General features: G+C 66.7%; 53 protein-coding genes, 1 tRNA gene, 1 other RNA gene and 1 riboswitch (2 of these 56 running past the window's edge). Of the genes, 31 read left to right on the top strand and 24 right to left on the bottom strand.

The window, feature by feature from the left end:
- The 7 genes from FBZ90_RS03890 to FBZ90_RS03860 all read left to right on the top strand — a co-directional run.
- Positions 1-248 carry the final stretch of a hypothetical protein gene (locus tag FBZ90_RS03890; protein ID WP_145729713.1) on the top strand. Its footprint begins 250 nt before the window's first position, so the window shows 248 of its 498 coding nt (coding positions 251-498); its start codon lies beyond the left edge, outside the window; its stop codon occupies positions 246-248.
- A 141-nt stretch (positions 249-389) separates the two neighbouring features.
- Positions 390-484, top strand: a riboswitch (glycine riboswitch).
- 223 nt (positions 485-707) lie between these two features.
- On the top strand, positions 708-1,823 hold the full coding sequence (gcvT, locus tag FBZ90_RS03885; protein ID WP_145729712.1) for a glycine cleavage system aminomethyltransferase GcvT: 1,116 nt from the start codon (positions 708-710) through the stop codon (positions 1,821-1,823).
- 72 nt (positions 1,824-1,895) lie between these two features.
- Positions 1,896-2,270, top strand: a complete 375-nt coding sequence (gcvH, locus tag FBZ90_RS03880) for a glycine cleavage system protein GcvH (protein WP_145729711.1) — start codon at positions 1,896-1,898, stop codon at positions 2,268-2,270.
- A complete protein-coding gene (gene gcvPA / locus FBZ90_RS03875) occupies positions 2,270-3,613 on the top strand; it encodes an aminomethyl-transferring glycine dehydrogenase subunit GcvPA (RefSeq protein WP_145729710.1) in 1,344 nt (447 codons plus the stop codon). Before gcvH ends, gcvPA begins: the two co-directional genes overlap by 1 nt.
- Positions 3,613-5,166, top strand: coding sequence for an aminomethyl-transferring glycine dehydrogenase subunit GcvPB (gcvPB, locus tag FBZ90_RS03870; protein WP_145729709.1), 1,554 nt, complete (start codon positions 3,613-3,615; stop codon positions 5,164-5,166). The genes gcvPA and gcvPB overlap by 1 nt, the downstream gene beginning before the upstream one ends.
- Positions 5,167-5,424: 258 nt before the next feature.
- Positions 5,425-5,817, top strand: a complete 393-nt coding sequence (locus tag FBZ90_RS03865) for a hypothetical protein (protein WP_145729708.1) — start codon at positions 5,425-5,427, stop codon at positions 5,815-5,817.
- 152 nt (positions 5,818-5,969) lie between these two features.
- Positions 5,970-7,139, top strand: a complete 1,170-nt coding sequence (locus FBZ90_RS03860) for an aminotransferase (protein ID WP_145729707.1) — start codon at positions 5,970-5,972, stop codon at positions 7,137-7,139.
- On the opposite strand, the gene FBZ90_RS03855 is transcribed toward FBZ90_RS03860, so the two are convergent.
- The 4 genes from FBZ90_RS03855 to trxB all read right to left on the bottom strand — a co-directional run bounded on the left by FBZ90_RS03855 (position 7,108) and on the right by trxB (position 11,545).
- Positions 7,108-8,244, bottom strand: a complete 1,137-nt coding sequence (locus FBZ90_RS03855) for a tetratricopeptide repeat protein (RefSeq protein WP_145729706.1) — start codon at positions 8,242-8,244, stop codon at positions 7,108-7,110. The two genes, FBZ90_RS03860 and FBZ90_RS03855, sit on opposite strands and share 32 nt — an antisense overlap.
- 197 nt (positions 8,245-8,441) lie before the next feature.
- Positions 8,442-8,846, bottom strand: coding sequence for a PAS domain-containing protein (locus tag FBZ90_RS03850; RefSeq protein ID WP_145729705.1), 405 nt, complete (start codon positions 8,844-8,846; stop codon positions 8,442-8,444).
- A 517-nt stretch (positions 8,847-9,363) separates the two neighbouring features.
- On the bottom strand, positions 9,364-10,278 hold the full coding sequence (locus tag FBZ90_RS03845; RefSeq protein WP_145617095.1) for a LysR family transcriptional regulator: 915 nt from the start codon (positions 10,276-10,278) through the stop codon (positions 9,364-9,366).
- Positions 10,279-10,576: 298 nt separating this feature from the next.
- Positions 10,577-11,545 (bottom strand): thioredoxin-disulfide reductase, encoded by a 969-nt coding sequence (gene trxB, locus FBZ90_RS03840; protein WP_145729704.1) that lies wholly within the window; start codon positions 11,543-11,545, stop codon positions 10,577-10,579.
- A gap of 304 nt (positions 11,546-11,849) precedes the next feature.
- On the opposite strand from trxB, the gene FBZ90_RS03835 reads away from it, so the two are divergent.
- Positions 11,850-13,982, top strand: coding sequence for a protein-disulfide reductase DsbD family protein (locus FBZ90_RS03835; protein ID WP_145729703.1), 2,133 nt, complete (start codon positions 11,850-11,852; stop codon positions 13,980-13,982).
- Positions 13,983-14,055: 73 nt separating this feature from the next.
- Here the strand turns inward: FBZ90_RS03835 and FBZ90_RS03830 are convergent, their stop codons facing one another.
- The 5 genes from FBZ90_RS03830 to FBZ90_RS03810 form a co-directional block, all read right to left on the bottom strand.
- The gene (locus FBZ90_RS03830; protein ID WP_145729702.1) at positions 14,056-14,346 is read right to left on the bottom strand and encodes a type II toxin-antitoxin system RelE/ParE family toxin; all 291 of its coding nucleotides are present in this window, start codon (positions 14,344-14,346) and stop codon (positions 14,056-14,058) included.
- Entirely contained in the window at positions 14,346-14,555 is a 210-nt protein-coding gene (locus FBZ90_RS03825) for an addiction module protein (protein WP_145729701.1), read from the bottom strand. The genes FBZ90_RS03830 and FBZ90_RS03825 overlap by 1 nt, the downstream gene beginning before the upstream one ends.
- 109 nt (positions 14,556-14,664) lie before the next feature.
- Entirely contained in the window at positions 14,665-16,596 is a 1,932-nt protein-coding gene (locus FBZ90_RS03820; RefSeq protein WP_145729700.1) for a hypothetical protein, read from the bottom strand.
- 96 nt (positions 16,597-16,692) lie between these two features.
- Positions 16,693-17,385 (bottom strand): 2OG-Fe(II) oxygenase, encoded by a 693-nt coding sequence (locus FBZ90_RS03815; RefSeq protein ID WP_145729699.1) that lies wholly within the window; start codon positions 17,383-17,385, stop codon positions 16,693-16,695.
- A gap of 205 nt (positions 17,386-17,590) precedes the next feature.
- Positions 17,591-18,616 carry a mitochondrial fission ELM1 family protein gene (locus FBZ90_RS03810; RefSeq protein ID WP_211101901.1) on the bottom strand — a complete coding sequence of 342 codons (1,026 nt, stop codon included), beginning with the start codon at positions 18,614-18,616 and terminating at the stop codon, positions 17,591-17,593.
- A gap of 132 nt (positions 18,617-18,748) precedes the next feature.
- Here FBZ90_RS03810 and FBZ90_RS03805 point away from each other — a divergent pair, with 132 nt between their 5' ends.
- A complete protein-coding gene (locus FBZ90_RS03805; protein ID WP_145729698.1) occupies positions 18,749-19,264 on the top strand; it encodes an Lrp/AsnC family transcriptional regulator in 516 nt (171 codons plus the stop codon).
- A 102-nt stretch (positions 19,265-19,366) separates the two neighbouring features.
- Here FBZ90_RS03805 and greA read toward each other — a convergent pair whose 3' ends face one another.
- From greA to carA, 5 genes are all read right to left on the bottom strand, one after another.
- Positions 19,367-19,840 carry a transcription elongation factor GreA gene (gene greA / locus FBZ90_RS03800; protein WP_145617113.1) on the bottom strand — a complete coding sequence of 158 codons (474 nt, stop codon included), beginning with the start codon at positions 19,838-19,840 and terminating at the stop codon, positions 19,367-19,369.
- A 159-nt stretch (positions 19,841-19,999) separates the two neighbouring features.
- Positions 20,000-23,293 carry a carbamoyl-phosphate synthase large subunit gene (gene carB, locus FBZ90_RS03795; RefSeq protein ID WP_145729697.1) on the bottom strand — a complete coding sequence of 1,098 codons (3,294 nt, stop codon included), beginning with the start codon at positions 23,291-23,293 and terminating at the stop codon, positions 20,000-20,002.
- Between the two features lie 243 nt (positions 23,294-23,536).
- Positions 23,537-24,121 (bottom strand): hypothetical protein, encoded by a 585-nt coding sequence (locus tag FBZ90_RS03790; RefSeq protein ID WP_145729696.1) that lies wholly within the window; start codon positions 24,119-24,121, stop codon positions 23,537-23,539.
- Between the two features lie 135 nt (positions 24,122-24,256).
- Entirely contained in the window at positions 24,257-24,589 is a 333-nt protein-coding gene (locus tag FBZ90_RS03785; protein WP_145729695.1) for a hypothetical protein, read from the bottom strand.
- A 153-nt stretch (positions 24,590-24,742) separates the two neighbouring features.
- The gene (carA, locus tag FBZ90_RS03780) at positions 24,743-25,912 is read right to left on the bottom strand and encodes a glutamine-hydrolyzing carbamoyl-phosphate synthase small subunit (protein ID WP_145729694.1); all 1,170 of its coding nucleotides are present in this window, start codon (positions 25,910-25,912) and stop codon (positions 24,743-24,745) included.
- A 391-nt stretch (positions 25,913-26,303) separates the two neighbouring features.
- On the opposite strand from carA, the gene FBZ90_RS03775 reads away from it, so the two are divergent.
- The 6 genes from FBZ90_RS03775 (at position 26,304) to FBZ90_RS03750 (ending at position 32,517) form a co-directional block, all read left to right on the top strand.
- A complete protein-coding gene (locus FBZ90_RS03775) occupies positions 26,304-26,762 on the top strand; it encodes a GatB/YqeY domain-containing protein (protein ID WP_145729693.1) in 459 nt (152 codons plus the stop codon).
- Positions 26,763-26,851: 89 nt separating this feature from the next.
- The gene (gene dnaG / locus FBZ90_RS03770; RefSeq protein ID WP_145729692.1) at positions 26,852-28,717 is read left to right on the top strand and encodes a DNA primase; all 1,866 of its coding nucleotides are present in this window, start codon (positions 26,852-26,854) and stop codon (positions 28,715-28,717) included.
- 391 nt (positions 28,718-29,108) lie between these two features.
- A complete protein-coding gene (gene rpoD, locus FBZ90_RS03765; RefSeq protein ID WP_145729691.1) occupies positions 29,109-31,100 on the top strand; it encodes an RNA polymerase sigma factor RpoD in 1,992 nt (663 codons plus the stop codon).
- A gap of 131 nt (positions 31,101-31,231) precedes the next feature.
- On the top strand, positions 31,232-31,519 hold the full coding sequence (locus FBZ90_RS03760; RefSeq protein ID WP_145729690.1) for a BrnT family toxin: 288 nt from the start codon (positions 31,232-31,234) through the stop codon (positions 31,517-31,519).
- Positions 31,506-31,823 (top strand): BrnA antitoxin family protein, encoded by a 318-nt coding sequence (locus FBZ90_RS03755; protein ID WP_145729689.1) that lies wholly within the window; start codon positions 31,506-31,508, stop codon positions 31,821-31,823. Before FBZ90_RS03760 ends, FBZ90_RS03755 begins: the two co-directional genes overlap by 14 nt.
- 112 nt (positions 31,824-31,935) lie before the next feature.
- A complete protein-coding gene (locus FBZ90_RS03750) occupies positions 31,936-32,517 on the top strand; it encodes a hypothetical protein (RefSeq protein WP_145729688.1) in 582 nt (193 codons plus the stop codon).
- 13 nt (positions 32,518-32,530) lie between these two features.
- Here FBZ90_RS03750 and FBZ90_RS03745 read toward each other — a convergent pair whose 3' ends face one another.
- The 3 genes from FBZ90_RS03745 to ssrA all read right to left on the bottom strand — a co-directional run bounded on the left by FBZ90_RS03745 (position 32,531) and on the right by ssrA (position 33,902).
- Complete coding sequence (locus FBZ90_RS03745) at positions 32,531-32,935, bottom strand: TfoX/Sxy family protein (protein WP_145729687.1); 405 nt, start codon at positions 32,933-32,935, stop codon at positions 32,531-32,533.
- Positions 32,936-32,967: 32 nt separating this feature from the next.
- Entirely contained in the window at positions 32,968-33,450 is a 483-nt protein-coding gene (locus FBZ90_RS03740; protein WP_145729686.1) for an SspB family protein, read from the bottom strand.
- Positions 33,451-33,578: 128 nt separating this feature from the next.
- Positions 33,579-33,902, bottom strand: a transfer-messenger RNA (tmRNA) gene (gene ssrA / locus FBZ90_RS03735).
- Between the two features lie 140 nt (positions 33,903-34,042).
- Here ssrA and thyA point away from each other — a divergent pair.
- Positions 34,043-34,933 (top strand): thymidylate synthase, encoded by an 891-nt coding sequence (thyA, locus tag FBZ90_RS03730; RefSeq protein ID WP_145729685.1) that lies wholly within the window; start codon positions 34,043-34,045, stop codon positions 34,931-34,933.
- Between the two features lie 16 nt (positions 34,934-34,949).
- On the opposite strand, the gene FBZ90_RS03725 is transcribed toward thyA, so the two are convergent.
- The gene (locus tag FBZ90_RS03725; RefSeq protein WP_145729684.1) at positions 34,950-35,717 is read right to left on the bottom strand and encodes a COG4705 family protein; all 768 of its coding nucleotides are present in this window, start codon (positions 35,715-35,717) and stop codon (positions 34,950-34,952) included.
- Positions 35,718-36,005: 288 nt separating this feature from the next.
- Between FBZ90_RS03725 and FBZ90_RS03720 the strand changes: the two genes are divergently transcribed.
- Both FBZ90_RS03720 and FBZ90_RS03710 read left to right on the top strand, forming a co-directional pair.
- Entirely contained in the window at positions 36,006-36,521 is a 516-nt protein-coding gene (locus FBZ90_RS03720) for a hypothetical protein (RefSeq protein ID WP_145729683.1), read from the top strand.
- A 132-nt stretch (positions 36,522-36,653) separates the two neighbouring features.
- On the top strand, positions 36,654-38,153 hold the full coding sequence (locus tag FBZ90_RS03710) for a serine hydrolase domain-containing protein (protein ID WP_246130137.1): 1,500 nt from the start codon (positions 36,654-36,656) through the stop codon (positions 38,151-38,153).
- On the opposite strand, the gene FBZ90_RS03705 is transcribed toward FBZ90_RS03710, so the two are convergent.
- Both FBZ90_RS03705 and FBZ90_RS03700 read right to left on the bottom strand, forming a co-directional pair.
- The gene (locus FBZ90_RS03705) at positions 38,136-38,486 is read right to left on the bottom strand and encodes a hypothetical protein (RefSeq protein WP_145729682.1); all 351 of its coding nucleotides are present in this window, start codon (positions 38,484-38,486) and stop codon (positions 38,136-38,138) included. The genes FBZ90_RS03710 and FBZ90_RS03705 overlap by 18 nt on opposite strands.
- Before the next feature lie 151 nt (positions 38,487-38,637).
- Positions 38,638-39,525: a hypothetical protein gene (locus FBZ90_RS03700; protein WP_145729681.1), complete on the bottom strand. Its 888-nt coding sequence runs from the start codon at positions 39,523-39,525 to the stop codon at positions 38,638-38,640.
- Between FBZ90_RS03700 and FBZ90_RS03695 the strand changes: the two genes are divergently transcribed.
- The 7 genes from FBZ90_RS03695 to FBZ90_RS03670 all read left to right on the top strand — a co-directional run bounded on the left by FBZ90_RS03695 (position 39,506) and on the right by FBZ90_RS03670 (position 44,472).
- Positions 39,506-40,039, top strand: coding sequence for a dihydrofolate reductase (locus tag FBZ90_RS03695; RefSeq protein WP_145729680.1), 534 nt, complete (start codon positions 39,506-39,508; stop codon positions 40,037-40,039). The two genes, FBZ90_RS03700 and FBZ90_RS03695, sit on opposite strands and share 20 nt — an antisense overlap.
- Entirely contained in the window at positions 40,036-40,683 is a 648-nt protein-coding gene (locus FBZ90_RS03690) for an elongation factor P hydroxylase (protein WP_145729679.1), read from the top strand. The genes FBZ90_RS03695 and FBZ90_RS03690 overlap by 4 nt, the downstream gene beginning before the upstream one ends.
- A gap of 137 nt (positions 40,684-40,820) precedes the next feature.
- Positions 40,821-42,236 carry a pyridoxal-phosphate dependent enzyme gene (locus FBZ90_RS03685; RefSeq protein WP_186455593.1) on the top strand — a complete coding sequence of 472 codons (1,416 nt, stop codon included), beginning with the start codon at positions 40,821-40,823 and terminating at the stop codon, positions 42,234-42,236.
- 49 nt (positions 42,237-42,285) lie between these two features.
- Positions 42,286-43,479 carry a cystathionine gamma-synthase gene (locus FBZ90_RS03680; protein ID WP_145729678.1) on the top strand — a complete coding sequence of 398 codons (1,194 nt, stop codon included), beginning with the start codon at positions 42,286-42,288 and terminating at the stop codon, positions 43,477-43,479.
- 259 nt (positions 43,480-43,738) lie between these two features.
- Positions 43,739-43,891: a hypothetical protein gene (locus tag FBZ90_RS27735; protein ID WP_186455592.1), complete on the top strand. Its 153-nt coding sequence runs from the start codon at positions 43,739-43,741 to the stop codon at positions 43,889-43,891.
- Between the two features lie 75 nt (positions 43,892-43,966).
- The gene (locus tag FBZ90_RS03675; protein WP_145729677.1) at positions 43,967-44,194 is read left to right on the top strand and encodes a hypothetical protein; all 228 of its coding nucleotides are present in this window, start codon (positions 43,967-43,969) and stop codon (positions 44,192-44,194) included.
- Positions 44,191-44,472: a type II toxin-antitoxin system RelE/ParE family toxin gene (locus tag FBZ90_RS03670; protein WP_145729676.1), complete on the top strand. Its 282-nt coding sequence runs from the start codon at positions 44,191-44,193 to the stop codon at positions 44,470-44,472. The genes FBZ90_RS03675 and FBZ90_RS03670 overlap by 4 nt, the downstream gene beginning before the upstream one ends.
- A 2-nt stretch (positions 44,473-44,474) precedes the next feature.
- On the opposite strand, the gene FBZ90_RS03665 is transcribed toward FBZ90_RS03670, so the two are convergent.
- Together FBZ90_RS03665 and FBZ90_RS03660 are read right to left on the bottom strand one after the other, a co-directional pair.
- A complete protein-coding gene (locus tag FBZ90_RS03665; RefSeq protein WP_145729675.1) occupies positions 44,475-45,158 on the bottom strand; it encodes an MT-A70 family methyltransferase in 684 nt (227 codons plus the stop codon).
- Positions 45,159-45,278: 120 nt separating this feature from the next.
- Positions 45,279-46,193, bottom strand: coding sequence for a uracil-DNA glycosylase (locus FBZ90_RS03660; RefSeq protein WP_145729674.1), 915 nt, complete (start codon positions 46,191-46,193; stop codon positions 45,279-45,281).
- A 162-nt stretch (positions 46,194-46,355) separates the two neighbouring features.
- Here FBZ90_RS03660 and FBZ90_RS03655 point away from each other — a divergent pair, with 162 nt between their 5' ends.
- The 3 genes from FBZ90_RS03655 to FBZ90_RS03645 all read left to right on the top strand — a co-directional run bounded on the left by FBZ90_RS03655 (position 46,356) and on the right by FBZ90_RS03645 (position 50,808).
- Complete coding sequence (locus FBZ90_RS03655; protein ID WP_145729673.1) at positions 46,356-48,017, top strand: electron transfer flavoprotein-ubiquinone oxidoreductase; 1,662 nt, start codon at positions 46,356-46,358, stop codon at positions 48,015-48,017.
- Between the two features lie 167 nt (positions 48,018-48,184).
- Positions 48,185-49,873, top strand: a complete 1,689-nt coding sequence (locus FBZ90_RS28250) for a tetratricopeptide repeat protein (protein ID WP_246130136.1) — start codon at positions 48,185-48,187, stop codon at positions 49,871-49,873.
- Positions 49,874-49,911: 38 nt separating this feature from the next.
- Positions 49,912-50,808 (top strand): 4-(cytidine 5'-diphospho)-2-C-methyl-D-erythritol kinase, encoded by an 897-nt coding sequence (locus FBZ90_RS03645; RefSeq protein ID WP_186455591.1) that lies wholly within the window; start codon positions 49,912-49,914, stop codon positions 50,806-50,808.
- Between the two features lie 19 nt (positions 50,809-50,827).
- On the opposite strand, the gene FBZ90_RS03640 is transcribed toward FBZ90_RS03645, so the two are convergent.
- The gene (locus FBZ90_RS03640) at positions 50,828-51,808 is read right to left on the bottom strand and encodes a peptidoglycan-binding protein (protein ID WP_186455590.1); all 981 of its coding nucleotides are present in this window, start codon (positions 51,806-51,808) and stop codon (positions 50,828-50,830) included.
- 142 nt (positions 51,809-51,950) lie between these two features.
- On the opposite strand from FBZ90_RS03640, the gene FBZ90_RS03635 reads away from it, so the two are divergent.
- The 3 genes from FBZ90_RS03635 to FBZ90_RS03625 all read left to right on the top strand — a co-directional run bounded on the left by FBZ90_RS03635 (position 51,951) and on the right by FBZ90_RS03625 (position 54,989).
- Positions 51,951-52,025 (top strand) — tRNA-Gln (locus FBZ90_RS03635).
- A 475-nt stretch (positions 52,026-52,500) separates the two neighbouring features.
- Complete coding sequence (locus tag FBZ90_RS03630) at positions 52,501-53,781, top strand: EAL domain-containing protein (RefSeq protein ID WP_145729670.1); 1,281 nt, start codon at positions 52,501-52,503, stop codon at positions 53,779-53,781.
- A 167-nt stretch (positions 53,782-53,948) separates the two neighbouring features.
- On the top strand, positions 53,949-54,989 hold the full coding sequence (locus FBZ90_RS03625; protein WP_145729669.1) for a hypothetical protein: 1,041 nt from the start codon (positions 53,949-53,951) through the stop codon (positions 54,987-54,989).
- 30 nt (positions 54,990-55,019) lie between these two features.
- Here the strand turns inward: FBZ90_RS03625 and FBZ90_RS03620 are convergent, their stop codons facing one another.
- On the bottom strand, positions 55,020-55,117 hold the end of the coding sequence (locus FBZ90_RS03620; RefSeq protein ID WP_145729668.1) for a hypothetical protein. Its footprint extends 2,023 nt past the window's final position; 98 of the gene's 2,121 nt are visible here — the last part of the coding sequence; its start codon lies off the right edge, out of view; the stop codon is at positions 55,020-55,022.

Here is a 55,117-nt window from a genome sequence, read left to right as displayed (position 1 = left end):
ATTTCGTCGCGGTGACCGACGCTGATCGCAAGATCCTGACCAAGCAGACCTACAACGTCACCCTGGATGTCAGCAGCGGCAGCGGCGGTTCGGTGGAGCGGCTGACCCAGTTCATCCCGCTGAGCCCGGAAGTCGACGGCCGCTACTACGAGGTGCTGGTGGGCTTCCAGCTGACGCCGGAGCAGTTGGAGGCCAACATCCGCTTCAATTCCAAGCCGCCGGCCCCGCCGGTTCCGGCCGGGAAATAAGCAAAGGCACAGGGCGTACGGGTTCGACCGGCCGGGCAGGGGCGCCCAAGGCCGGGGACCCTCGGGGAAGGCGGGTCGCGGGGCAGCGGCCCGCCTTTACTTTTTGGGGTCCGTTGGATTAGGGTGCGTTCGCGAAGCTGATGACACCTCGCGGGAGAGACTGGTCCCGTCCGGGTCTGGCGCCGAAGGAGCAACCGCCCCCGGAAACTCTCAGGCAAAAGGACCGCGAGGAAGAGGCGCATCTGGAAAGCGGCCCGGCCTCATGGCAATGCCTGTCGCCACCCCCTGCGGGTGGCTTTCCGGCGTTGGAGGCCAAAGCCCACCGACGGAGTAAGCGGGTCCGACCTGATGACAGGGTCGTCCCCCGTGAATCTCTCAGGGTCCGGGACAGAGGGGGGCGAGCCCACACGGAATCCGTCCGTGTGGGATGAACTCGTCCGCCGGGAGTCCTTGGCACCAATGGTTACCGAAACCGATTCGCCCCTGCTCACCACGCCGCTGAATGCCCTACACCGCGAGCTGGGCGCCAAGATGGTGACCTTCGCCGGCTATGACATGCCCGTCCAGTATCCGCTGGGTGTGCTGAAGGAACACCTTCACACCCGGGAGCAGGCCGGCCTGTTCGACGTGTCGCACATGGGCCAGGTCGTCCTGCGCGGTGACGGTGTCGTCGAGGCGCTGGAAAAGCTGGTGCCGGGCGAGCTGAAGGCCCTGAAGGAAGGCCGCATCCGCTACAGCTTCTTCACCAACGATCAGGCCGGCATCCTGGACGATCTGATGATCGCCAACCGGGGTGACCACCTGTTCCTGGTGGTCAACGCCGCCTGCAAGGTGCAGGACATCGCGCACCTGACGGCCGGCCTGCCGGGTATCGAGGTCGAGTATCTGGGCGACGACCGGGGCCTGCTGGCCTTGCAGGGCCCCACCGCGGCGGCCGTGCTGGCCCGCTTCGTGCCCGAGGTCGCCACCATGCCCTTCATGTCCATGGTCAACGCCAGCCTGAAGGGCATTCCGGTGACCATCGCCCGGTCTGGCTACACCGGCGAGGACGGGTACGAGATCGGCATTGATGGCGCCCGCACCGAGGATGTGGCCCGCCTGCTGTTGGCGGAGCCCGAGGTGTCGGCCATCGGCCTGGGCGCCCGCGACAGCCTGCGCCTCGAGGCCGGGCTGTGCCTCTATGGCCATGACATCGACACCACCACCACCCCCGTGGAGGCCGGCCTGACCTGGGCCATCTCCAAGCGCCGGCGGGAGGAGGGGGGCTACCCCGGTGACGCCATCGTCCGCCGCCAACTGGCGGAGGGGGCCGCGCGCTACCGCGTCGGCATCCAGCCGGAGGGCCGGGCACCGGCGCGCGAACATACCGAAATCCAGGACGCCAGCGGCCAGACGGTGGGTGAGGTCACCTCCGGCGGCTTCGGCCCCAGCGCCAACGCCCCGGTCGCCATGGGCTATGTCACCGCCGCCAACGCCGCCGTGGGCACGCCGCTGTCGCTGATCGTGCGCGGCAAGGCCCTGCCGGCCAAGGTGGCCGCCCTGCCGTTCGTGCCGCAGCGCTACTACCGCGGCTGATCCCCATCGCGCGGCCCGGCCTGCGCCGGGCCCGCCTTGCCATTGAACGCCTTTCCCCCGAGGAGCAGAATCATGACCATCCGTTTCACCGAAGACCATGAGTGGATCAGCCTGGACGGCGACGTCGCCACCGTCGGCATCACCACCTTCGCCCAGAGCCAGCTGGGCGACGTGGTGTTCGTCGAGGTGCCCGAGGCCGGCCGCGCCTTGACCAAGGGCAAGGACGCCGCCGTGGTGGAATCGGTGAAGGCCGCCAGCGAAGTGTTCGCACCGGTGGACGGCACGGTGGTCGAGGGCAACCAGGCCGTGGTCGAAGACCCGTCCCTGGTCAACAGCGACCCGCAGGGCGCCGGCTGGTTCTTCAAGATGACCCTGGCCAGCCCCGCCCAGCTGGACGGCCTGATGGACCAGGCCGCCTACGACGCCTTCGTGGAAGGTCAGCACTGATGCGGTATCTGCCCCTGACCGAGGCCGACCGGCGGGAGATGCTGGCGGCCATCGGCGCCCCGTCGGTGGATGCGCTGTTCGGCGACGTGCCGGCGGCGGCCCGCCTGGACCAGCCCATCGCCGGCCTGCCCAACCACCAGGGCGAGCTGCAGGTGGAACGCGCCCTGTCGCGCCTGGCCGCCCGCAACGTGCCGGCGGGTAGCTGCCCCAGCTTCCTGGGCGCCGGCGCCTACCGCCACCATGTGCCGGCCTCGGTGGACCAGTTGCTGACGCGCGGTGAGTTCCTCACCAGCTACACGCCGTATCAGCCCGAGGTGACGCAGGGCACCCTGCAGTACCTGTTCGAATTCCAGACCCAGGTGGCGCTCATCACCGGCATGGATGTGGCCAACGCCTCCATGTACGACGGTGCCACGGCCTGCGCCGAGGCGGTGCTGATGGCCAACCGTGTCACGCGCCGCAACCGCGCCGTGCTGTCCGGTGGCCTGCACCCGCACTACCGCGACGTGACGGCCACCACCACCGGCGTTCTGGGTGTGGACCTGGTGACCCTGCCGGTCGATCCCAAGGGGACTGAGGACCTGGCGGCCGCCATCGACGACAAGACCTCCTGCGTCGTGGTGCAGAACCCCACCCTGTTCGGCCATGTCGGCGATCTGACCCCGCTGGCCGAGGCCTGCCACGCCAAGGGCGCCCTGCTGGTGGTGGTGGTGACCGAGGTGGTGAGCCTGGGCATGATGCCATCGCCCGGCTCCATGGGCGCCGACATCGTGGTGGCCGAGGGCCAGAGCATCGGCAACGGCCTGAACTTCGGCGGGCCCTACCTGGGCCTGTTCGCCACCCGCGACAAGTTCGTGCGCCAGCTGCCGGGCCGCCTGTGCGGCGAGACGGTGGACGCGGACGGCAAGCGCGGCTTCGTGCTGACCCTCTCCACCCGGGAGCAGCACATCCGGCGTGAGAAGGCCACCTCCAACATCTGCACCAACTCCGGCCTCTGCGCGCTGGCCTTCACCATGCACCTGTCGCTGCTGGGCGAGGTGGGTTTCACCGGCCTGGCGCGGCTGAACCATGCCAAGGCGGTGCAACTGGCGGACAAGCTGGCCGCGGCCGGCGTGACCGTGCTGAACCAGGGCTTCTTCAACGAGTTCACCGTCCAGGTGAAGGGCGACGCCGCCGCGCTGGTGGACAGGCTGGCGGCGGAACCCCTCTTGGCCGGCGTGCCCGTTTCCCGCCTGCACCCCGGCGAGAAGGACCTCGCCGACCTGTTGCTGGTGGCGGTGACCGAGACCACCACCGAAGACGACATGGACGCCCTCGTTCAGGCCCTGGGAGGGACGAAGTGATGAACACCCAAGGACGCAAGACCACGCCGGACGTGGAATCCGCCGCCGGCAGCGATGTGGCCACCTACACCGGGAATCGGGCGCTGGTGCATGAAGAGCCGTTGATCTTCGAACTGGACAACCCCGGCGTCACCGGCGTGGACCTGGAGGCGGCCCCGGCCGTCGCCAGCCGCCTGGGCGGCCTGAAGGCCCGCGAGGGCATCGGCCTGCCCGGCCTGTCGGAGCCGACGGTGGTGCGCCACTACACGCGCCTCAGCCAGAAGAACCTGGGCATCGACAGCACGATGTACCCGCTGGGCTCGTGCACCATGAAGCACAATCCCCGCCTGAACGAGAAGCTGGCGCGTCTGCCGGGCTTCGGCGACATCCACCCGATGCAGCCGCAGTCCACCGTCCAGGGCGCCTTGGAGCTGATTGACCAGTTGGCCCACTGGCTGAAGACCCTGACCGGCATGCCGGCCGTGGCCATGTCGCCGGCCGCCGGTGCCCATGGCGAGCTGTGCGGCCTGATGGCCATCCGCGCCGCGTTGCAGGCCCGGGGCGAGACCAGCCGTACTCGCGTGCTGGTGCCGGAGTCGGCGCACGGCACCAACCCGGCCACGGCGGCCTTCTGCGGCTTCACCGTGGACGCCATCCCGGCCGAGGCCAACGGCCGCGTCAGTGTCGAGGCGGTGAAGGCCAAGCTAGGCCCCGACGTCGCCTGCATCATGCTGACCAACCCCAACACCTGCGGCCTGTTCGAGCCCCAGGTGAAGGAGATCGCGGACGCGGTGCATGCCGCCGGCGGCTATTTCTACTGCGACGGCGCCAACTACAACGCCATCGTCGGCCGGGTGCGCCCGGCGGACCTGGGCGTGGACGCCATGCACATCAACCTGCACAAGACCTTCTCCACTCCGCATGGTGGTGGTGGCCCGGGTTCCGGCCCGGTGGTCCTGTCGGACGCGCTGGCCCCCTACGCGCCGCTGCCCTTCGTGGTGCATGGCAAGGACGGCCTGCGCCTGGTGGAGCATGCGGGCGAGGTAGAGGGGGCGGCCAAGCCCTTCGGTCGCATGAAGGCCTTCCACGGCCAGATGGGCATGTTCGTCCGCGCCCTGGCCTATATCATGAGCCACGGTGCCGACGGCCTGCGCCAGGCTTCCAGCGACGCCGTGCTGAACGCCAACTACCTGAAGGCGCGGTTGCAGGACCTGATGAGCGTGCCGTTCGACGGCTACTGCATGCATGAGGCCCTGTTCGATGACCGCTTCCTGAAGGACACGGGCATCACCACCCTCGACTTCGCCAAGGCGATGATCGACGAAGGCTTCCATCCCATGACCATGTACTTCCCCCTGGTCGTGCACGGCGCCTTCCTGATCGAGCCGACGGAAACCGAGTCCAAGGCCACGTTGGACCAGTTCGTCGGCGCCATGCGGCACCTGGTGGGTAAGGCCAAGGCGGGTGACGCCGCCCACTTCCTGGCGGCCCCCCGCTACACCCCCCGCCGCCGCCTGGACGAGACCGCGGCGGCGCGCAAGCCAGTCCTGCGCTGGACGCCGCCGGCGGCGTAATGATGGGTTCGGGCCACCACCGTGGCCCGGCGGCATGATTGGGAAAAAGGGCGGAATCCTTGGGTTCCGCCCTTTCTCTTTTGGCACGCCCCCTGCTTTTGCGGGCTCTCCGTTGCTTTGCCCGAATGGGTTGCAGCGCACACAAATCGGCATTGCCCCGCGGGGGCCTAGCTTCCATCGCAATTTCGGCCAAATCTGCCGTCATCATTCACCACGCGGCCGATCCGACGCCGCGACCTTCCGCCGGGACCATTCCCCATGTTGACCGTTGCCAGCTTGCCCAGGGTTGAGATCGCCCGCCTGCGCCGCCCGGCGCTGCAGGCGTCCGGCTGGCTGGTCATGGGCCTGGGTGTGCTGTCCCTGCCCATTCCCGGCCCTGTCTCCACGCCGCTGCTGGCGGTGGGCGGGCTGATGGTGTTGCGCAGTTCCGTTTCGGCCCGTCGGCATTATGTTCGGGCGCGTGACCACGCCCCGCGCTTGGTTCGCCCCCTGTTCGGCCGCTTTGACGCCTGGCGCCATCGCCACCGTGCCGCCCAGGGTGCGGCCCAGGGGGCGCCGGTTCATGCCAAGGTTCTGGCCGCGGCCAACGACGTCGCCGCCAACGACAGCGCCCGCGCCCTGGCGTTCCAGACGCCCGCCGGCAACGCCTGAGCCATTCCCCTCTTTTCCTCTCTTGTCTTTTTGGCTGGGCCGGAGCGTGATTTTCGCTTCGGCCCTTTGCTTTTCAGCACCTTGACCATTGCCTGTTTGCCCAGGACCATAGGCGCCGCCGCGCGGGGCTGAAAAGGTTGGGGAGAAACTGGGTGCGATCGGGCAACGCCATCCTGTCGGGATACGGAACCACCATCTTCGAGGCCATGTCGCGGCTGGCGGCCACGCACAACGCCATCAACCTGGGACAGGGATTCCCGGATGATCGGGGGGCGGAGGATGTGCTGCAGGTTGCCGCCCGCGCCCTGCTGGAGGGCAATAACCAATACCCGCCCATGATGGGTCTGCCGGTCTTGCGCCAAGCCGTGGCGACCCACGCGGCGCGCTTCTACGGGTTGGAGGTGGATTGGGAGCGGGAGGTGATGGTGACCTCCGGCGCGACCGAGGCGCTGGCCGCCTGCCTGTTCGGCCTGATCGAACCGGGCGACGAGGTGGTGCTGTTCCAGCCGCTCTACGACAGCTACGTCCCCATCATTCGCCGGGCCGGTGGCATTCCCCGTTTCGTGCGGCTGCAACCGCCGGGCTGGACCGTGGACCCGGCCGACCTGGCTGCCGCCTTCAGCCCGCGCACCAAGCTGGTGGTGCTGAACAACCCCTTGAACCCGGCGGCCAAGGTCTGGTCGGCCGACGAGTTGCAGTTGCTGGCCGATCAGGTCATCGCCCACGACTGCCTGGCGGTGTGCGACGAGGTCTATGAGCATCTGGTGTTCGACGGTCGCCGCCACCTTCCCCTGATGGCGCTGCCCGGCATGCGGGAGCGGACTCTACGCATCGGCTCCGCGGGCAAGACCTTCTCCCTGACGGGATGGAAGGTGGGCTATGTCACGGCGGCGCCGGGCCTGCTGCAGCCGGTGTCCAAGGCGCACCAGTACCTGACTTTCACCACCCCGCCCAACCTTCAGGCGGCCGTGGCCTATGGCCTGGCCAAGGATGACGCCTATTTCGGCCTGTTGGCGGCGGCGCTGGAGGCCAAGCGCGACCGGCTGTCGGCGGGCCTGGCCTCCTCCGGCCTGCCCGTGCTGCCGTCGCAGGGGACCTATTTCGTCGTCGCCGATATCAGCGGCGTTGGCGGACGGCGCGCCACCGAGGATGACGCCGCCTTTTGCCGTCGCCTGACCACCGATGCCGGCGTGGCCGCCATTCCGGTCAGCGCCTTCTATGAGCAGGACGCGCCCACCCACCTCATCCGCTTCTGCTTCAGCAAGCAGGACGCCATCCTGGACAGTGCCGTCATCCGCCTGAAGGAGTTCTTTGGCCGGTGAGTCTCTGCGCCAGCGCCACCAGTCGCCGTGGCGCCTGGTGGCCATTAGCCGTCGCCGCCTCGACCGTCCGCCAAAGGTCGAGGATATCGGACGCGGCCTGCGCGGGGATGGGGGCGGCGTCCAGGGCAAGAAGGGCGGCGGTCTGCTGGGCAACGTCGCCATGAGCGTAGAGCAGGAAGTTCACGACCGCGCTGAACCATCCCGCCATGAGGGGCCCAAGGTCGGGCAGGCGGGGATGCGACGTCACCTCCGCTGCCAGCTTCAGGCCTTCCGAGGCCTGCCCTGTCGTCGTCAGCATATGGGCGAAGGCCAGGGTGGCATACACGTCGCTCTTGGAGCGGGTCCGCGCCAGTCGGAACCAGGTTTCCGCCGTGACCGCGTCGCCGTTGCGCCACGCCATCGTGGCGTAGATGCCTTGGTAAATGGCTTGGGTCAGGGGATGAGCGGCTTCGCCTTCCGCCGCGATGCGCGCCAACCGCAGGGCCTCGGTTCGGATTCCCCGTTCATGCCAGAGGAAGGCGGCGTAATGATGCGCGGCCAACAGATTGTCGCCCATGGCCACGGCACGGCGATAAATCTCCTCCCGCCCCTCCAGGTCAACCATGCCGGCGGCTTGGGCGAAGCTGGCGTAGTGGGCCAGGATGGTGGCGGTCGGCGTGCGCAGCAGCCGGCGAAAAATGGCGCGCGCCTCAACTCCACCGTCAGGGCGGTTTAGTAGGAATAGGGCGAAGTTCGCTTCCAATTCCGCCACGCCCGGCGGCTTCCGCGCGATCAGGGCGCGATAAGCCGACTCCACCGCCGCGTCATCGCCCCGGGCCTGGGCTTCGGCCGTCACGCGCGCCAAATCCCAGCCCCAGTCATAGGGCAATTCTGGCGTATTGGCGGCGATAGGGCGCAGCAGGGCCACCAGCCGGCGCCAACTGGTGAACCCGTAGTCGCGGGCCACATCGCGTTGCGCCTCGGCCAGCAAGGCTCCGGGTGCCGATTGGCGCAAATCCTTGAGGCGTCGCTTCGCCTCTTTGCGCAGATGGTCGAGATTGGGATGGGCGGGCAGCGCCCGCAGGGGGCTCTGCCGGGTGTCGCCGGGCGACGACCTATCGGTCATGACGGCCTTCCTTCCATGGGCCCGGAGTCCGCGATGATCGGGCAGGAAGTCAGGGATGGGAGGACGCTATCGACTGGGCTGAGCCCTTCACGCGGACCGTGGGCCTATCGACAGGCCCAGGATTCACGTTAGCAGTCCCTGTCAAGGAGGTCCACGGCGGGCTGGCTGATAGCGCTACCAGCTGCGGCGCAAAAAAATCAGCCGATGACCTGCAGGCCCCGGCGCTTGCGGTCGAAGGCGCAGCCGACCAGCAGGCGGGCCACCTTGCCGTCCAGGCCACCCAGGGGCAGCACCACCAGTTCGACGGCGGGAATGTTCATGGAAGGCGCGGCCGGCAGGCTGCGGGCCTGGGGCTGGCAGTTATCAGCGGCCCGGCGCAGCATTTGCGCGAAGGGCACGGTGTTGGGGGAGGGGGGCAGGTCCTCCAGCTGCAGGCCGGTGGATTCCCGACGCAGCCATAAAACATAGTCCGTTCCCACCCACTTCAGGGTGAAGGCCATCTGGTTGGGCGCCACGTCCACCAGCATCACGCCGCCGGGCGACATTGGAAGATCCACCACATCCACTTCGGACGTTTCGGGAAAGGCGCGATCACCGCGCATGATTTCCCAATAGTCGTGCAGGAGGCGCAAGTTGTTGCTTTGAATCTGCAAAGGGAATCGGGCGACCGTTGTCGCATTCCACATGGCTGGGCCAGTCATTTTTCGTCCCTATCCTTATATTCCACAGAGGCGCCACATATCGGCGTGGCCTTCTTCCTGTAAGGCCTGGATGGGGCGCAAAAAACGGCAACAACCCGTCCTCATCCCGGCGTGGAATGTGCGACGGCTGTTTTGGATCAGGCAAGTGAACCAGAGTGCCAGGTCCGTGGCGTTTCACAGAAGCCTGGTGGTAACCCCGGTGGGTTACTTTAAAACCACCTAGTAAAAAAACTGCCGGTAAGTCGATGACTTACCGGCGAGTTGAACAGGGAGGCTTCACGTCTGGGAGACGTTGGGCCCGAAGGCCCACTCCAGGACGGGCATCCTGGAGGAAACATCGGATGCTGCGTCGCAACATCCGATGACCAGATATTTAATCTTTTGATGCCCCGTTTAAAGGGGTGATTAGCCGTCTCAGCTATGCGGTAGGCGCATGCGTCGCGGGGAAAGTTTCCGCGACCTTCTTGACCAGGAAGTCGCGGAAGACCGCGATGCGCTTGGAGTGGCGCAGTTCCTCGGCATAAACGAAGTAGGCGTCGATGCGCGGCCCGGTCACGTCCGGCAGGATGCGCACGAGGTCAGGGTTGCTTTCGGAGATGATGTAGTCGGGGATGGCCGCGATGCCCAGACCGCTCTCCACCGCCTTGTACAGGGCGTACAGGCTGTTGACGCGGAAGATGGTGTCACGCTCGCCACCGGGCGGGTCGCCCAGCGCCAGGAGCCAGTTGATGTTGGGCACCGGCGCCTTGGCGTCGGACGGATAGGCGATGAGGTCGTGCTTCTGCAGTTCCTCAACCGTTTCCGGCGTGCCGCGCTTTTCCAGATAGGTGCGGTGACCATAGAGGTGCGTACGCACCGTCATCAGGTGGCGCTGGATCAGGTCGGGCTGGCGCGGCGGCACCATGCGGATGGCGATGTCCGCCTCACGCATGGACAGGTCCAGCTCGTTATCGTCCAGCAGCAGGGTCAGCTGCACGTCCGGATAGATCGACAGGAATTCCCGGATGCGGGGCGTCAGCCACGTGGAGCCAAAGGCGACCGTGGTGGTCACCTTCAACGGGCCCTTGGGATGTTCCTTGCTTTCCGAGAGCATCGCCTCTGTCATCGACAGCTTGGCGAACACCTCGCGGGCGGTGCGGTACAGCAGCTCACCCTGTTCTGTGAGGATCAGGCCGCGGGCATGGCGATGAAACAGCGGCACATGGAGGCTTTCCTCCAGCGCGCTGATCTGCCGGCTGACGGCCGATTGGCTGAGGTTCAGGGTCTCGCCAGCATGCGTGAAGCTGCCGGCCTCCGCCACCGCGTGGAAAACGCGAAGCTTGTCCCAGTCCATTCCCGGTCCTTATGCGTCAAAGACGTTGCGGCCCCGCAGGGCGGGACCGTCGGAAATGACGGCCTCAAGCGGGCCGCCATGCAAAGAATATATACCCAGCTTGTCCGGGACGCTACCGATTGTGGGTGTCCACACGGTTAGGCCATAGACTGATAAGGCATTTTAGCCCCATAGCGTGCCGTTTTGGCAACGCCCAACCGTTCATCCCCTGAACGGATACCATACACCGGTACAAAGAAGGCCGCCGCCATACCAGGGCGCGGCGCCCTTCCCCCTGACTCGGAAGCCTGGGTGGCGGTCAGTGGCCGCCGAGGAAGCGCTCGGCTTCCAGCGCGGCCATGCAGCCCATGCCCGCGGCGGTGACCGCCTGGCGGAAGACCTTGTCCTTCACGTCACCGGCGGCGAACACGCCCGGCACGTTGGTGCGGGTGCTGTCCGGGGCGGTGACGACATAGCCTTCGTCGTCCATCTCCACATGCCCCTTGAAGATGGCGGTGGCCGGGTCGTGGCCGATGGCGACGAACACGCCGTCCAGCGCCAGCTCCCGCCCTTCGCCGGTGACGGTGTTGGTCAGGGCCAGGCCGGTGACCTGCTTGGGGTTGTTGATGTCGAAGCCGCCGTCGGCGGCCCCGCCCTTGCCCAGCACCCGCTCGACCTTGTGGTTCCACAGCACCTCGATCTTCGGGTTGGCGAAGACGCGGTCGTGCAGGATCTTCTCGCCGCGGAAGCTGTCACGGCGATGGATCAGGGTGACCTTGGCGGCGTGGTGGGTCAGGTAAAGCGCCTCTTCCAGCGCGGTGTTGCCGCCGCCGATGACCGCGACCTCCTTGCCCCGGAAGAAGAAGCCGTCACAGGTGGCGCAGGCCGACACGCCGGCGCCCTGGAACTCCTGCTCGCCGGGCACGCTCAGCCAGCGCGCCTGGGCGCCGGTGGCGATGATGACGGTGTCGGCCACGAACTCGTCGCCGCTGTCGGCCTTGCAGACGAAGGGGCGCTGGCTGAAGTCGACGGAGGTGATGACGTCGTACACCAGGGTGGTGCCCACATGCTCCGCCTGCTGACGCATCTGTTCCATCAGGTCGGGACCCTGAACCGCCTGGGCGAAGCCCGGGTAGTTCTCCACCTCCGTGGTGATCATCAGCTGGCCGCCCGGCTGCATGCCCTGAACCAGGATGGGCTGGAGGTTGGCGCGGGCGGCGTAGATGCCGGCGGTGTAACCGGCGGGGCCGCCGCCGATGATCAGGACCTTGGTGCGATGGGTGGTCATGGAAACTGTTCCTGGCCGGGGAGGGGACCCCCTTCATTGGGGGCCGGGCCCTCGCCGCCCTCTAGATATGGTGGGACAGGCGCGGAAGTTCACGTCGAGGCGGACGATAGCGGCAAGCGGCCCGACGCTCAACGGCAGACGTCACAGAGAGGGCCGCGCAGCCTTGCTTCCGCATCGGGGCGGCTGGGCTTGGACGTGCGGCCATTCCCCCATGGCGGCGGGCGCCATCATGCACTACATCAGGGGGATGGGTTTTGTGGACGAACTGTGGGATGCGGCGGTGATGGGCGGTTTCAGGAAATGGATGGCGGCTTTCTTGGCGCTGGCCGGCCTGGCGGGCGGTCCGGCGCTGGCCGCCCCGGTCAAGACCGAGCATACCCTCAGCCAACTGGTGGCCGAGGGGCCCGCCGTTCCCGGCCAGCCGCTGTGGGTGGCGATGGACCAGACGTTGCAGGACGGCTGGCACACCTATTGGATCAATCCCGGCGACTCGGGCCTGCCTACGGAGGTCACTTGGACCCTGCCGGCGGGCTGGTCGGCGGGGCCACTGACCTTCCCGGCCCCGCATCGCTTCACCACCGGGCCGCTGGTCAACTACGGCTATGAGAAGGCCACGCGCATCCTGGCGCGCCTGGATGTGCCGGCCGATGCCAAGCCCGGCGAAACCGTCACCCTGACCGCCGCCGCCAACTGGCTGATCTGTGCCGATGTCTGCGTGCCCGAGGACGCTACCCTGACCCTGGACGTGCCGGTCGCCGCCAGTGGCACCGCCGACCCGGCCGTGGCGTCCCTGTTCGCGGAGGCGCGGGCGGCCCTGCCGGTGCCCAGCCCCTATGCCGCCAGCGTCAGCAGCACCAAGACCGCCGTCACCCTGCGCCTGGCCGCCCCAGGCCTGACCGAGGCCCAGGTCAAGGACGCCTACTTCTTCGCCGAGAATCCCGATTTGGTCGAGGCCGGCGCGCCGCAGCCGCTATCCGTCACCAAGGATGGCCTGACGCTGACCCTGAAGCCCACGGGCCGCGCCAAGCCCGGCCCGGTGAACGGCATCCTGGAGGTGACGGAACTGGTGAACGGCCAGCCCACCACCCAGGCGCTGGCCATCGCCCTTCCCGCCGAGGGCGCAGCGGCGACGCCGGCGGGTGGGACAGCGGCCCCGGCCACCTCTGCCGACGGTGCCGCCCTGCCCCTGTGGCAGGCGGTGCTGTTCGCGTGCCTGGGCGGCATGGTCCTGAACCTGATGCCCTGTGTCTTCCCCGTGCTGTCGATGAAGGCCATGGCCCTGGTGCGTCACCAGGGCGCCCACGCCCGCCTGCACGGCCTGGTCTATACCGCCGGCGTCCTGGCCTGCTTCGCCGCCATCGCCATCGTGCTGATGGCCCTGCGCGCCGGGGGGCAGGAGATCGGCTGGGGCTTCCAGCTGCAGTCGCCCCTGGTGGTGGCCGTCTTGGCCTACGTCATGTTGCTGCTGGGCCTCAGCATGTCCGGCGTCTTCACCGTGGGCGACCAGTTCATGGGCGCCGGCCAGGGGCTGACCCAGGGTGACGGCTATGCCGCTTCCTTCTTCACCGGCGTGCTGGCCTCCGTCGTCGCCACGCCGTGCACGGCGCCCTTCATGGGGGCGGCCGTGGGCTATGCCCTGGTCCAGCCCTGGTATGTGGCGCTGGCCGTCTTCCTGGCCCTGGGTTTCGGCATGGCCTTGCCCTTCCTGGCGCTGGCCTGCAGCCCCTGGCTGCTGCGCCACCTGCCCAAGCCCGGCGCGTGGATGGAGCGGCTGAAGCAGGTGCTGGCCTTCCCCCTCTATGGTTCCGCCGCCTGGCTGGTCTGGGTGTTCGCGGTGCAGGTTGGGGCGCCGGGCATGACCGGCATCCTGGTCGGCCTGGTGTTGGTGGGCTTCGCCGCCTGGCTCTATGGCGTCACCCATTACAGCGAGGGCTGGGCCCGGCGCGGCGGTGCCGTGGCGGCCCTGCTGGCCTTGGGCCTGGCGGTCGCGGCGGTGGTGCCCCAGGCCGGTGGCGGCGTCGCGTCCGCCGCGTCCGCCGGCGGCCCCTCGGGCAAGGCCGTGGCCATGACGGACGGGTTCGAGGCCTTCTCCCCCGCCACCCTGGACAAGCTGCGGGCCGATGGCCGCCCGGTGCTGGTGGACTTCACCGCCGCCTGGTGCATCACCTGCCTGGTGAATGAGCGCGTCGCCCTGTCCAGCGACACGGTGCACGCCGCGTTCAAGGCCCACAACGTGGCCCTGCTCAAGGGCGACTGGACCAACCGGGATGCCGAGATCACCCGCGTGCTGCAGGCGCACGGCCGCAGCGGCGTACCCCTCTACCTGTTCTACCGCCCCGGCCAGGCGGAGGCCGACGTGTGGCCGCAGATCCTGACCGAGGCCCAGGTGCTGGAGGCGGTGGGCAGCCTGCCCAAGCAAAGCGCCAGCGCCCAGTAACATCCCGGTGCGTCAATGGGAAAAGGGCCGACGGAGCGATCCGCCGGCCCTTTTCCTTACTGGGGGCTCCCCGTCACATCCGGCGCTGCCACCGCCGCGGGCTGCGACTGGTGTGGAAAAAGGCGATCACCTGCACGGTATCACCCGCGAGCCGGTAGACGACAAGGTATGGAAAGTCCCGGAGCCGGGCACGGCGGGTGTCCGCAATCGCTGCCGGGAAGCGCAAAGGACCGGCGGCGATCCGTTTGCGCGTATCGGTAAAGGCTGCACGAAGGCGTTTATCGAGACCGGGCGCCTGCTGCCGATACCATTCAATCGCTTCGATGTATTCAGCCTGCGCCTGAGGTGTGAGGATCACCCGCATTACGGAAAGCGGCGGTCAAGCTCCGCCTCCAAGGCGTCAGCATCGATGCCGTGACGGATATCGTCATCCAGCGTATCAAGCCGTCGCTTGATTTCGGCGTTTTGCGCTTCGGTCAGGGGAATCGCGTCGGCCTCAATGCTTTCCCAAATCTCGCCAATAAGGGAGAGCTTCTCGGCGGGCGTCATGTGGCTATAGTCGATCGTGGCCATGTCCAAATGCTCCCAGCGGTGGGCAGAAGCGGAGTGGATGCAGGCATTAGACACCCAAGCTGAAACAAGGCGCAACCGTGCGGCTTGCTCGCAACGCTACCCCCCACCCTCAGAACCCGAACATGTGATCCAGCGCGAAAGCCCCCTGGGCACCCTCGCGGATCAGGCCGTGATAGCCGAACAGGCGGCAGGTGGTGTCGCGGATCAGGACATAGGCGTCGCGGCCGGCCTGTTTGATCTCACCGCTGGTGAAGGTCTGGCCCACGCGGAAGTGGAAGCTGCCGGAGCAGGCGATGGCGACCATGCGGCGGGCGATCTCCTCCCCGTCCTTGGTCATCAGGATCAGGGCGGTGTTGGAGCGGGTGTTCCAGGGGGTGCTGGCGGGGTAGATCAGGTGGCACAGCGTGTCCACGTCCGCCGCCATGCCGGTGCGCAGGAACAACCGCGTGGACAGGCCCGGTGCCCGGCCGGAATAGGATTGCGGCTCGTTCTTGTAGGTCAGCACCGTGTTGAACATGTGGGCGCCGAAGCTGGTCTCCGCGGCATGGCCGCTGACACCGTCCTCATAGCGGAACAGGGCGTGCAGCCAGCCATCGGCGTCGTTCTCGCCGGCGGCGAAGTCGTAGATCAGCTCCAGATGGCCATAACCCGAAGGCAGGCTCTTGCCGTCCAGGATGTCGGCCGCCTCGAACACCGTCTCATGGTCGCGCGGCAGGCGGCCCAGGTCGCGGCGCGCCACCTCCGTGCCGTCGGCGTCATAGACGATGGCGGTCAGCGGCAGGTGGCTTTGCGTCGTGCCCATGGGGGTGGGCAGGGCGATGGTGCGGAAGCGGCCGGCCGGGAAGATGGGGGCGGGCAGGATGAAGCCCTTGCCCATCAGGTTGGTCAGGGTGGCCAGCTTGGGGTCCGGCTTCAGGTCCACGCGCTCCACGTTCGGGTGGGCGATGCGGTGGCGGGTGGCGCCGGCGGCATCGGTGCGGATGACCTCATAGCGCGGGCGGACGAAATGCTTGCCGGCGCGGATCTCCACCTGCTGCGGCCAGCGGGCGTCGGGCAGCAGGCTGGCCACGTCCAGGGCATAGGTGGCGTAGGGCGGGACCTCGCGGTCCAGCGCCACGGCCGTGTCGTGGCCCATCAGGTTCAGGGCGACGGCGCCGGCGGGGATGGGGCAGGGGTGGCTGTTCTGCACCCACAGGATCACCCGTTCATCCGCGCGCGGGGCGGGCAATCCCGCATAGAAGTCCGACGGCCAGGCGTTGGCGTCGTGGGTGCAGGACAGGGTGTCGGCGGCGTCGCCGTAGGTGTCCAGCGCGTACTTCACCACATCGTGGCCGGCGGCCCCCACCACATGGATGAACAGCTGGCCGGTGAAGTCGGCCAAATCGAACTTCCGGCGCACGGCGGCGCTGTCGATGACCACGGTGCCGTCGGCGCCCGGCAGCTCCTGCGTCCAGCGGGCCAGCACCTGGCCGTCCTCGCCGAACAGGCAGAGCCATAGATAGGGCTCGGCGGCGCCATAGCTGGACCAGTAGTTGGCGGTCACCACCCGGGTGTGGTGGCCGGCGCTATCGCGGAAGAAGGCGTAGTTGGTGGCGAAGTTCAGCGGCGCCAGGTAGGTGCGGCGGTCCGTCAGCAACTCCTCCGGCAGCTTCAGCGGGTCCAGGGAATAGACCTTGGCGCCGGCGGGGATCAGGTGCCGGATGTGGGCCACCAGCCGGTCGGCATCGAAGGCGGCCACGAACACGGCGTCCACGGCGGTGCCGGCCAGGGCGGTGACCGGCTGCGCCGGGCGGCCCAGTAGCGGCTGGCCGATCTTGGCCACGTCCTGGGCGTAGACCGCCACCACGTCGACACCGGTGAGGTGGTGGATCTCGTCGAACGGCTCCAGCATGTTCAGCGGGTCGTACACGGCGACCCGGCCGGCCGCCCGCAGATCGGCCAGCAGCGCCTGCGCCGGTTCCGCCGCCAGCGGGTGGCCTATGGCCTTGAAGTAGCTGCTGCCGCCGGTGACGTTGCTGAAGGTTTCGATCTTGAGGGGCATGGACGGGTCCAAATGACGAGGGGACCGCCGGCCCTTGAGCCGGCCGGCGGTGACGCATCAGGGCGTTATACGGTCAGACGCGCCGTTTTCACAGATTCAGCGGAAGGGGTTCAGCCGCTTCATCTTGGCCGATAAGGCGTGGCGGAACTGTTCCCGCTTCACCACGCCGTCGTCCTGCACCCAGTTCAACTGGATGACCCGGCGGGGGCCGACGAAGCTGGTGTGCCCGTGCCAGGCGGTGGGGCCGTTGACGAAGGCCAGCAGGGTGCCCTCGGCCGGCGGAATCTCGGCCACCGCGTTGTCCAGGCTCTCCGGCCCGCGCAGCAGGCGCAGGCGGCCATCGGCGGTTTCCCAGGCCGGGTTCATGTAGATCAGCACGGTGATGATCTTGCTCTTGCTGTCGACATGGATTTGGCCGTCCTGAGCCTTGGCCCGGCCGCGCACGGTCACCATGGTCGGATGGCCGGTCAGGTCGATGCCGAATTTCTCCTCGAACGCCGCCGTCATGGCCGGTCCCTGGATTTCCTCCAGCAGGGCGGCGAAGGCGGGGCCGAAGCTCAGTTCCCGCGCGGGGAAGCTGCCCGGCTGCGCGATCTCCGGAAAGTCGCGGTGGATGGCCTCGCGCACCTCCGCCCGGACGAAGCCGGGGATGATGACATGGGCGAAGGGGTTGTGGTCCACCGGCTTGGCGCGGAACGCGTCCAGGTCGATGGCCCGGCCGGGATCGGTCGTCCGGTTGGCCGGGGTGGCGCCAAGGGGGGCGGATGAGGGGGAGGAGGTGCCGATCATCGTGCTGCTTCTTTTAGGCTGGCGCCCAGCGGGCCGAAAGGGGACGGTACTTTAGAATCGTTCTTGATGAGATGGGTTCGCAAATACCGCACCCCAGATGGGGTGGCGATGCATCGGGGTCAATGACTGCCCGCCACATCGGGAAAGGACGGCCAGGGATACACACATCATAGCACAGGCCGTGCCCGTGCGTCCCGTCGGGGCCCTAATGCCGGGCGGCCATGCGTCGCACCACCTCGGCCGCTACGCGCGGCGTGTCGTCCAGCGGCGCCGGCGTCCAATCCTCGACAACGCCGGTGAAGGGGCGGGTGACCCCGCGTTCCACCATGAGCGCGTGGAAGCGGTCGAACTTCGCCGACGTGCCCTCCAGCCCGATGACGTAGGTGGGTTTGCCGGTGCTGGCCGCTTCCGACACCATGGACACGCTGTCGCCGGTGCACAGCACGGCGTCGGCCAGGCCCAGATAGCCGAAATAGGGGTTGGGACCCGTGCCGTCCCAGACCACGGCCGCGTTCGGGGGCAGATCCGGGCCGGCCAGGCGGTGGCGCAGGACCGCTTCGTTCTCCGCCCCCGTGCGGCGGGAAGGGGTCACCATCAGGCCCATCCCTCGGCGCGCCAGGTCGGCCAGCCGGTCCGCCAGTTGCGCCGTCACCGCTGGTGTCAGCTGATAGACGCCATTGGAACCGCCGACCAGCACGGCGACACGCGGCCGGGGCAGGTGGTCCAGCTGGGGGGCGAACCGTGCCGCCTCCGTCGCCAGGCGCGCCGTCGTCACGCGGTGCAGGGCCCCCAGGCTTTCCACCACGTTGGGTCCGACCTTGCGGTCATGCGCCGGCATGACCACCAGATCCAGCAGGCCGAAGGGCACGCCGGGGTTCTGGATATGGACGCAGAAGGTGTGGCCGCCGCTTCGGCGGCGGATCGCCAGGGCCGCCCCCACCGCCTGCCGGCCCGAGGTGATCAGCAGATCGGGCCAGGGTGGCGCCAGGGGATCGGAGTCGGGCGCCAGACTGCCGTCCAGGCTCAGCGGCAGATAGGGGCTGAGCTGCCGCCAGGGTGTCTTCAGGTGGATGCGCTTGACCACCGGGGTCGCGCCCACCGCCTCCGCCAGGCCCAGGCACTGGTTTTCCATGCCGGCCTTGCCGTCGGATAAAACCCAGCAGGTGGGCGGGGTTGCGGGCGTCGGGGTGGGGGCGGCGGCCGATGCCGCCAAGGGGCTCTGGGCGTTCATGCCGGCACTGTAGCGCGCATCGCAAAAGGATGGGACCGTTTCGCGCGCAACAATCTTTCTTGCCTGGGGGCGCACGGCATTCTATGTAATATCCTTTCCACCCCACCCCTCCCGGGAGCACAAGACAATACCATGCGGCGGGTCAAACTCGACCGAATTGATCGGCGTATCCTGCGCGACTTGCAGGCGGACGGCCGAATGACGAACGTGGAACTTGCCCGGCGGGCCGGCATTTCTGCGCCCCCTTGCCTGCGGCGCGTCCGCGCGCTGGAAGAGGCTGGCTTCATCCGGGGCTACCATGCGGACATCAACCCCGAGGCCCTGGGCTTCGGCGTGACCGTGTTCGCCCAGGTCGGCCTGTCCTCCCAGGCGGAGGCGGATCTGAAGAAATTCGAAGGCATGGTCAACAGCTGGCCCGAGGTTCGGGAATGCAGCATGCTGGCCGGCGAAACCGACTTTCTGTTGAAGATCGTGGCCGCCGACTGGGACAGCTACCAGCGCTTCCTGACCACGAAGCTGACCGCGGCCCCCAACGTCAGCCACGTGAAGTCGGCCCTGGCCATCCGCCAGTCGAAATACACCCCCGGTGTTCCCATCGACGTGGATGTGGGCCCCGAGGTGCTGGAGGACGAGGAAGACGAGGAATAATCCCGTCTCCTTGTTGCTTATCCCCTTATCGCCATGAAGAAAGGCCCCCGCCGGACAACCGGCGGGGGCCTTTCTTTCAAGTGCCGTGACGGCGCTTCCGCGTCAGCGGAAGGCGATCTCGACGATCTCGTAGCTCTTTGAGCCGCCGGGCGTCGTCACTTCGACATTGTCGCCGACATGCTTGCCGATCAGCGCGCGGGCCAGCGGGCTGGTGATCGACAGGAAGCCGTTCTTGATGTCGCTCTCGTCCGCGCCGACGATCTGGTATGTGGACTCCTCATCGGTGTCCTCATCCGCGAGGCGGATGGTGGCACCGAACTTCACGGCGTTGCCGGTCAGCTTGCTGACGTCGATCACCTCGGCCCGGCTGATCTTGTCCTCAAGCTCCATGACACGCCCTTCGATGAAGCTCTGGCGTTCACGGGCGGCGTGGTATTCCGCGTTTTCCGACAGGTCGCCGTGTTCGCGCGCCTCGGCGATGGCCTTGATCACGGCCGGCCGCTCGATGACCTTCAAATGCTTCAGTTCTTCCTGGAGGCGGGTATAACCCGCAAACGTCATCGGGATTTTTTCCATAGCCTTCGATATTCCGTTACTCAGAACCCAGGGGCGTTGCCCCTGGGGCGAGCCCCGAGGGGCCGCATCGCGACAACGAGAAACCCTCCCGAGGGTGATCTTGATCCCGGGATGGCGGCCGGTCGGCCGTCATCCCCAGGTCGATCGATCACCCGCAGGTTAGTAAGTCCCGCTCAGATAGGACTGAAGCGGCGCAACCTCAAGGCTGCCGGTACGCAGCGCCGAGATGGCGTCCACGGCGGCGCGGGCACCCGCGACCGTCGTGTAATAGGGAATGTTATTGACGAGCGCGGTGCGGCGCAAGCTGAAGCTGTCGGAGACGGCTTGCGCCCCCTCGGTGGTGTTGAACACCAGCTGGACCTCACCGTCGATCATGGCGTCGACAATGTGGGGCTGGCCTTCCAGCACCTTGTTGATCTGGCTGACCGCGATGCCGGCCGCCGACAGCACCTTGGCGGTGCCGCAGGTGGCGACGATCTTGAAGCCCATATCGACCAGGCGACGAGCCACCGGAACCAGGGCCGGCTTGTCTCGTTCGCGAACCGAAATGAACACCGTGCCGGTGGTCGGCAGGGTCACGCCGGCGCCCAACTGGGCCTTGGCGAAAGCCATGGCGAAGTTGGGGTCCAGGCCCATGACCTCACCGGTGGAGCGCATCTCCGGCCCCAGCAGGATGTCGACGCCGGGGAAGCGGTTGAAGGGGAACACCGCCTCCTTCACCGCCGTGTGCGGCGGGAAGGCGCCACCCAGCTTGAAATCCGCCAGCTTTTCGCCGGCCATGACGCGGGCGGCGACCTTGGCGATGGCGGTGCCGGTCGCCTTGGCGACGAAGGGTACGGTGCGCGAGGCGCGCGGGTTCACTTCCAGGATGTAGATGTCCTGGCCAGCCGGGCCGGTGCCGTCGGGGTTCGCCTTGATGGCGAACTGGATGTTCATCAGCCCGACGACATTCAGGCCGTGGGCCAGCGCCTCGGCCTGGCGCTCCAGCTCGTCCACCACCGGCTTGGGCAGGGTGTAGGGGGGCAGGGCGCAGGCGCTGTCACCGGAATGGATGCCGGCTTCCTCGATGTGCTCCATCACGCCGGCGACATAGACCTGGGTGCCGTCGCAGACGGCGTCCACGTCCACCTCGATGGCGTCCTGCAGGTAGCTGTCGATCAGCACCGGGTTCTTGCCCGACACCTTCACGGCGTTGCCCATGTAGCGCTTCAGGCCGGCCTGGTCATGGACGATCTCCATGGCGCGGCCGCCCAGCACGTAGGACGGGCGGATGACGACGGGGAAGCCGATCTGCTCCGCCACCTTTTCCGCCTCTTCCAGCGACCGGGCCAGGCCGTTGGCCGGCTGGCGCAGGTTCAGCTTGTGCAGCAGCTGCTGGAAGCGCTCGCGGTCCTCGGCCAAGTCGATGGCGTCGGGGCTGGTGCCCAGGATGGGGATGCCAGCCTCTTCCAGGTCGCGGGCCAGCTTCAGCGGCGTCTGGCCGCCCAGCTGCACGATGACGCCCAGGACCTCACCATTGGCCTGCTCCGTCCGCACCAGCTCGATCACGTCCTCGGCCGTCAGCGGCTCGAAGTACAGGCGGTCGGCGGTGTCGTAGTCGGTGGAGACCGTCTCGGGGTTGCAGTTGACCATGATGGTCTCATAGCCGGCCTCGCGCAGGGCGTACACGGCATGGACGCAGCAATAGTCGAACTCGATGCCCTGGCCGATGCGGTTGGGACCGCCGCCCAGGATGACGACCTTCTTCTTGTCCGTCGGTTCGGACTCGCAGTCGCCGGGGACGCTGCCGTCACCCTCGTACGTGGAGTACATGTAGGGCGTCTTGCTGGCGAACTCGGCGGCGCAGGTGTCGATGCGCTTGAACACCGGGCGGATGCCCAAACCGCGGCGCGCGGCGGCCACGGCGGCCTCGGTGCTGCCGGTCAGGGTGGCCAGGCGGGCGTCGGAGAAGCCCTGGGCCTTCAGCGCGGCGAAATCGCGCTTGGTGAGGCCGCTCAGGCCGCCCTTCTGGACAGCGGCCTTCACCCCGGCCTCGGCCTTGATGATCCCTTCGATCTGGCGCAGGAACCACGGGTCGACGCGGCAGGCGGCGTGGATTTCCTCCACCGTCAGGCCGTGGCGGAAGGCCTGGGCGATGACCAGGATACGGTCGTGCGTGGGCTTGGACAGGGCCGCGCGAATCTTCAGCGGGTCGACCACGCCGGTGCCGCCGGTCAGGTCCACCTCATCGAAGCCGGTCAGGCCGGTCTCCATGGAGCGCAGGGCCTTCTGCACCGATTCGGCGAAGCTGCGGCCGATGGACATGGCCTCGCCCACCGACTTCATCGAGGTGGTCAGCAGGGCGTCGGCGCCGGGGAACTTCTCGAACGCGAAGCGCGGCATCTTGGTGACGACGTAGTCGATCGTCGGCTCGAAGCTGGCCGGCGTGGACCCGGTGATGTCGTTGTCCAACTCGTCCAGCGTGTAGCCCACGGCCAGCTTGGCGGCGATCTTGGCGATGGGGAAGCCGGTGGCCTTGGACGCCAGGGCGGACGACCGGCTGACGCGCGGGTTCATCTCGATGACGACGACGCGGCCGTTCTCCGGGTTCACGGCGAACTGGACGTTGGACCCGCCGGTGTCCACCCCGATCTCGCGTAGCACGGCGATCGAGGCGTTGCGCATCAGCTGGTATTCCTTGTCGGTCAGCGTCAGCGCGGGCGCCACGGTGACGCTGTCACCGGTGTGGATGCCCATGGGGTCGATGTTCTCGATGGAGCAGATGATGATGCAGTTGTCGCGGCAGTCGCGCACAACCTCCATCTCATACTCCTTCCAGCCCAGCACCGATTCCTCGACCAGCACCTCGCTCACCGGGCTGGCGCGCAGGCCGCCGCGGACGATCTCGATGTACTCCGCCTTGTTGTAGGCGATGCCGCCGCCGGTGCCGGCCAGGGTGAAGCTGGGGCGGATGATGGCGGGCAGGCCGACATAGGCCAGGGCGTCGGCGGCCTCGGCCTCCGACTTCACCATGCGGGACTTGGGGCTTTCCAGGCCGATCTTGTCCATGGCGTCGCGGAACAGCAGGCGGTCTTCCGCCTTCTCGATGACGTCGGCCTTGGCGCCGATCAGCTTGACCCCCAGCCGATCCAGCGTGCCGTCATGGAACAGCTTCAGCGCGGTGTTCAGCGCCGTCTGGCCGCCCATGGTGGGCAGCAGGGCGTCGGGACGCTCCTTCTCCAGGATCTTGGCGACGACGGCCGGGGTGATGGGCTCGACATACGTGGCGTCGGCCAGGCCCGGGTCGGTCATGATGGTGGCGGGGTTGGAGTTGACCAGGATGACCCGGTACCCCTCTTCCTTCAGCGCCTTGCACGCCTGCACACCGGAGTAATCGAATTCGCAAGCCTGGCCGATGATGATCGGGCCGGCGCCGATGATGCAGATGGACTTGATGTCTGTGCGTTTAGGCATGAGGGTCAGCCGCCATTTTTTTGAATTCTACCGCCCGGTCCGTCCGGCACCGCGGGGCGCTCCAGACTCCGGCCACACAAAACAATCCCCCGCCCTGGAGTGGTGGCGCGGGGGATTGTTCGGCTGAGCCGCTTATATAAAGGGGCGCCGCCCCGGGGGGAAGCGCTGCATATGGGGTGGGGGGGTGCGCCTACCGCAACCCCAAGGCCGAAACCAGGGCTTGATCCGCGTGGAACCAGGGGCTTAGGGGGCTTGGGGCGGTCCACCGGGAACCGGCGCCGTGCCGGCCGGGTCCTTGCCATAACCGCCGCCGGGGCCGTAGTACCAGGGCAGCAGCACATCCTGCCGCGCGGTGTAGACGGTGCAGCGCGCCGTGTCCTGCTTGTCGAAGAAATAGACCGTGCCCGCCTCGCGCTTGCGATCAGGGTCCACCAGGTTGATGGCCCAGGTGCCATAGGCCACGCCCAGCGGCGTCTCCTTGGTGCCGAAGGCGCGGTACAGCATGTTGACGCGCTGGGTGAAGCGGCCCCGGCGGCAGGCGTCCGACAGCTCCCGCGACACCGTCATCATGCGCGCCGCCGGCCCGGCGAAGGCGTAGACGATGCGCGATTGGGTATGAGGCGGCGGCAGGGGCAGGGCGACCGCCGGCGGCGGGCTGGGATCGTAGGGGCCCGCGCCCATGTGGCCCGGCTGGGGCTGGGCCAGTTTCATCGGGTCTTGCGACGGGGTGGGGCGCACCATCCACTGCGCCGGGCTGCCAGACACGGGCGTCATCTGCGGCATCGTCTGCGCACGGGCCATCGTGGCGACCAGAAAGGTCACCGTCATGATTGCCGGCAGAAGACAGGAATAGGCGCGCATCACTTGAGACTATCACCGATCGACCTTGGGCGGGAGTCGGTGCATCAAGTGATGGAAACTGTATTAGATGGATTTATTTAAAATTTTATCAGACTACATCAATCAACGCGACCGCAGATAGCGCGTCAGGAATCCGGCGACCTTCAGGCGGCGGGCCTCATCCAGGTTGACGAAGTTGATCTTGGCATCCTTGCCCACCACCGACGCGACCTGACCATCGCAGATGAAGGCGATGTTTTCCTTGCTGTCCTTGAACGCCACCTTCATGCGGAAGGTGGCCCCCTGGCCCAATCCGCCGGCGCCGGTGGCGGTAAAGCTGTTGGCCGCCATGTTGTTGATGGCATAGGTCTTCGAGTTGATGACGACGCTGGCGGCCAACGCCGGCACCTTCACCTTTTCAATCACGTCCTTTTTCAGGAAGTCGAACACGCCCATTATTGGCCTCACGCCGCTGTCAAACGAAATTTATAACAGCGGTTCGGAATTTTTACGAGGGGGTCGGGCGGGCGCAAAAGGTGAGGGCCGGTGAAGCTGGCTTCACCGGCCCTGCAACCCTAAACCCGTCAGTATTTCCGCCAGTATTGCGGCTTAACGGGCGGCGATGTTCTCGATGAACCGATCGAACAGGTAATGGCTGTCCTCCGGACCGGGACTCGCCTCCGGATGATATTGGACGGAGAACACCGGCTTGTCCTTCAGGCGGATGCCCTCGTTGCTGCCGTCGAACAGCGACACGTGGGTCACCTCCACCGTGTCCGGCAGGCTTTCCGGCAGCACGACGAAACCGTGGTTTTGGCTGGTGATCTCCACCCGGCCGGTGGCCAGGTCCTTCACGGGGTGGTTGGCGCCGCGATGACCCTTGTCCATCTTCGTGGTCTGGCCGCCCAGCGCCAGGGCCAGCAACTGGTGGCCCAGGCAGATGCCGAACAGGGGCAAGCCGCTGGCCACGATCTGCTGGATCATGGGCACGGCATAGGTGCCGGTGGCGGCCGGGTCGCCGGGGCCGTTGGACAGGAACACGCCGTCCGGCTTGTAGGCCAGGATCTCCTCCGCCGTGGCGGTGGCGGGCACCACCGTCACGCGGCAGCCGGCATTGGCCAGGCAGCGCAGGATGTTGCGCTTGGCGCCGAAATCGACGGCCACGACGTGGTGCTTGGGGGCGGTCTGGCGGCCATAGCCGCCGGCGATGGTCCAGGCGCTCTCATCCCAGGTGAAGGTCTGGCCGCAAGTCACGTCCTTGGCCAGGTCCATGCCTTCCAGGCCCGGCCACGCCTGGGCCTGCGCCACCAGGGCGTCCAGGTCGAACTTGCCATCCGGGGCGTGGGCGATGACGCCGTTGGGGGCGCCGCCGTCACGGATGCGGCGGGTCAGGGCGCGGGTGTCCAGGCCGCCCAGGCCCACCAGGCCGTGGCTTTTCAGCCAGGCGTCCAGGCCGCGCGTGGCGCGCCAGTTCGACGGCTCGGTGATGTCGGCGCGCAGGATCAGGCCGCGGGCCGCCGGGGTCACCGTCTCGATGTCCTCGTCGTTGGTGCCGACATTGCCGATGTGCGGGAAGGTGAAGGTGATGATCTGGCCGGCGTAGGACGGATCGGTCAGGATTTCCTGGTAGCCGGTCATTGAGGTGTTGAAGCAGACCTCGCCCACCGACTGGCCGGCGGCGCCGATGCCCTTGCCCCAATGGATGCTGCCGTCCGCCAGGACCAGCACGCCGGTGGCGCCCTCAGGCTGCGGGGGTCGGGTGGGGGCGGCTGCGGTCATCTCGTCAATCCATTCGCTGCGGGGCATATTCCGGACGGCGGTCGTGGCAACCGCCCTTGAACGTGCCCTCTCAATCTCTTCCGGTTCGACCTTGTGGGCGCGCGTCTAGGCGGGGCGGGAACCGCCCCCTGGAGCGCGGGCATGCCCCATGGGCCGCCCCAATATCGTCGGAAATTCTCTGTGACATAAAGAAGGCGGGCGGCCGGGTCAAGCGATGGCCCCCATGCTTGCGGCGCGGGGGCGCCTCCGTCATCTGGGCGCTGGCGCTCAAGGGATAGGGCGGTTAAGGTTCGTCCTTCCCCATTGATTGGCTTCCGTCCCGTGCGCGCCCCGAACCAGGGTCACCGGGTTGGATGCCGGTTGCCGTGATGCCTCTTGAGGAAGCCGACCCATGCTGCGCGAACGTTTCACCCAGGCCATGAAGGACGCCATGAAGGCGAAGGACGCGCAGACGCTGTCCGCCGTCCGGATGATCATGGCGGAACTGAAGAAGCGGGACATCGACGCGCGCCCCAAGGGCCAGATGGACGGCATCCCGGAGGCCGAGATCGGCAGCATGCTGCAGGGCATGGTGAAGCAGCGCCGTGAGTCGGTGGCCCTCTACCGCCAGGGCGGCCGTGAGGAGCTGGCCGCGCAGGAGGAGGCGGAGATCGCCGTCATCATGTCCTTCCTGCCCAAGCAGCTGACGGAGGAGGAAACCAAGGCCGCCGTCGCCCAGGCCGTGGCCGATACCGGCGCCGCCAGCGTGAAGGACATGGGCAAGGTCATGGCCGTGCTGAAGGACAAGTACACCGGGCAGATGGACTTCTCCAGCGTCGGCCCGCTGGTCAAGGCCGCCCTGAACGGCTGAGTCCCGGCCGGGGCCGGCGGCATGCGTCCGGCCCCTTCCGAGTCCTTGATTACTGATCAACCCAACATTTCCGGATCCGTCCACGTCCCATGGCCCTGCCGCCCCAATTCCTGGAAGAGCTGCGGAATCGGCTGACCCTGTCGGACGTGGTGATGCGGCGCGTGCGCCTGCAGCGGGCGGGGCGGGAGTTCCGCGCGCCTTGCCCCTTTCATAACGAAAAGACGCCCAGCTTCTACGTCAACGACCAGAAGGGCTTTTTCCACTGCTTCGGCTGCGGCGCCCATGGCGATGTCATCGGCTTCGTCATGCGCAACGACAATTTGTCGTTCATGGAGGCGGTGGAGGCGCTGGCGCCCGAGGCCGGGCTGACGGTGCCCAAGGCCAGCCCGCAGGAGCGGGAGCGGTTCGAACGCGAGAAGTCGTTGTACGACCTGGTGGAGCGTGCCACCCGCTGGTTCGAGGGCCAACTGCGCGCGCCGGTGGGACGCCACGGCCTGGCTTACCTGCGTGGCCGCGGCCTGGATGACGAGGCCATGGCCCGCTTCCGCCTGGGATATGCCCCCAGCGATGGCGCCGGCCTGCGGGCGGAACTGGTCACCGCCGGCTATACCGAGGCCGACATGGTGGAGGCCGGCCTGTTCAAGCGGCCGGACGACGGCCGCGCGCCCTTCCCCTTTTTCCGCAACCGGGTGCTGTTCCCCGTCACCGACCGGCGGGGCCGCGTGGTGGCCTTCGGTGGCCGCATCCTGGAGGGGGAGGGGCCGAAGTACATCAATTCCGCCGAGAACCCCCTGTTCCACAAGGGCGACATCCTCTACGGCATGAGCCGGGCGCGCCAGGCGGCGGCGGACGGCAAGCCGGTGATCGTCACCGAAGGCTACATGGATGTCATCGCCAGCGTCATGGCGGGGTTCGAGGGCGCGGTGGCGCCGCTGGGCACGGCGCTGACGGAGACGCAGATCCAGGCCTTGTGGAAACTGGCGCCCGAGGGGCAGCGCATGCCCATCCTGTGCTTCGACGGCGACAACGCCGGCCGGCGCGCCGCCTTCCGTGCGGTGGAGCGTGTGCTGCCTCTGCTGATGCCCGACCATTCCGTGCGTGTCGCCTTCATGCCGGAGAAGGAGGACCCCGACAGCCTGATCCGTGCCGGCGGCGCCGCGGCCTTCCAGGCGGTGCTGGACCGCGCCCGTCCCCTGACGGACGTGCTGTGGGACATGGAGGCGGCGGAGCGCGACCTGGCCCAGCCCGACGCCCAGGCCGGCATGCAGGCGGCCCTGGAGGCGCAGTTGGAGCGCATTCCCGACGCCCGGGTGCGCAACGCCTATCACCGTGCCTTCAAGGATCGCCTGTACCAGTTGGGCCGTCCCGCGCGCCCGGCGTTCCAGCCGGGGGCGGGGGCAGGCTTCACGCGCGGGCAGCGCCCCGGCGCCCCGCCTTTCCCGGTGGCGCGGCAGTGGGACAAGCGTTTCCGCGCCCGTGTCGAGATCGGGTCGGCGCGCTGGCGTGAGCGGCTGCTGCTGGCCGTGGTGCTGAACCATCCCGTGCTGTTCGAGACGCTGGGCGAGACGCTGGCCATGATCAGTTTCGCCACCGAAGGGTTGGAACGGCTGCGCCAGGCCCTGGTCGAATGCCTGTCCCACGATTCGGGACTTGACGCGGCGGGTTTGCGACGCCACTTGTCAGCGTGCGGCTTTGCCGATGAGCTGGATGAAACGTTGGGGGCGGACCTGCCCTCCTACGCCCGTCCGGAGGCGACGCCCGAGTCCGCCCGGGCGGGCTGGCAGGAGGTTTGGCTCAATTCCCAGGAATTGGTGTTCCAGACCGAGTTGCGCGAGGCGGAGCGGCGCCTGGCCGAGGATCCGAGCGAGGAGACCCTGGCCCGGCTGATGGCCCTTAAACGGGAAGAGTTGATACGCCGGGGCCATGCCCTGGATCCGGAGGGTGAGGGCGTCTGACGCCGCCACCCGAGGAACGTTTGATGTTGGCGCTGGGGAGCGACGATTACGCGAAAAGGCGATGCGGGTCCGGCCTGGACGGACGGTTAGGGATGTTGAGGGGGTGGCGTTACCGGGGATTTTGTCCGGTGCGGCGCCTTTTTTTCGTCCCAAGCCCTGTTTTTGGTGGGAACGCGCGCTTTCTTTGGGTATCGGGTGTCCGCGGTATTGGCAGTGCCGGTTTCGTCGCCCTGGTCGCGGCGATCCGGTGCCGACGGGCTCAGGCCCCGGTTTCGAGTAAAGGGCCTGGTTTGGAGTAAAGGGTATGGGCCGGCGCCCATGAAGGCCGGCTGTCAGGGTTGAACCGGCGTTCAGTTGGTTTGCATTTCAGTTAGTCGGGGACATTGAGCGAATGGCCACGAAAGCAGCGCAGAGTGCGGACGTTTCCGAGGCGCGTGAGGAACAGTTGGACGGCCCGCTGATGGACGGCATGGGCCTCGCCTTCAAGAAGATGATCCAGCGCGGCAAGGAGCGGGGGTTCGTCACCATTGACGAACTGAACGCGGCCGTGCCCCCCGACCAGTCCTCCTCCGAGCAGATCGAGGACACGATGGCCATGCTCAATGAGATGGGCATCAACGTCATCGAATCGGAGGAGCAGGACTCCGAGGCCAGCGGTGAAGGCGGCGGCGACGGTGAAGGCCGCGTCTCCGGCAACCTGGACGATGACGACATCGGCCGCACCGACGACCCCGTGCGCATGTACCTGCGCGAGATGGGCTCGGTGGAGCTGCTGTCGCGCGAGGGCGAAATTGCCATCGCCAAGCGCATCGAGGCCGGTCGCGAGATGATGATCGGCGCGATCTGCGAATCGCCCCTGACCATCCGCGCCATCATCCAGTGGCATGAGGCCCTGAATGAAGGGAAGATGCTGCTGCGCGACATCATCGACCTGGATGCGACCTATGGCGTCGACCCGGAGTCCGGTGAGCTGACCGAAGCCGTGCTGGGCGCCGAAGAGGCCCCGCGCGAGGAAGGCGCCGCCGAGGGTGGCGAGGGCGCCGGCGACGGTGAGGGTGGTGAGCGTCCCGAAGGCGCCGAGGGTGGTGAACCCGGTGAGGGCGGCGAGGAGGAGGGCGGCATTTCCCTGGCCGCCATGGAGGCCGAGCTGAAGCCCATGGTGCTGGAGACCTTCCAGACCATCGAGGACACCTACGAGAAGCTGCACAAGATGCAGGAGCTGCGGCTGGCGGCCATCCAGCGCGGCGAGGATCCGGGCAAGGCCCAGGACAAGAAGTACGACAAGCTGAAGGCCGAGCTGACCGAGCTGGTCAACTCCGTGCGTCTGAACAACAGCCGCATCGAAGCCCTGGTCGAGCAGCTGTACGGCATGAACCGCCGCCTCATGGGCTTCGAGGGCAAGCTGCTGCGCCTGGCGACCGACTGCAAGGTGAAGCGCGAGGACTTCCTGCACCACTACTACGGTTCCGAGCTGGATCCGAACTGGCTGGACCGGGTGAAGGGCAATTCCAAGGCCTGGGCCAAGTTCGCGGAGCGCAGCGCCAACGAGATCGTGAAGGTCCGCGAGGGCATCAACGAGATCGCGGAAGGCGTGCGCCTGCCCATCGGCGAATTCCGCCGCATCGTCTCCACGGTTCAGAAGGGCGAGAAGGAAGCCAGCCGCGCCAAGAAGGAAATGGTGGAGGCCAACCTGCGCCTCGTCATCTCCATCGCCAAGAAGTACACCAACCGCGGCCTGCAGTTCCTGGACCTTATCCAGGAGGGCAACATCGGCCTGATGAAGGCCGTTGATAAGTTCGAATACCGCCGCGGCTATAAGTTCTCGACCTACGCCACCTGGTGGATTCGCCAGGCCATCACCCGGTCCATCGCCGACCAGGCCCGCACCATCCGCATCCCCGTGCACATGATCGAGACGATCAACAAGCTGGTGCGCACCTCGCGCCAGATGCTGCACGAGATCGGCCGCGAGCCGACGCCGGAGGAATTGGCCGAGCGGCTGATGATGCCGCTGGAGAAGGTCCGCAAGGTCCTGAAGATCGCCAAGGAGCCGATCAGCCTCGAGACGCCGATCGGCGACGAGGAAGACAGCCACTTGGGCGATTTCATCGAGGACAAGAACGCCGTCCTGCCGCTGGACGCCGCCATCCAGGCGAACCTGCGCGAGACGACCACCCGCGTCCTGGCCTCGCTGACCCCGCGTGAGGAGCGCGTGCTGCGCATGCGCTTCGGCATCGGCATGAACACCGACCACACCCTGGAAGAGGTGGGCCAGCAGTTCAGCGTGACCCGCGAGCGTATCCGCCAGATCGAGGCGAAGGCGCTGCGCAAGCTGAAGCACCCGTCCCGCTCGCGCAAGCTGCGCAGCTTCCTGGACACCTGATCCCCACCGGGGTTGGGTATTGAGTGACGAAAAGGGCGGCTCCCACCGGGGCCGCCCTTTTGTTTGGGCCATCTTGTCGCCAGATATCTTTGTAGCTACATTTATGTAGCTACAAAGAGGGGCTGGATGCCTTGCGCTGGACATGGGATCCAAAGAAGGCCGAGGCCAATTTTCGGAAGCACAAGGTCGGATTCGAACTGGCCGCCCTGGCGCTTGATGATCCCTATGCCTTGACCATGGAAGATCCTTATCCCGATGAGGAACGCTGGGACACCGTGTGCTCTGTGGTCAAAGGCGCTGCGGATCTGATTTTGTTCGTGGTTCACACCCTTCCCGATGATGGGGGAGGGGCTGCCGGCCGGATCATTAGCGCCAGAAAGGCGACGGCAAGGGAAAGGGCTGATTATGAAGCTGGCTGAGAAGCGGGCGATCTTCAGGGCGCGCAGGCGGCGCGAATCTGCCGCTGGTCTGTCCCCTGAATTGGAAGCGCAGATTAAGGCCCTGGTCGCGATGCCGGATGAGGAAATCGACACGGTCGACATTCCGGAACGGACCGACTGGACTGGCGCGCAACGAGGCATGTTCCGGCCAGTGAAGCAGCAACTGACCCTGCGCCTGGATGCGGATTTGATTGCCTGGTTCCGCAAGCATCCCCAAGGGCGGGGCTATCAAAGCCGTATCAATCAAGCCCTGCGGGAATATGTGGACCGCCATGAGGACTGATCGGGGGCGCGTGGTCGTCCCAGGCATGGTCCTTGGAAAGATTGTGTAGGAACCGGCCCCACATGCTGGAACGGGAAATAAGTCACCTGAGATAGCCAGTGGAGAGCACAGTATGCGCGTGTCAGCGGCGTATGGAATGGTGGTGTGTTGCTTCCTGATCCTGATGCCCTGGTCCTCACGCGCGGCATCTGGTACCGCAGCCAATAGCCGCGCTTTCCTCAAGGATATTGTTGATATCTGTCGTCACGATCTGGCGGACTACCCCTCTGTGCTCGCCTCCATTGGTGTCAGCCCGGTTAGGATCGCGGCCTTCGATGCCGATCTCGGCAGGGGGGCTCCCGTGGCTGACTTCGATTTCGGCGGCACCAAATATCCGGCCGTGGTCAAGGTTCGCTATTGGGCCGCTCCGCCCAATGCTCGCCTCGGTTCCCACGATTTCCACCGAGCGGACGCCGATTTGACCCTGACGATTAATAACCGTGCGATGTGTCTTAAGGTGCGGGATATCGGATCAGTGTTGCCTATGGCGTTAGAGGGCCATGGGCTGAGCCTTTCTCCCCATGCGACGCGGCGGCTTCGTACGGAATACAAATGCGACTACACGTTAGACAAGCAAACGGCACTTCTGGTGCAGTCTTGGGAGGTCACTCCCGAGGGATGCGTAGGGGCGATTAGGCTTGTTCAATGGAGTTAAGGGCCTCCGCCGCTTACTCCAGCAGCATGTCCGCCAGGTTCTTCTTCTTCGCCGCCGCCGGCGCCTTGGCCTTCTTCGGCGCCTTGGCCGGCGCGCGCAGGGCGGCGTCGACGGCCAGGCGGGCCCAGCGCAGCAGTTCGTCCGGCTCGTCCAAGGCGCCTTCGGGCGGCGTGTAATAACCCAGCGAGCGGTGGGGCTTGTCGGCCCAGGGGGCGAAGCGGATGCAGCCGGCGGCCTCGAACGTGGCCTGGCTGATGGCGTCGGCCTTCAGGTAGAGGGTGTCGTCGCGGGTGATGAGGCCGAAATTGCGGCCGTGCAGGGTCAGGCCCCGGCCGCCGAACAGGCGCGGCGCCTCCACCGGCCCTAACGGGGCCAGCAAGTCCAGGATGTGGTCCAGGAAATCGGGGGAGACGGCCATGGTGCTCCCCCCCCCCTTCTCGTGGGCGCTACTTACTTCTTGCGAAACGCGTCCAGCGCCACGACGGTGCCGCCCTGCTTGGGCGTGTCGTCATCCTCGGCCGCAGGCGCGGCCTCTTCCTCGGCGGCCTCATCCACCACCTCTTCCGCCTCCTCCTCATCGGGGGGCTGGAACTGCAGGGCGAAGTTGACCGAGGGGTCGGCGAAGGTGGTGATGGCGGCCATGGGCACCACCAGGCGCTCATGGTTGCCGTTGAAGCTCAGCGTCACTTCCACCCGCTCGTCATTCACGTCCAGTCCATAGAACTGGTACTGCAGGACGATGGTGATCTCATCCGGGTACTTGGCGCGCAGGAATTCCGGCATGCGCACGCCCGGATACTGGGTGCGGAAGCTGATGAAGAAGTGGTGTTCGCCGGGCAGGCCATGCTCCTGCACTTCCTTCAGCGCATCGCGCACGACCCGGCGCAGGGCGGCCTCGACCATACGGTCGTAGCGAAGGAGATCAGTGGACATGGTAGGCAAAACGCTCCGGTAGCGGGATGACGACGCCACCAATAGACCCGCCCGGCGCGCGATTTGCAAGCCTGGGCGCGCGAACCGCTGTTGGCGGGGCCAGGGGCGAGGCGATTGGTCGCCGATTCAGTGGGGGGCTTCTGTTGCCGGGTGCCCCCCGAACCCCGTTCTTAGCTAACCACTAATACCCCGTTGAGGGTATTAGGCGGCCATGCGAAGAGCAGGCGCCGTGTTATCGTTGGCACCTATGAAACGGCCCGATGACGGCGGAACCATGCCGAGCGAAAACCATGCCTTTACCACGCACGTCGATCCTGATTCGCCCCCATGATGGTGGAGGCGCCGGGTACCGCCCCCGGGTCCGCAACGCTTATTCCGCAAGGCGTTTATCGCCATAGTCGGGCAAGCCCGACATTCCTAATATAGGGATGCCGGAACGAAAGTGAAAGCCCTTCGCGGAATGGCAGGGCCGCGCCCGGCCGGCCCGTGGTGCCACATGAGATATGGGGTTCCGGCGACCCGGCCGCTACATTATGTAGGGACACCGTTGACAGCGCCGGGCCACCCGGCGCGCACCTGCGAGGGGGCCGCCATGGCGCATCCGGAACACCAGTACCTGTCGCTGCTGCGCCGCCTGATCGACCAGGGGGCGACGCGGGTTGACCGCACCGGCGTGGGCACCAAGGCGCTGTTCGGGGAGCTGATGCGCTTCGACCTGTCGGCCGGCTTCCCCCTGCTGACCACCAAGAAGATTTTCCATCGCCAGGCCATTCACGAGATGCTGTGGTTCCTGTCGGGCGACACCAGCATCCGCCCGCTGCTGGCCAACAAGGTGCGCATCTGGACGGACTGGCCGCTGGCCAACTACCGCAAGAAGACGGGCGAGGACATTTCCCAGGAGGATTTCGAGGCCCGCGTGCTGGCCGACAACGCCTTCGCCGCCCAGTGGGGCGACCTGGGGCCCGTCTATGGCAAGCAGTGGCGGCGTTGGCAGGGGCCGGACGGCAAGGTCATCGACCAGATCCAGGAGCTGGTGGACGGCATCCGCACCAACCCCACCAGCCGGCGCCTGCTGTTCACCGGCTGGAACGTGGCCGACCTGCCGGCCATGGCGCTGCCGCCCTGCCACATGACCTATCAGTTCTTCGTGGCGGACGGGAAGCTGTCGGGCCTGATCTTCCAGCGCAGCGCCGACACCCTGCTGGGCCTCCCCTGGAACCTGTGCGAGGGCGCGCTGCTGATCCACATGCTGGCCCACCAGTGCGGCCTGGGCGTGGGGGACCTGGTGTGGCAGGGCGGGGACGTCCACCTCTACCTTAACCACATCCCCCAGGCGGAGGAGCAGCTGACGCGTGAGCCGCGGCCCTTCCCCCAGCTGGTGATCAAGCGCAAGGCCGACAGCCTGTTCGACTATCGCTTCGAGGATTTCGAGATCACCGGCTATGACCCCCACCCGCACATCAAGGCCGATGTCGCGGTGTGACTTGGTGGTGGGTGGCTCAGTGCCGGCTTGACGCTGGCCGCTGTGGCACCAGCAGCAGGCAGGCGGCCACGAAGGCCAGCAGCAGGGCGGAGGCGGCGTAGCGGCTGAGGTCCAGGCCGCCCGCGTCCGCCGGCTTGTCCAGGAAATCGCCCACCACGGCGCCCAGGGGCCGGGTCAGGATGAAGGCCGCCCAGAACAGGGCGGTGCGCGACAGGGACGTCCAGGCATAGGCGGCCGCCACCAGCGCCAGCAGGCCGGCGAACACCAGGATGCCGCCGCCATATCCCAGCCCCTCGCTGTCCGCCGCCCAATCGCCCAGGGCCGTGCCCAGCGTCTGGGAAAACAGGATGGTGACCCAGTAGAAGGCTTCCGTCCGGGCGCCGGTGACGCTGGCGACGGAAACCGTGCCCAGCGCCAGCCGCCAGCCGGTGAGGCTGAGCGCCAGCAGGCCCGTCAGCAGCGCCGTGCCGCCGGCATAGCCGATGCCCAGCGAGCGGTCGGCGAAATCGGCCAGGGTGGTGCCCACCGTCGTCGTGGCCAGGATGGTCAGCCAATACAGGGCGGGATGGAACCGGCGGGCGCCGATCTGCGCCGCCACGGCGGCGGCGAAGGCGACGGCGAAGACGGCGGTGCCGGCCAGATAGCCCAGGCCCATGGACAGGGTGACGGCATCGCCGCCCGTTTCCCCCAGGGTGGTGGCGGCGATCTTGATGACCCAGAACATCAGGGTCACCTGCGGCACCTTGGCGGCGTCGTCGGTCTTGGGGGCGTTTGTCTTGGGCATGGCGGTCACGGCGGCGGCTTAGGCGGCGGTTATGGGTGCGCGCATGCAGCCTGAGCCCGGCGACCGGGACAAGGGCGGGGCAGGAGGTGCGGCATTTTGGCCTGCCGCGATCGGCAATTTCTGCCTAGCTAGGGGGCGGATTCTGCCGGCCCGCCCCCCTTTTGCCCGGCCGGCTTCGCGTCTTGAAAGAGAGAGCCGTCCCGTATTCCCCAGCGGGGCGGCGGATCGCCGCTGTCTGGCACGGTGGGTGCTTGCACTTTTGTCATCACCGATGAAAAGGGGGCGAAAGTGACGGTCAGTTCGGTATCCAACCTGTACGCCGGCCTCGGCCAGATGGGTTTGGGCCAGATGGGCCTGAGTAAGGGGATGGTGCGGGGCACGCCGCTGGGCCAGACGCCGGCGCAAAATGGCGCCGCGCCGGCCAGCGCGGCCCCGAAGGACGTCATCGGCCAGGACACGAGCGCCGGCGGCGCCAAGGCGGACGACAGCAAGGCTGTCGACTATCACCACATGACCCGCAAGCAGATGATCGCCGCTTCGAAGGAACTGGCCAAGGCCGGCAAGATCGACCTGACCGAGATGGGCATGCTGCAGATGGCCGGGCCCATCGGCAAGGTCGGCCCCAATGGGGAATTCGTCCCCTTCACCGCGGCGGAGCGCGCCCAGATCGACAACCGGCCTGTGGATTACGTCGACACGGCCCAGCAGGCCATCCGGGGCCTGGAAAGCCAGGGCCGCAGTTCCGATCCCACCTCGGGCTATCAGGGGTGGAAGCATATCCTGCTGGCCTTGCAGGAGGTCTGACCCGCACGCTCTGAGTTCCCGGGTGCGTCCGGGCCGATCGTGCCGGCCTTGGGGCCACCGGAGTGGCCCTCCGCACCCCGTCCCGCCCTTGCTAGCATGACGCCCGTTGAGCGAACGATGCGGGGACGGATCATGCGCGCACGGGTGGGGATCGCGGCGGTGCTGCTGCTGGGGATGCCCATGGCCGGCCTGGCCGGCACGGGCAAGGCGGTGGTGGCCGCAAACCGGGCGCCGCCGGCCGCCGTCGCGGTGGATACGGTGGCGGCCCAGGTCGACGCCTTCCTGCAGGGGCAGATGCGGGCGCTGGGCATTCCCGGCCTGCAGGTGGCTGTCATCCAGCAGGGTCGCCTGGTGCTGTCGCGCAGCTATGGCGTGGCCAACCTGCAGACGCCGGTGCCGGTGACGAACGAGACCATCTTCGCCGTCAATTCCATCACCAAGGCCTTCACCGGCGTGGCCGCGATGCGTCAGGTCCAGGCCGGGCGGATGGACCTGGATGCGGCCGTCGGCCAGTACCTGGACGACCTGCCCGTCGCCTGGCGCCCCGTCACCATCCGCCAATTGCTGACCCACATGTCCGGTCTGCCCGACATCAACCGCGCGCCCGGCGACCGGGATGAGCGGGTGGGGGGTGAGGCCATCTGGGCCTGGGTGCAGGCCCAGCCCCTGAAGTTCACGCCCGGTGAGCGTTTCGACTACTGCCAGACCAACTACACCCTGGTGCAGCGGGTGGTGGACAGGCTGACCGGCCAGCCGCCCGACACGTCCATCATCGGCTGGGAGATCGAGGCGGCGGGCATGACCCACACCGCCTATGGCGACAGCAGCATGGTCACGCCCGGCAAGGCCGCCGGCTACCGCAACAGCTATGCGCCCAATCCCGCTGGGGGACCGGATGGCGCCCCGGTGGCAACGCCCCACCCGGTCTATGAGCTGTTCCGCCCCATGCACCGCGCCTCCTCCGGCCTGGACAGCACGGCGGAGGATATGGCGCGCTGGATGATCGCCCTGTCTGAGGGCCGCTTGCTGGATGCCGACAGCCTGCGCCTGCTGTGGACGCCCGCCGCCTTCAACGATGGCCGTCCCGGCCAATGGGGCCTGGGCTGGGAGGTGCTGGACCATGGCGGCCATCGCGTCGTGGGCATGACCGGCGGCGGCCGTTCCGCCTTCTTCCTCTATCCTGAGGACGACGTGGGCGTGGTCATCCTGACCAACCTGTCCGGCGCCTTCCCTGAGGACATGATCGACCAGGTGGCCGCCCTCTATGGCGCCAAGCTGGCGGGCCTGGCCGCCCTGCGCGTGGACATCCAGCGCCACGGCTTCGACCAGGTGCCGGCCCTCTACGCCGCCTTGCAGGCGCGCGAGCCGGGCGCGACTTTGCAGGAGGCGGAGCTGAACGACTGGGGCTATCGCCTGCTCAGCAACGGCCAGCCCCGGAATGCGCTGGCCATCCTGAAGCTGGCCGCCGACCTCTACCCCGACAGCGGCAACGCCCAGGACAGCCTGGCCGAGGCGCTGGCGGCCAGCGGTGACAAGCCGGCCGCCATTCTGGCGTATCAGCGCGCCCTGGAGCTGGACCCGAAGAACCAGAACGCGGAGCGGCGTCTGCTAATTTTAAGGAGTGGTAGATAATGTGATTTTGCTCAAGGACTTCCGAGTTTCTTCAAATATTGTCCCTATCCAATGATCGCTCATGGTGCTGTTTGGATTATTTATAAGATTTCTTATATATTCTTTCTTTTCTTTGTCCACAGCTTCCCAGTGTCTCGGATCTACAAACCAATGATCTGAGCTTTTGAACATAAATTCCTCTATGAAATCATATAGACGCAGCTGGTTGATTTTCTTATCGTTGTCAATTATTGATAGATTCCTTAACGCCAAATCTATTGCGCTATCATCTTTTTTGTGATTTATAATGATTACTAATGTTGTTTTGTCTTGTGGTATTGTGGAAATCGTCATTGTGGCCATTTTCTGATTGCCACATCCTTCATCTTTTATAATTGCCCTGGTTGACGAAAAGGAAAATGGGAGCCTAATATTAATTATGCTAGGTCTTATGATAACCTGATTTCTCATTATGTTGGGCCACATTAATTGCTTTCTAAAATTCCTATAGATTCTTGTTAGGTTCTCCATAACTAATGTTTTTTTTATTTGTTCTGTCCGAAAGGTGATGTGATAATCTGTATAATAAATAATCAGAATTCGACATCACTATTTTTTGGAAATCATCTCTATAATTTTGAATATCGGGATTTGATGATTTTGCTATTTCAAAGGACATTTCGCTGATCTTGGCTATCATTGCGCGCTTGAGGCGTGGTATATTGTAGTTATCTCGTTGAATGTTATATTTTATGCGTGTTATTTCTCGGCATATGGTCCTATACGATTGCATCGCAATGTCATGTCCGCTAGATATATTCGATCGTTTCTCAAAACCACTAAACAAAACCTCGTCATGATGACGACAAAACCCCTGGAACGTCGATGCTTTTTCAAGGCTGACCCTGCGAATCTCGGGTCCGTTGAACGTTAGTTCCGGAGAAATTACGTAATTATTATAACTCACAGATTTAAGTGGGCCATTTTTTTGCACAGTATGTGATTTGATGGTGTGGTTAGAGCATCCTGGTGTCAGGCACGTTCTTGTTCTCTCCCATCCTTTTCTATATTCATACAGCAAATATGATTTTTCTTTATTTATTGAATCTGAATTCAATATTTCCGAACTTCTGCGAAAATCTGAGAGAATTTCTCTGATTGATAGATGTGCTATTGTCTCGATTTCTTTCCGATTCATGGCATCCCCTCGTATTTTAAGGGTGTGGGTCGCATCAATGATCTCATATTTTCGCGGCCGGCGACGATGATCAGATTTACGCACCCCCGCCCCTTGATCTTCCGCATTCTCGCCGGCGCCCGATTGCCGTAAAACCGCAGGCCTTGAGCGTTCATCAGCCAGGCCCTTTGATCCCATGCCCGATTCCGCGCCCATTCCCTTGGCCCTCATCGCCGCCGTGTCGACCAACAACGTCATCGGGGTGGAGAACCGCCTGCCCTGGCGGTTGAAGGGCGATCTGAAGTATTTCAAGGAGATGACCCTGGGCAAGCCGGTAGTGATGGGCCGGCGGACGTGGGAGAGCATCGGGGCCAAGCCGCTGCCGGGCCGCACCAACATCGTCGTGACGCACAAGAAGGACTACCGCGCCCACGGCGGCGTGGTCTGCCACAGCCTGGACGCCGCCATCGAGCAGGCCCGCCTGATCGCGGCGGCCGACGGCGCCCCCGAGGTCATGGTGATCGGCGGGGAGCTGCTGTTCGCCACCGCGCTGAAGACCGCGCACCGCCTGTACCTGACCGAGGTGCACGCGTCGCCCGAGGGTGACGCCTTCTTCCCCACCTTCGACCGGGCGGAATGGCGCGAGGTGTCGCGGCGCGATGTGCCCGCCCTGGAGGTGGATGCCGATCCCGCCCCGGCGCATAGCTTCGTGGTGCTGGAGCGGGCATGATCCTCACCCCCATTCCCCTGGAGGAGCTGCCGCCCATCCTGGCCGACCTGCGCGGCCGCCTGTCCGGCGCCGACCCGCTGGTCGCGGAGGTGTTCGAGCGCATCGCCGGCACCCTGGACCTGGTGCCGCTGGGCGTGGACACGCCGCAGCATCGCGCGGACGGCATCGCGCTGGCCCATCGTTTTGGTATCGAAACCATCGATGAGTTGCCCATGCAGGCCTATAGCTGGGACGGCCGCGCCATCCGCACCCAGAGCGAGTCCTATGTGCTGATCCATGAGATCGGCCACTGGCTGGTGGCGCCGCCGGAGCGGCGGGGCCTGGTCGATTTCGGCCTGGGCGCCGGGCCGGAGACGGGCCGGGTGGATGAGGCCAACGCCGCCATCTGCGTCGACCAGGAAACCCAGATCGAGGAGGAGGCCCTATCCTCCCTCATCGGCATCCTGTGGGAGGTGGAGCTGGGCCAGCCCGCCATCATGGCCTTCCTGGAGCAGAATTGGCTGGAAGGCTGGGATCGCGCCGCCTGCATCGACAATCTGGCCGACAATCTAGCCACTTTGCATAGTCGCGGATTGATTGATGCGAATTACCGCCCCATTCCGCCAGAACATTTCGAAGTAAAGCGGCGCGTCGCAAGCTTGTAATATTTTGCGCTGCGGCAAAAGCAATAAGACTTTCCGGCCGGCGCAATTGTCCCAGGGGTCTATACAGACGGGGGATTGCCAGCCTCCCGCCCATCGGTCACTGTTTTGCTTAACAAACAGACCGAGAGGGTTGCCCCATGTCGATCGCGCACGCGTCGCCCGCCCCCATCCCGTCAGCAGAGAACACCTCGGATGGCCCCGCCATCCTGTCCCTGATCGGCAACACGCCGCTGGTCCGCGTCACCAAGATCGACACCGGCCCGTGTGAGCTGTACCTGAAGCTGGAAAACCAGAACCCCGGCGGGTCCATCAAGGATCGCATCGGCCTCGCCATGGTGGAGGGGGCGGAGCGGTCCGGCCGGCTGAAGCCCGGCGGCACGGTGGTGGAGGCGACGGCCGGCAACACCGGCCTGGGCCTGGCCCTGGTCTGCGCCGCCAAGGGCTATCGCCTGGTGCTGGTCATCCCCGACAAGATGGCGGCGGAGAAGATCAACCACCTGCGGGCCCTGGGGGCCGACATCCATGTCACGCGCAGCGACGTGGGCAAGGGCCATCCCGACTATTACCAGGACATCGCCGAGCGGCTGGCGGCCGAGATCCCGGGGGCGGTCTATATGAACCAGTTCGCCAACCCCGACAACCCGGCGGCGCATGAGCGCTGGACGGGGCCGGAGCTGCTGCGCCAAATGGACGGGCGCCTGGACGCCGTGGTGGTGGGCGTGGGCTCCGGCGGCACGCTGACCGGCCTGGGGCGCTATTTCCGGCAGGCCAGCCCGCGCACCCGCATGGTGCTGGCCGACCCCCAGGGCTCCATCCTGCGCGACCTGGTGAAGACGGGCCGGCATGATGAGCCCGGCAGCTGGGTGGTGGAGGGCATCGGCGAGGACTTCGTGCCGCCCAACTGCGACCTGCAGTATGTGGAGGACGCCTACACCATCCCCGATGCCGAAAGCCTGAACGCGGCGCGCGAGCTGCTGCGCCGGGAGGGCATCCTGGGCGGTTCCTCCAGCGGCACGCTGTTCGCCGCCGCCCTGCGCTATTGCCGGGCGCAGACGCTTCCGAAGCGCGTGGTCACGCTGGTGTGCGACACGGGCAACAAGTACCTGTCCAAGATGTTCAACGACGGCTGGATGGCGGACCAGGGCTTCCTGCCCTGCGAACGCACGGGCGACCTGCGCGACCTCATGACCCGGCGGGTGGACAAGGGCCAGGTGGTGACCGTCTCCCCCGACGACACCCTGCTGACGGCCTACAAGCGCATGCGCATCTCCGACGTGTCGCAGTTGCCGGTGATGCAGGGCGGCCGCGTGGTGGGCCTGCTGGACGAGTCCGACCTGCTGCTGCATGTCGAGCCCGACCCGTCGCGCTTCCGCGAGGCGGTGCGCGCGGCCATGACCTCGCGCCTGGAAACCGTGCCGGTGACCGCCCCCATCAGCGCGTTGGACGCCATCTTCAGCCGCAACATGGTGGCCCTGGTCACGGAGGGCGACGCCTTCCTAGGATTGCTGACCCGCGTCGACCTGCTGAACCATCTGCGCCGGCAGCTGGGCTGACGCCCGCCATCCTGTCCCGCGCCCCCGCTTTCATCCCCAAGGAATCCCTATGGCCGACCGCAGCCACAACCGTCCCCTCTCCAACCAACGGGCCTTCGCCACCCGCACGGTGCATGCGGGGCAGGAGCCGGACCCCAGCACCGGCGCCATCACCGTGCCCATCTACGCCACCTCCACCTATGTGCAGGAAAGCCCCGGCGTCCATAAGGGCTATGAGTACAGCCGCAGCCAGAACCCCACCCGCATGGCCTATGAGCGCTGCGTGGCGGATCTGGAGGGCGGGGCGCGGGGCTATGCCTTCGCTTCCGGCCTGGCGGCGGAGGCCACCATCCTGGAACTGCTGGACGCCGGCAGCCACATCGTTGCCATGGACGACCTCTACGGCGGCAGCTACCGCCTGCTGGAACGGGTGCGCAAGCGCTCCATGGGCTTGACCTCCCGCTTCGTCGACATGACCGACCCAGCCAAGCTGGAGGCGGCGCTGACCCCCGACACCCGCCTGCTGTGGGTGGAGACGCCGACCAACCCGCTGCTGAAGCTGGTGGATCTGGAGGCGGTGGCCGCTTTCGCCCGGCGGCATAACCTCATCTCGGTCTGCGACAACACCTTCGCCACGCCCTATGCCCAGCGGCCGTTGGAACTGGGCTTCGACATCGTCGTGCATTCGGCCACCAAGTACCTCAACGGCCATTGCGACATGGTGGGTGGCGTCGCCGTGGTGCGGGAGGAGGGGGAGCTGGCCGACCGCCTGGGCTTCCTGCAGAACGCCGTGGGCGCCGTGGCCGGTCCCTTCGACAGCTTTCTGGCCCTGCGCGGCCTGAAGACCCTGGCCCTGCGCATGGAACGGCACAGCGCCAACGCCGCCGCCATCGCCGAATGGCTGGAGCGCCATCCGGCCGTGGCGGGGGTGCGCTATCCCGGCCTGGCCAGCCATCCGCAGCACGCGCTGGCCCGGCGCCAGATGCGGGGCGGCGGCGGCATGGTTTCCGTCAGCCTGAAAGGCGGCCTGGAGGCGGCTCGGCGCTTCCTGGAGCGGACGGAGCTGTTCTCCCTGGCCGAAAGCCTGGGCGGGGTGGAAAGCCTGATCGAGCATCCGGCCATCATGACCCACGCCTCCATCCCGGCGGAGCTGCGGGCCGCCGCCGGCATCGACGACGGGCTGGTGCGCCTGTCGGTGGGCATCGAGGATGTGGACGACCTGATCGCCGACCTGGACGCCGCCCTCAGCGCTACCCTGACCTAATCTTGTGGCCTAGCCTGGCGGCTAGGCCTGTCAGTTGTAGCAGCCTAACCTTTTGCCACGTGGTCTTTGCTGGCGAAACGCGGCATCCCATGGGCTGTTGTTTTGTCATCATGCCCATGAAAATCGGTCCCGGGGACTCGGTCCGGAATCGGGAAACCGGTCGATGTTTGGCGGTTTGGCTTGAGGTTAGGCGATGCGGCGTCTGTTCGGTTCTGATGCGAAGCGGGCCCCCGCTCATCGGGGCGCCCCCGGTGGACGCGTGGCCAACCCCGCGTCCGACATCGATTACCTGCCCCTGGGCCTGACGGCGGAGCAGATCGCGGCGCTGGAGCAAGCCTTTCTGGAGGAGCAAGCCGCCACCCGCGCCACCGGCCGCAAGGCCGGCCTGTTCTGGGGACGGCGGGGGCGCTGAACCGAGCCCGCGTCTCGACACCGCATGGCGTCGATGCCATCTTCAGGGAGCTTGGCATCCTCCGGAGTATGGGCAATGACCCGCTTACTTGAACAAGCCGTTGAAGCGGTGCGCGTTTTGCCGGATGCGGTTCAAGACGAACTCGCTCATGTCCTTCTCCAACTTGCTGGTTTGGATCAGGCGGCGGTCGAATTGACGGATGAGGAAATGGCGGGGCTGGAGGAGTCGCTGGCTCAGGCTGAGCGTGGGGAGTTCGCCAGCGATGAGGACATTCAGGAGATTTGGGCCAAGCACGGTCTATGAAGATCCGTTATACGCGGGCAGCCAGTGCCGAACTTGCGGCCATACTGGATTATATTGACGAGCACTCGCCGTCGGGGGCTCTGAACGTCAAGCGCAGACTTCAGGATATTGTCGCCATATTGGCGGCCCGCCCTTATATCGGGCGCCTGACGAAGCGCCCAGGCATTCGACGCGCGGTGGCCACCCCGTACCCCTACCTGATTTTCTATCAGGTCGTGGGGGACAGTATCGTCATCCACGGTTTCCGCCACACGGCCCGGCGCTTGAGCGAAGACTGAGCCTACTCCGCCGCCGCCACGCGGCGCTGGGTGGCGGAGTTGTGGGCGTAGGTGTCCCAGGTGGGTTCGTAGCTGTCGTCCGCCTGGTTGCCCCACACGGTCCATTTGGGCCGGGCGCCGCGGGCGAACATCTCCAGATAGGGGCCGGGGCTGCAGGCCTCGATCAGGTCATACTGCTCATCGGGCTTGCGCGAATGCTCGCGCTTGCGCGTGCCCAGGTAGTTCACCTGGGTGCGGCCGGGGTCCAGGGTGCGGGCGTTCTTGCCGCGCACGCCGAACAGGATCAGTTCGGTGACGTTGCGGAAGTAGAAGCCCACGCCGCGCCCGTCGGAGCCGCCGTCCTTGCGCAGCTTGTGCCACACCAGGTTGGTCTTGTACTGGAAGCCCCAGGCCTGCATGACCTGCAACCCCTCCGGCAGCAGGGCGTTGGGCACCCAGAGGTACAGATGCGCCGTATCGGCCAGCACGTTGGACACCGGCAGGGCGCAAATCTCTTCCACCGACATGGTGCCGTAGCGCGACAGGCGGTGATGCTCCGGCGCCATCTTGCCGGTGCGGTTCACGAATCGCCAGGGCGGGTCGGCCAGCACGGTGGCGAAGCGCTTCTTGCCGGCCACGGCCAACAGGTCGCGCGCCGGGTCCAGATCTTGCGCCGGGGACGGGGAGGAATGCTGCGGGGAAGTCATGGGGCCATGCTGCCTATTGCGGACCGGCCCGTCAATCATCGACCTGGGAACATAGATAGAACAAGGGTGTGCCAAAACGCAAGCCCGCCCCGCTTGGGGTTCCTCCTCTGGGAGGTGGCTTCAGGGGCGCGGCGGCAGGCCCCGCAGCTTCTCCCGCAGGGACAAGAGGTCCCGCCAGGTTTCGCGCTTGGCGCCCGGGTTGCGCAGCAGGTAGGCGGGGTGCAGCAGGGCCAGAGCGGGCAGGGGCCGGGTCAGGCCGGGGCTGCCGTAATCGAACCAGCGGCCGCGCAGGCGGGTGATGCCCTCCGTCTTGGCCAGCAGGGTCTTGGCTGAGATGCCGCCCAGGAAGACCAGGATGTCCGGGTCCGCGATCTCCACATGCCGCTGGATGAAGGGCAGGCAGGCAGCGATCTCGCTGTCCGTGGGGTTGCGGTTGCCGGGCGGGCGCCAGGGCAGGATGTTGCTGATATAGACCGCCTTGTCCGGTTCCTCGGCATGGCGGTCCAGGCCGATGGCGGCCAGCATCTTGTCCAGCAGCGCGCCGGCCGGCCCGACGAAGGGCTTGCCCTGCCGGTCCTCCTGCTCCCCCGGCGCCTCGCCGATCAGCATGACGCGCGCCTTGGGGTTGCCGTCGGCGAAAACGGTGGAGCTGGCGGTTTGCTTCAGGGGGCAGCCGTCGAAGGCCAGCAGGGCCTTGTGCAAATCCTCCAGCGTGGTGGCGGCCATGGCGGCGCCGCGGGCGCTGGCGCGGGCCTCGGTCATGCCCAAGGGGCTGCCGGGCGGGGCGTCGGCGCCGCCCAGGGCGGGGGCGGTCGCCAGGGCGGGCGATTTTTTTTCCGGGGGTGTGGCGGAACGGCCAGGGGCGGCGGCGGGCGGAGCGCTGGCCGGCGACCGGGCCGGGCCGGCCTCGCGCGCAGTAGGCGCCCTGCGGCTGGCCACCTGGGTCCAGTCCGTCGGCTGGTCGTTGATCGCTTCGTCGGCACCGATCTCGACCAGCCAGGCCAGATCCGCGACGGCTTTTGCCGTGTCAATCATGATTTGACCCTACCATCGCTGGTGTGTTTCTTCATCAACCGCATGGGGCGGTCGCGCGCGAATAATGACGCGTCCCCCGGTGGGACCCATCCCGCGAGGGTCCCCATCGAAACGCCACGGGAACTCCGCACCAGTAACCAGGGAAGAAGAAGGCGACAGGACATGGAACGGGAGTCGATGGAGTATGACGTCGTCATCGTCGGCGCCGGCCCCTCGGGGCTGTCGGCCGCGATACGGCTGAAACAGCTGGCCGCCGCCGCGGACAAGGACATCAGCGTCTGCGTCATCGAAAAGGGATCGGAGGTCGGGGCCCACATCCTGTCGGGCGCCGTCATCGACCCCATCGCGCTGAACGAGTTGATCCCCGACTGGAAAGACAAGGGGGCGCCGCTCAACACCCCCGTCACCGACGACCGCTTCTACATCCTGACCGAGATCGGCTCCATGCGCATCCCCAATGCGCTGCTGCCGCCCCTGATGAACAACCACGGCAACTACATCGTCAGCCTGGGCAACGTCTGCCGCTGGCTGGCGCAGCAGGCCGAGGAACTGGGTGTGGAGATCTACCCCGGCTTCGCCGCGGCCGAGGTGCTGTATCACGATGACGGCTCGGTCAAGGGCATCGCCACCGGCGACATGGGCATCGGCAAGGACGGGGAGCCGACGGACCGCTACACCCCGGGCATGGAGCTGCACGGCAAGTACACGCTGTTCGCCGAGGGCGTGCGCGGCAACCTGTCGAAGGAGCTGATGGTCCGCTTCAACCTGCGCGACGGCGTGGACCCGCAGAAGTATGGCCTCGGCATCAAGGAGCTGTGGCAGATCGACCCCGCCAAGCATAAGCAGGGCCTGGTGCTGCACAGCCAGGGCTGGCCGCTGGACAGCAAGACCGGCGGCGGTTCCTTCATGTACCACCTGGAGGACAACCAGGTGGCCATCGGCTTCGTCGTCCACCTGAACTACACCAACCCCTACCTGTCGCCGTTCGAGGAATTCCAGCGCTTCAAGCAGCACCCGCTGATCCGCCCTTACCTGGAGGGTGGCAAGCGCCTGTCCTACGGCGCGCGCGCCATCAACGAGGGCGGGTTGCAGTCAGTGCCTAAGCTGACCTTCCCCGGGGGCGCCCTCATCGGCTGCGCCGCCGGTTTCGTCAACCTGCCCCGCATCAAGGGCAGCCACAACGCCATGAAGACCGGCATGCTGGCGGCCGAGGCGGCCTTCGAGCGCCTGGCGGCGGGCGGCGAGGGCCATGACGCGCTGACGGATCTCGAGGCCAAGTGGCGCCAGAGCTGGGTCTTCCAGGACCTGTACAAGGTGCGCAACGTGAAGCCCAGCCTGAAGCACGGCCTGTGGCTGGGCACGGCGCTGGGCGGCCTGCACATGTGGCTGAACGACCTGAAGCTGGGCTTCCTGGTGGGCTGGACCCAGCATCATGGCAAGCCGGACCATGAAAGCCTGGTGCCGGCGGCCAATGCCAAGAAGATCGTCTATCCCAAGCCCGATGGCGTCATCAGCTTCGACCGCCTGTCCTCGGTGTTCATCTCCAACACCAACCATGAGGAAGACCAGCCGGCGCACCTGAAGCTGAAGGACCCGACGGTTCCCATCGCCTTCAACCTGCCCACCTATGACGAACCGGCGCAGCGCTACTGCCCCGCCGGCGTGTACGAGGTGACGCGCGACGACAACGGGCAGAACCCGCGCTTCGTCATCAACGCGCAGAACTGCGTGCACTGCAAGACCTGCGACATCAAGGACCCGACCCAGAACATCAACTGGACGGTGCCGGAGGGCGGCGGGGGCCCCAATTATCCCAATATGTGAGCCGTTTCAGGAAAAGGCGCCCCGCACCGGGCGCCTTTTTCGTTTCCGGGTGGGGTGACCGGGGCGGTTGTTCCGGCCGCGTTTCCCGATTAGCTTGAGGCATCGGGACTTGAATAGACGGCGGCAATCTCGTGCGGTTCTTGCGGCGGACATCATCCGGATTGGTTTTGGCGGGCTTGCTGGCGGCGGCGGTTCCGTGTGGTGCCGCCTGGGCGGCCAAGGCGCCGGAACAGACGGGCGGGCCCGACCCGCTGGCCGCCTTCGTCGCCGGCAAGGTGGCGCAAGGGGCGGGGGACTGGACGGCGGCGGCCGATTTCCTGGCCCTCAGCCTCAAGTCCGACCCCGATGACCTGACCCTGCTGCGCCGCGCCGTGCTGATCAATGTCGGTCTGGGCCGCACCAAGGTGGCGCTGCCGCTGGCCAAGCGCCTGATTGCGGCCAAGGATGGCAACCCCGTGGCCCTGACCCTGCTGGCGGCCGACGCCGTCGCGGCGGGGGATGAGCCGGGCGCCCTGCACGCCATCGACCTGCTGCCCAAGGATGGCTTGGGAACCTTCATGCGCCCGCTGGTGACCGCCTGGGTCAAGGCGCGCAAGGGCGACTGGCCGGCGGCCAAGGCGGCGCTGGAACCCTTGGAGGCGCAGCCCAGCTTCCGGGCCATGGCGGCATTGCACGCCGCCCTGATCGAGGACCTGGCCGGCCATGAGGAGGCTGCGCGCACCTGGTACGCCCAGGCGTCCGATGGCGGCCAGGTGCTGCGCGTGGCCATGCTGCGCGCCAATTTCGAGATGCGCATGGGCCACGCCGACCTGGCGCAGGCGGCGGTCGCGGCCATCCTGCAGGCCGATCCCCGGGGCCCCATGGGCGATGCCGCCCGCGCCCTGCTTTCCCGTCCGCACCCCGGCCGCATGGTGGCCAACGCCACCGAAGGCCTGGCGGAGGCGCTGTTCGACGTGGCGGCGGCCATCAACCAGGAAAAGGTGGCGGAGGTGGCGCTGCTCTACGCCCGCCTGGCGCTGCACCTGGACCCGTCGCTGGCCCCCGCCCGCATGCTGGCGGGTGAGACGCTGACGGAATTGGGCCGCGACCCGGAGGCGGCGGCCGAATACGCCGCCGTCGTCGCCGACCTGGGCATGAAGACCGGGGACAAGGCGGATGTGGGCCTGTTGTGGGCCGCCCGCCTGCGCCAGGCCGACGCCCTGGCCCGCCTGCAAAAGACGCAGGAGGCCGCAGGCATCCTGCGGGCGATGGCGGCGGAGCGGCCCGACCGCAGCGACGCCCTGGTGCGCCTGGGCGACCTGCTGCGGGCCGACCGCAAGCTACCGGAGGCGCTGGCCGCCTATAACCAGGCCATCGAGCGCCTGGGCGGACGGCCCGGCGGCGGCGACTGGTTCCTCTACTACGCCCGCGCCACGGTGCAGGACCAGATGGGCCATTGGCCGGAGGCGGAGTCGGACCTGCTGCGCGCCCTGCAACTGCAGCCCAACCAGCCCGGCGTTCTGAACTACCTGGGCTACGCCTGGTCGGAGCGCGGGGAGAAGTTGGACCAGGCGCGCCAGTTGCTGGAACAGGCGGTGAAGCTGAGGCCCAACGACGGCGCCATCATCGACAGTCTGGGCTGGGCCAAGTACCGCGCCGGCGACATCCCCGGCGCCGTGGACCTGCTGGAGCGCGCGGCGGAGCTGAAGTCCCGCGACCCGGCCATCAACGACCATCTGGGCGACGCCTACTGGGCCACCGGCCGCCGGCTGGAGGCGCACTACCAATGGCAGCGCGCCGCCCGCGAGAACCCGGAGGACAGCCTGAAGGCCGCGCTGGATGAAAAACTGAAGCGCGACCCCGCCGCTGCGCAGTAAACCCCTGCCCCCCAAGATTTGTTGAAGGACCAATCCCCGTGACCACGGTAAGTGCCGCCGCCGCCGCCAAGCTGAACCTGTACCTGCACGTCCTGGGCAAGCGGCCGGACGGCTATCACGAGCTGGACAGCCTGGTGGTGTTCGCCACCGCCCACGACCTGATCACCGTGACCGAGGCGCCGGGCTTCAGCCTGGCCATCGACGGCCCGTTCGGCAGCACCCTGGTGGCGGAGGGTACCGGCCGCAACCTGGTGTCGCGCGCCGCCCATGCCCTGGCGGAGGTGCTGGGCCGCGACCCGCATGTCGCCATCCGCCTGACCAAGAACCTGCCCGTGGCGTCGGGTATCGGCGGCGGCTCGGCCGATGCCGCCGCCACGCTGAAGGCGCTGGCCCAGTTGTGGGGCGTGCCGCAGGACGATTCCCGCCTGGTGGAACTGGCGCCCACGTTGGGTGCCGATGTGCCCGTGTGCCTGTTCGGCCGTACCGCTTACTTTGGTGGCGCGGGGGAACAGGTGGTGGCGGGCCCGGCCCTGCCGCCGGCGGCCTTGCTGCTGGTGAACCCGGGTGTGCACATGCCGACCAAGGATGTGTTCGCCGCCCGCACCGGGGCCTGGTCCTCCGCCGGTCGGCTGGAGCGTGATCCCGTCGATGTCGTGGACTTCGCCCAGTTGCTGCGGGCGCGCGGCAACGACCTGGGGGCCGCGGCCGAGAGCCTGTCGCCCGCCATCACCGATGTGCTGGCGGCCCTGGACGCCACGCCGGGCTGCCTGCTGGCCCGCATGTCGGGCAGCGGCGCCACCTGCATCGGCCTCTATGCCGATGTCGAAGCCGCGGCGTCTGCCGCGGCGCTGATTAACCGTGTGCGCCCCACCTGGTGGGTCAAGGCCACCGCGTTGCTGCCGGAGGTGCCGCCGGCCGAGGTTGTGGCGGAATGATTTCCCGCCACGTGGGGCGTCAGTAACGCACCAAGCGTGCCAGCAGGTCGCGACTGGGCCAGCCGTCCGGCGGTGGCGTGGATTCATCCCACCGTGCCGGGTGCGTCACCTGATAGGCCAGGATGGCGTTGGCGGTGTGGGCGCCCATGCGGCCATCCGCCGGCGCCGTCAGATACCCCAGGTCGCGCAAACGCCGCTGGATAAGCCGCAGGCCGTCCCGGTCGACGGCGGGGGGCGGTGTGCGCGGTTGCCCGGGCGCCAGCTTGGGCGGTGGCTTGGCGGTGGCGGGGTCCTGCGTCTGCGCCGCCAAGGCCACACCCACCAGCTCCGGCGCCCGCCCGCCCCGCCGCAGCCGGGCCAGGGCTTGGCCGGCGGCGGTGTCGCCCTGGGCGGCCGCCCGGGCGTACCAGCGCGCGGCACCGGCGCGGTCGCCCGTCCGCTCCGCCAGCGCGCCCAGGCGTGCCAACGCCAGCACCAGGCCGCCCCGGGCGGCGCGGCGGTACCAGGCGCGGGCCCTGGCGCCATCCGGCGGCACGTCCACCCCCTCGTCATACAGCAGGCCCAGGGTGAACTGCGCCTGGACGTCGCCCAGCTTGGCGGCGCAGCGGTACCAGGGAAGTGCCGCCGCCACGTTCTCCGGCCACCCCATGCCGCCGGCCTCGATCATGCCCAGGGCGGCGCAGGCCTGGCGGCGGATGGCGCCGTCCCGCGCGGTGGCCGCCAGACGGTACCAGGCGCTGGCGCGTGCCACGTCGGCAGCCCGGTCGAACGGGACGTCGCCGTAGGCGTCGGCCAGGTCCAGCTGTGCCTGGGCGTCACCGCCACGGGCCCGGCTGTCCAGCGTCATCAGCGCGGCGTCGGCCTCCTTCGGCGGCGATTCCGGCAGGGGGGGTGACGCCAGGGCCGCGCCCGCCAGCATCAGGGCCAGCAGCCCGGCGACAGCGGGCGGGGTTAGCCTCAGCGCGGGGCGGCCGGCTGGAAGGGGCAGGATGAACGGCATGGGACGACCGCATGGGAAGGGGGCCGTCATAGTGCCATGTCCGGGCCGGCGTGCCAGCGGCGACGCGAAGGGCGATTTGGGGCGTTGCGTCCGCCGGGCTTTCTGATTATGGTGCCGCCCTCCCTGACGGGAAGCCCGGTGATGGGGCGTCGCCAAGCGGTAAGGCAGCGGATTTTGATTCCGCCATGCGGAGGTTCGATCCCTCCCGCCCCAGCCATCTCCCTTTCTTTTGCGTAATTCATGATGTGGCGCGCCTGGGGTGCGCTACCTGCGGTGGCATTATTGCCCAGCGCCCCGGTGTCATTGGCGACGGCCCCAGCCAATACTCCGCGATGCTTTGAAAAGGCGTGCGCGGAGCGTCCGCTGTCAGAATTTGTCAAATTTTATGTATCGCCTGCGGCCCTTCCAAAGTAATATTGCCGCAAGGATAGGTTTTCCCTACGCGGGCGCCATCCCGAAGGGTAGCGGGATATTGAATTGGCACCGGTATCGGCCATGATATCCTGATAGGTAAGGTTGTGCGCCAGCGGTCTGGGAGAAGGGGCGGCGATGCGTTCCACCCCCCGGTTCGCGGTGCATGCAGCCGTTTTGCGTTACTTGGGGGCTAAGCGCGTCGGCCCGTCCGTGGTGGAATGAGATGCGCGCGCTAGTTGTTGGCCGGGGCGTTGGAAGCCCGCGGTTGCGGAGATGAAATGAATCGTCCGAATGCGCCAAAACGGGATTGGGTGCGGGTGAAGCCCGGCGAACGCCCCGTGGCGTTGCCTGAAAAGCCGGAATACGACGATCAGAAGTTGCTGACCCTGTTGCAGTCCGCGAAGCGTGAACTGCAGGGCTTGCGCCTCATTCATCTGCATTTGTCCCTGCTGAAGGACAAAAGTAACCTCGACCTGCTGTCCATCAAGCGCGCGATGCAGGAAACGGCGGATAATTCCTCCTACCTGCAGGTTTTCAATCTTTCCAACGATGACGTCATCGTCCTGTACAAGGGCATCAAGTTCTCCCTGATCAGCGATGTCTGCTCGAAGATCGAGAAGCTGCTGCTGTCGCGCACGACGATGACGAAGCAGAATCCCTACCGGGAAGACAGCCTCTATTCGATCATGGAGCTGTCGCTCAACTTCGTGAACGTCATCCGCTTCATCGAGGGCCTGCAGAAGGGTGAGGGCGGCGACGCCCCGGTGGAGCAGACCAAGCCCCCCATCACGCTGGAGGAGCTGGGCAAGATCGAACGCGCCGTGCAGATGTTCGACCTGTCGCCCTTCATGCTGAACCAGCCGGTGGTGAACATCCAGAACCCCACCGAGAACGAGCACGAGTATTTCGAGCTCTACATCGCCATCAAGGCGCTGGAGGAGCGGCTGTCGCCTGGCTACGACATCACCGCCAACCGGTGGCTGTTCAGCTATTTCACCTCGCAGCTCGACCAATCCGTCCTGCGCGCGCTGAACTACGGCGTGGATTTCCTGCGCGGCAAGCGGCTGGGCCTGAACCTGAACCTGTCGACCATCCTGTCGGCCAGCTTCGTGAAGTTCGACGAGCGGCTGACGACGGACCTGCGCGGCAACGTCATCCTGGAAATCAACAAGACCGACCTGATCGAGAATGTCTCGATGTACAAGGAGGTCGTCGATTTCGCCGCCACCCGCGGCTACAAGATTTGCATCGATGGCTTGAACGACTTCTGGGTCACGCACATGGACCTGGAATACATGGCCTGCGATTACGCCAAGATCATCTGGTCCCCCGACATGGAAAGCATGAGCGAGGAGGAGATCGACGCGTTGCAGGAAAAGGTGCGGCAGCAGGAAAACTGCCGGTACATCCTGGCCCGCTGCGGCACCGTTTCCGGCCTGATCTGGGCGGAGAAGATGGGCATCAGCCTGGTGCAGGGCCGCGTCATCGACAACATTCTGCGCAAGGGCGTGCTGGTCCGCGACGCCCTGAAGACGGCGCAGGTGATGAACGACGACTGAGCCGGTCCATTTCGGAAAGGCCCGTTAAAACGAGATTATCGCCGCGCCGGCAAATCTGTGTCACCTTCAGCCCCGTAACGGGCGTCCGGTCGCGGCCGGGGGCGAGGCCAAGCCCCCCCAGGTCGATAAGGGGGCGCCTCCGTTTGGGGCGGAACTGACCGGAGACGATGTTGGCACGTGACTTCCCGGCGCAGGCGGTGGATGCGGAGGATGGCGCGGGCGAGGGTGCGACGCCGGCCGCCGGGGCGCCCGCCGCCGCCGCAAGCGAGGCGCACGCCAGCCGCAGCACCCACTTCCTGTTTGAGAACAAGGTCTTTTCCGTTCCGGGCGCCTTCTTCTCCTTCGCCTATGACAGCAACGAGGCGGTCTACAACGTCCAACTGGGGGATGTGTGGGGCAAAATCCCGTTCCGCACGCTGCGCGAGGCCTTCGGCATCGACGACACCAGCTCCGACGCCGTCTTGCTGGGCGTGGTCGAGCGTAGCCTGAAATACGTGAAGACCATCCGTCCCGGCGACAGCATCCCGCGTGAGCTGTTGGACGGCACCGCGTCCTGGCGGGTGGAGGACAGCCACCTGCAGATCGCGCGCGGCCGCATCACTGTGCAGCTGGTGTCGTGGATCACGGGGAAGGAAACCCTGGTCACCGACCGCGGCCAACTGGAACAGGTGGTCGAGGATCCACAGACCAAGCAACGGGCGCAACAGGCCTTCAGCGAACTGGCCCGCCGATTCGGCATCCCCGAGGAACGCAAGCAGGAGATCGTGGACAAGGTCGAGTCCATCGCCCGCGAGCTGTCCTATATCGAGGCGTTGCGCGACCGTTACCACCAATTGCAGCAGATCATCACCGGCCTGGGGCAGGCGGGACGCATCTACAAGACCGACCGCCAGATGCAGTCGGACCTGTCCCGCATGATGGCCCTGGTCAAGCAGCCCATCCTGGATTTCGAGGATATCTTCGCCCAGCTGGACGCCCAGACCGGCGAGATCATGGCGGTGCTGAAGTCCTATGACAGCCAGGTGTCCTTCATCCGCCGCATGCGTGACGAGCTGCACACCCGCCTCATGCTGTGGGACGACGTGATCTATGCCTGGGATGGGGAGCCGGTGGAACGGGGGCCGGAGTTGGAGGCCCGTCTGAAGAAGACCTACCATTTCCTGGCGCAGCACTTCCTGGTGACCAAGGTTTGGCAGCGGGGGGCTTGAGGCGTCACCCGCCCGCCCGCCGATAGGCCGTCAGCGGCCCTCGCGCCGCCAGCCCAGCACCAGCAGGGCCGCCATCGCCAGCAGCGCGATCCAGGCCGGCACCAGCGGCACCCGGGCCACGCCCGTAA

This window comes from Nitrospirillum pindoramense (assembly GCF_007827955.1).
Lineage (GTDB): Bacteria > Pseudomonadota > Alphaproteobacteria > Azospirillales > Azospirillaceae > Nitrospirillum > Nitrospirillum amazonense_B.
The sequence above is the reverse complement of the archived record's forward strand: the minus strand, read 5'-3'. Positions and strand labels throughout refer to the sequence as shown.

Bases quoted from the DNA above. Each gene is read 5' to 3' on its own strand.
- FBZ90_RS03700 (WP_145729681.1), bottom strand. From the start codon at position 39,525: ATGGGCGCGGAATCGGGCATGGGATCAAAGGGCCTGGCTGATGAACGC.
- FBZ90_RS03695 (WP_145729680.1), top strand. From the start codon at position 39,506: ATGCCCGATTCCGCGCCCATTCCCTTGGCCCTCATCGCCGCCGTGTCG.
- carA (WP_145729694.1), bottom strand. From the start codon at position 25,912: ATGACCGCAGCCGCCCCCACCCGACCCCCGCAGCCTGAGGGCGCCACC.
- FBZ90_RS03660 (WP_145729674.1), bottom strand. From the start codon at position 46,193: ATGATTGACACGGCAAAAGCCGTCGCGGATCTGGCCTGGCTGGTCGAG.
- FBZ90_RS03815 (WP_145729699.1), bottom strand. From the start codon at position 17,385: ATGATCGGCACCTCCTCCCCCTCATCCGCCCCCCTTGGCGCCACCCCG.
- FBZ90_RS03750 (WP_145729688.1), top strand. From the start codon at position 31,936: ATGCGCGTGTCAGCGGCGTATGGAATGGTGGTGTGTTGCTTCCTGATC.
- FBZ90_RS03790 (WP_145729696.1), bottom strand. From the start codon at position 24,121: ATGACGGTGACCTTTCTGGTCGCCACGATGGCCCGTGCGCAGACGATG.
- FBZ90_RS03665 (WP_145729675.1), bottom strand. From the start codon at position 45,158: ATGACTTCCCCGCAGCATTCCTCCCCGTCCCCGGCGCAAGATCTGGAC.
- FBZ90_RS03755 (WP_145729689.1), top strand. From the start codon at position 31,506: ATGAAGCTGGCTGAGAAGCGGGCGATCTTCAGGGCGCGCAGGCGGCGC.
- FBZ90_RS03845 (WP_145617095.1), bottom strand. From the start codon at position 10,278: ATGGACTGGGACAAGCTTCGCGTTTTCCACGCGGTGGCGGAGGCCGGC.
- FBZ90_RS03655 (WP_145729673.1), top strand. From the start codon at position 46,356: ATGGAACGGGAGTCGATGGAGTATGACGTCGTCATCGTCGGCGCCGGC.
- FBZ90_RS03640 (WP_186455590.1), bottom strand. From the start codon at position 51,808: ATGCCGTTCATCCTGCCCCTTCCAGCCGGCCGCCCCGCGCTGAGGCTA.
- FBZ90_RS03705 (WP_145729682.1), bottom strand. From the start codon at position 38,486: ATGACGATTTCCACAATACCACAAGACAAAACAACATTAGTAATCATT.
- FBZ90_RS03685 (WP_186455593.1), top strand. From the start codon at position 40,821: ATGTCGATCGCGCACGCGTCGCCCGCCCCCATCCCGTCAGCAGAGAAC.
- gcvT (WP_145729712.1), top strand. From the start codon at position 708: ATGGTTACCGAAACCGATTCGCCCCTGCTCACCACGCCGCTGAATGCC.
- FBZ90_RS03775 (WP_145729693.1), top strand. From the start codon at position 26,304: ATGCTGCGCGAACGTTTCACCCAGGCCATGAAGGACGCCATGAAGGCG.
- FBZ90_RS03865 (WP_145729708.1), top strand. From the start codon at position 5,425: ATGTTGACCGTTGCCAGCTTGCCCAGGGTTGAGATCGCCCGCCTGCGC.
- trxB (WP_145729704.1), bottom strand. From the start codon at position 11,545: ATGACCACCCATCGCACCAAGGTCCTGATCATCGGCGGCGGCCCCGCC.
- FBZ90_RS03785 (WP_145729695.1), bottom strand. From the start codon at position 24,589: ATGGGCGTGTTCGACTTCCTGAAAAAGGACGTGATTGAAAAGGTGAAG.
- gcvH (WP_145729711.1), top strand. From the start codon at position 1,896: ATGACCATCCGTTTCACCGAAGACCATGAGTGGATCAGCCTGGACGGC.
- FBZ90_RS03810 (WP_211101901.1), bottom strand. From the start codon at position 18,616: ATGAACGCCCAGAGCCCCTTGGCGGCATCGGCCGCCGCCCCCACCCCG.
- FBZ90_RS03805 (WP_145729698.1), top strand. From the start codon at position 18,749: ATGCGGCGGGTCAAACTCGACCGAATTGATCGGCGTATCCTGCGCGAC.
- FBZ90_RS03850 (WP_145729705.1), bottom strand. From the start codon at position 8,846: ATGCGCGGTGATCGCGCCTTTCCCGAAACGTCCGAAGTGGATGTGGTG.
- FBZ90_RS03630 (WP_145729670.1), top strand. From the start codon at position 52,501: ATGAATCGTCCGAATGCGCCAAAACGGGATTGGGTGCGGGTGAAGCCC.
- FBZ90_RS03740 (WP_145729686.1), bottom strand. From the start codon at position 33,450: ATGTCCACTGATCTCCTTCGCTACGACCGTATGGTCGAGGCCGCCCTG.
- FBZ90_RS03710 (WP_246130137.1), top strand. From the start codon at position 36,654: ATGCGCGCACGGGTGGGGATCGCGGCGGTGCTGCTGCTGGGGATGCCC.
- FBZ90_RS03680 (WP_145729678.1), top strand. From the start codon at position 42,286: ATGGCCGACCGCAGCCACAACCGTCCCCTCTCCAACCAACGGGCCTTC.
- thyA (WP_145729685.1), top strand. From the start codon at position 34,043: ATGGCGCATCCGGAACACCAGTACCTGTCGCTGCTGCGCCGCCTGATC.
- FBZ90_RS03690 (WP_145729679.1), top strand. From the start codon at position 40,036: ATGATCCTCACCCCCATTCCCCTGGAGGAGCTGCCGCCCATCCTGGCC.
- FBZ90_RS03855 (WP_145729706.1), bottom strand. From the start codon at position 8,244: ATGACCGATAGGTCGTCGCCCGGCGACACCCGGCAGAGCCCCCTGCGG.
- dnaG (WP_145729692.1), top strand. From the start codon at position 26,852: ATGGCCCTGCCGCCCCAATTCCTGGAAGAGCTGCGGAATCGGCTGACC.
- FBZ90_RS03830 (WP_145729702.1), bottom strand. From the start codon at position 14,346: ATGCGGGTGATCCTCACACCTCAGGCGCAGGCTGAATACATCGAAGCG.
- FBZ90_RS03835 (WP_145729703.1), top strand. From the start codon at position 11,850: ATGGCGGCTTTCTTGGCGCTGGCCGGCCTGGCGGGCGGTCCGGCGCTG.
- gcvPB (WP_145729709.1), top strand. From the start codon at position 3,613: ATGAACACCCAAGGACGCAAGACCACGCCGGACGTGGAATCCGCCGCC.
- FBZ90_RS03820 (WP_145729700.1), bottom strand. From the start codon at position 16,596: ATGCCCCTCAAGATCGAAACCTTCAGCAACGTCACCGGCGGCAGCAGC.
- rpoD (WP_145729691.1), top strand. From the start codon at position 29,109: ATGGCCACGAAAGCAGCGCAGAGTGCGGACGTTTCCGAGGCGCGTGAG.
- gcvPA (WP_145729710.1), top strand. From the start codon at position 2,270: ATGCGGTATCTGCCCCTGACCGAGGCCGACCGGCGGGAGATGCTGGCG.
- FBZ90_RS03825 (WP_145729701.1), bottom strand. From the start codon at position 14,555: ATGGCCACGATCGACTATAGCCACATGACGCCCGCCGAGAAGCTCTCC.
- FBZ90_RS03675 (WP_145729677.1), top strand. From the start codon at position 43,967: ATGACCCGCTTACTTGAACAAGCCGTTGAAGCGGTGCGCGTTTTGCCG.
- FBZ90_RS03725 (WP_145729684.1), bottom strand. From the start codon at position 35,717: ATGCCCAAGACAAACGCCCCCAAGACCGACGACGCCGCCAAGGTGCCG.
- FBZ90_RS03745 (WP_145729687.1), bottom strand. From the start codon at position 32,935: ATGGCCGTCTCCCCCGATTTCCTGGACCACATCCTGGACTTGCTGGCC.
- FBZ90_RS03625 (WP_145729669.1), top strand. From the start codon at position 53,949: ATGTTGGCACGTGACTTCCCGGCGCAGGCGGTGGATGCGGAGGATGGC.
- FBZ90_RS03670 (WP_145729676.1), top strand. From the start codon at position 44,191: ATGAAGATCCGTTATACGCGGGCAGCCAGTGCCGAACTTGCGGCCATA.
- greA (WP_145617113.1), bottom strand. From the start codon at position 19,840: ATGGAAAAAATCCCGATGACGTTTGCGGGTTATACCCGCCTCCAGGAA.
- carB (WP_145729697.1), bottom strand. From the start codon at position 23,293: ATGCCTAAACGCACAGACATCAAGTCCATCTGCATCATCGGCGCCGGC.